Origin of the sequence: Planococcus sp. CPCC 101016 (assembly GCF_007859295.1) — a bacterium.
In the GTDB taxonomy this organism is placed as follows: Bacteria; Bacillota; Bacilli; order Bacillales_A; family Planococcaceae; genus Planococcus.
The window spans coordinates 230687-288357 of record NZ_VOHB01000003.1; the positions used below are offsets into that span (position 1 = coordinate 230687).

Genomic DNA, 57671 nt, shown 5'->3' on the forward strand with positions numbered 1-57671 from the left:
TTCAATTTCAAGTGACGACAATTTCGTCTGCTCTTTTTCAAGCAAGCTTTGAATGTGCTGCTGGTTTTCCTGCGCTTTACGTTTCTCTTCGATGGCAACAGCCAGGTTTTCGTAGACCGGCTGCAGGTTTTGGGTGGCTTGTTCATTTGCATCCAATTCAATTTTCAAGCGTGGCTCGCGCTTTCCGCGCTTGTCGTATTGAGCCGCAACTTCTTCCAGCGTATGGTCTTTCCAGTACTGGCCGACGTTTTCTTCGATGAATTTCTTTCCTTCTTCTTCAATGCTCTCGGTACGACCGACGCGAAGAATCCGGATGTCTTTATTAGCCAAAAGGCGTCCCAGTGCATTATCAACTGCCAGATTCGATTGCGACGCGACCAATGTCCGCAAGCCTTTTTTAGCATTCTGCAGGCAAATTTCTGAAATGACCGTGGTTTTTCCGGTTCCCGGCGGCCCTTGGATGACGTACAAATCTTCTGCTGCCACAGCACCTGAAACGGCTTGCTGCTGGAATTCGTTCAACCGGTTATGGAATACCAGCCGCTCTAAAGGTTGCAACGGTTTCACAGGCGGCTTTTCTTCAAATAAAATACGGTCAAGATTCGGATTCACCGCCAGGCCTTTCTCCAAATTTGCAAAGCCCTGCCGCAGCCGTCTGATTTGGCTGAGTGCCGCAAAATTGCTGAAGACGACTTCCCGCTTCTCCAGCGACAGCCCTTTTTCCCGAACCTGCTTGACCATGTGATGTTGAAGTTCCACTTCCACTGTGCGGTTCGCCGCTTTGATGACCGTTCCGGCATCTCCAGTAATACCCGCCAACTTCACTGTCAGGCCTTTGAGTGTTTTCCACTCTGTGTCTTTCATTTGGCAACCTGCTAAAGTAATTCGGCTGAAATCATGGCTGAACGCTAATTTGGAATAGCCCGTTTTGATGTCCGGAATATCCATGCCGCGCTCCTGAATCTTCAAATACCCTTCCCAGCTGCCGATCCGCTTTTTAACGTAATCCGTGCTTTCCTTTGCCGGCGTCATCCGGTTGATAAGATTAATCAACGAGACAGGAGCCGGATTACGAGAAGGATCGAACATCAAATATTCCTCGCGCTGCCAGTTGGTTCCGAGTGCCTGATAGGATTTCCTGACTGTCAGGTTGGTGATCAACAAATTATGATTCGTGAAGACTCCGTGCAGGACGATCGATCCCTCTATGTTTTTTGCTGTCAAACGGTCCGTTTCCGCTTTGTCGAAAATCAGCGCAACGGAAAGCTCGCCATCTGCATTGGACGGATAGCGCTCGATAAATACCTTAAAGGCTTTGTCCACAACAAAAAACGAGCGTTCGCTGATGCCGAACCCTCCCATTTTTTCTATGGCTGTCTTGGTTAATCGTATGGACGTTTTGTATATTGCTGTATGTGCTTTAACCATCTAATCACCTGTTCTTTTTAAAGCTGAAGAAATTTCCCGAAGAATCGTTCCTGCTGATCCATTTTCCTATAATCATATCATCAATTAGTCGAAATAAGATCGAAAAGTTACGAATTAATACGAATATATGTTCGATTAATTTTTATAGCGACATAATTAGGCAGATGGAATAGTTAAATGATGGAAAGAAACAATGAGCTCAAACCGGTTTCTTAATGTTCCAGCGCTCGCTTTCCGCGAGACAATCTTTGCAACGCCACAGTATAGCGATGCAGGAGCGGTGGGCTTGCCTATCGCCACCTTTCGCTCTTCCTTAATTAATCAGTAGAATGGTTTCTGAACCAGAGTGGGTATACTATACTAAACAAAAATCGGGAGGTTATGGATCATGGCACACTCAACCAATAAGAGAATCGATTCCGCTTCGAGAGTCATTATGGCAACACCAAAAGCAATTTATGATGCATTTCTCAACCCGGAAGCCTTAGCATCGTGGCTTCCCCCTACCGGAATGTCAGCCACTATTGATAAGTTTGATCCTTACGAAGGCGGATCTTATAAAATCACGCTCACGTATGATTCCCTTGATTCAAATCTTGGGAAGACTTTGGACCATACGGATGTATCTCAAGGGACGTTTTCAAAGCTGGTTTCCGACACCAAAATTGTGCTGGCAGGCCAATTTGATTCTGAAGACCCTGCGTTTGCTGGCGAGATGATTCAGACATGGTATTTGGAGGCTGTTTTGGAAGGAACGAAGGTTACCATCGTTTGCGAAAATGTTCCTGAAGGGATACGGAAGGAAGATCATGACGCCGGTTTGAATTCCACCCTTGAAAATCTTGCTTTGTTTACTGAAAACGGGGTGTGAAAACTCGAAAAAAGGAGAGTACTTTTTCAATAGGGTAATTTTGAGTGATGACTAGAAATTTTATAGGATGATCAAATTTCGTAAACCAGTAATATGGTTAAGCTCTCCTCCATTTCTAGCGTGATTGTAATCAGATTTTTGTACACTGATTCTTCGAACTATTTATAATAGAAGAAGGAGACCCGTTCTTTACGCATAGGTTTTCTGCAAATCCACTGACAAGGGGAATCGATATGGAAAAAACCGCTTTTGAACTAGAAGAAACGACCATCAGTAAAATCCAGCAAGCCTTTGAAACCGGCAAGCTGACAACAGTGGAACTGGTCCAGGCCTACCTGGAACGGATCGAACAATTCGATAAGAATGGACCGAAGATCAATTCCGTTCTATCACTCAATCCGGATGCCTTAAAAATTGCAGCTGAACTTGATGAAATGCGCGGGCAGGAAGGCCAGGGACCGCTTTACGGAATCCCGGTTTTATTGAAAGATAATATTGATACGATCGATTCCATGCCGACGACCGCGGGAACCATCGCATTGCAGGAGAATTATGCGAAAGAAGATGCGTTTGTGGCAGCCCAGCTGCGAAACGCCGGCGCGCTTATTCTCGGCAAAGTCAATATGAGCGAATGGGCATATTTTATGGAAAAAGATGCACCGAGCGGCTTCAGCAACCTCGGCGGCCAAGTACTGAATCCTTACGGCGTCGATGTCTTCGAACCTGGCAGCGTTGGCGGTTCGAGTTCGGGAACCGGTGCAGCCATTGCTTCGAATTTTGCCGTTGTCGGTATCGGCACAGAAACGTCCGGTTCAATCTTAAGCCCATCGAGCGCTAACTCTCTGGTGGGAATCAAACCGACTGTCGGCTTGATCAGCCGCACCGGCATCATCCCGATTGCAGAAAGCCAGGACACGGCTGGACCGATGGCGCGGACGGTGGCGGATGCAGCCCTTACGCTTGGCGTTTTGACGAACGTCGATGACCGGGATCCAGCCACTTCCGCCAATGAAACGAAAGCACTTTCAGATTATACGCAGCATCTGAAAATTGACGGGTTGAAAGGTGCACGGATCGGCGTTGACCGCTCCCTCTTAAGTGAAACTGGAAAAGAAGAACGCGTAGTGATCGAGCAGGCGATTGAAGAACTGGCTGCGCTGGGCGCGGTCATTGAAAATGTGGAAATGCCGAAGACAGAATTTGATTCAGAAGTGCTTTGGTATGAGTTCAAGCGTGGAGTCAATCAGTATTTAAGCAAAGTTTCAAGCGATGTTCCGGTGAAATCACTGGAAGAGGTCATTGCATTCAATAAGGAACATCCGGAACTGCGGATGAAGTTCGGCCAATCGGAACTGGAAAAGTCACAGGCGCTCAGTGAGGATTCGCACGACCCAACCTACCTCTTACACCGGGAAACGGACATTCGGAATTCCCGCAGTGAAGGAATCGATGCTATCATGGCCAAGCACAATCTGGATGCTTTGCTTTCAGAAAACAACCGAGGAGCTGCCCAACCAGCAAAAGCAGGATACCCTTCCATCACTGTACCCGCTGGCTACACAAGCACAGGCCAGCCTGTCGGAGTGACATTCTCGGCGAAAGCTTACAGTGAACCTAGATTAATTGAACTGGCTTATGCTTACGAGCAAGCGACAAACAAACGAAAAGCTCCTCAATTCGATTGAAAAACTAATTGCATGCGCTTTTTTGTGAACCGGACTTCCCTCATTGGCAGATACAACCAATGAGGGAAGTCCGGTTCATTTTTTTGTTGATTTTTAATAAAAACGAAATTATACCTGGAGAGCGAAAAAACGATTGTAACCATGTACTCACCCATAACACTATCGTTCCGCATCCTTTTCTTCACTTAAAAAGTTAGACAAACACCGATAATTGTTTAATGACATGTCTTACAGGAAATAAGGGAATAAAGGCCGGTTCTGCAATTTGAGGCCGCCGCAAACGAGGAGGTGGACGACGCATGCCGAAAACAAAATGGTTCCTATTCCTGTACAGCGTTGTTCTCATTCTGATCATCCTGTATTTGGCGGCCCGTATGCCGTTTCTTCTTTATCCATTCCGCGTCATCTTCTCGACCATCGCACCGACCGTCATTGTCGGAGGAATCCTCTATTACATATTCCGGCCGCTCGTCTCGTTGCTGGAAAAACGAATGGGCCGCATAACCGCTATTCTTTCGATCTTTTTCATTTTCACCATTGTCATCTTCTTTCTCGGAACTTGGCTGGCACCGTTATTGGCCAGCCAAATCATGACACTGGTCAATAATTTCCCGTACATTGTGGCACAGGCCCAGAACTGGATTGATATGGCTCTGGAAAGCGAGTGGTGGCAATACATTGAAGAACAGAATGTGATGCCTGCCCTTCAGCCATCGACATTGACGGATAATTTCACTGAACGGTTCTCAGGAGCAGGCAGCAGCGTCCTCAGTTTTCTCGGAAGCTTTCTCAGCATAGTATCCAAACTGGTCATCGTGCCATTCGTTCTATTCTTCCTGTTGAAAGATGGCGAGCGTTTGCCCGACAGATTTCTGAAGATCCTGCCGCAAGATTCACGTGAAGAAGGCCGGAAAATCCTGCAGGACATGGATGAAAATTTGAGTGCCTATATTCAGGGACAAGCAATTGTCAGCCTGTTCGTCGGGGTTCTCAGTTTGATCGCCTATATGCTGCTTGGGCTGGAATACGCCGTCATTCTTGCATTCGTTTCCATGTTTACCAACCTGATTCCGTTTCTTGGACCATTTATCGGGGCTGTACCGGTTTTGATTGTAGCCTTTTTCCAGGAGCCGATTTTGGCGTTTTGGACTGCTGTTGCTATCCTCATCATTCAGCAGTTAGAGAGCAATCTCATCTCGCCGAACGTCATGGGACATAAACTTGAAGTGCATCCAGTGACCATCATATTTCTTCTCTATATCGGGGCAAGTTTTGCCGGAATCATCGGCATGATCCTGGTCATTCCTATCTACGCGGTAGGCAAGGCCATCGTACAGAATGTGTATCGCCTTGTCCGGCTGAAGTTTCCAGCGTTGCGCTGAATAACCAAAGAGCGCAATAAATGAAGACGTACAAAGACCGCTGATTCTCACAAGAACCAGCGGTCTTAGTATACTTGCATGTTGATAGTACCTATCTCAAAATCATAGCTTAACTGAAGTTAACAGTTTTATCAAAGCCCTGTTGCATCTACGCCATAAGTAGCATCAGCATTACTGAAACCTTCAAACTCCAATTGTTCGATCAACCCGGATCTTGAAAAAGAACTGTAATCCAAATAGTTCTCAGCCATTTTCACTGCCTGTTCTTTCCAATCTGCGTTGATCTGTTCTGCTGCATAGGCAGCATCGGCGTTACTGAAACCTTCAAACTCCAATTGCTCAATTAATCCGCTCTTTGAAAAAGGAGTATAGTCCAGATAGTTCTCAGCCGTTTTGACTGCTTGCTCGCTCCAATCTACACTGATTTGTTCTACTGCATAAGCAGCATCGGCATTACTGAAACCTTCAAATTCTAATTGCTCGATTAATCCGCTCTTTGAAAAAGCAGTATAATCCAAGTAATTCTCAGCCACTCCTACCGCTTGTTGCTGTGAAGCTGTTCCTGCATTTTCTGCCGCCTTAGCTTCTGCTTCTTCTGCCGCTTTCGCTTCTGCTTCTTCTGCCGCTTTCGCTTCCGCTTCTTCTGCTGCTTTCGCTTCCGCTTCCTCTGCTGCTTTCGCTTCCGCTTCTTCTGCTGCTTTAGCTTCCGCTTCCTCTGCCGCTTTAGCTTCTGCTTCCTCTGTCGCTTTCACTTCCGCTTCCTCTGCTGCTTTCGCTTCCGCTTCCTCTGCTGCTTTCGCTTCCGCTTCCTCTGCCGCTTTAGCTTCCGCTTCTTCTGCCGCTTTAGCTTCCGCTTCCGCTTCTTCCACTGCTTGTTGATCAGTCTCTTCCTCAGCTTCGACTTGCTCGACACCGGCTACTTTTTCTTCTACGGGATCTAGCGTTATTCCGAATAAAATAAAAAATGCTACTATTGCAGAACCAAAATACATGGCTGCTTTCTTTCTATTCCTTTTGGCTGCTGGCATCCACCTCAAAACAAGACTGGGCTTAATCAACCCTACAACCAGTGCCACAATCGACAAGAGAAATAGCAGCAAAAACAAATTTTCCATTTCCTTACCCCCTTTTTGATAGTTTGTTGCTCACATCATTTTCTTGTAAAACTTGTCTTGCCCTTCATTTCAGAAGTAATAACTCTGATTTTTTCAAAAGACATACAGCATACCTAGTTATACTGACTTAAAAAATGACACATGCTGTTTTTTTAATAAGTATTATGACTCATATAAATTGTAACTTCTTTAGACTGTTAACACAATTTAAATATTTTGTTATTCAAATGAAATATACTGCTCCCACAAAAAAACCGCTAATCTGAAGCAGATTAGCAGTCGAAACTGATTTTTTATACAGTTGCCTTAAAGGAATTACTCGCTTTTGAATATACTTTACTTCTATATAAAGAAGTAAAGCATACTACCTTTTCAGTCCCTGATCACGCTTCACAATCTTATCGCTCACTTGCTGACCGCTCAGGGTCACCATCGGCATGCCGCCGCCTGGATTGACTGTGCCTCCGACAAAATAAAGGTTGTCGTAGAGTTCGCTTTGTTTTTTGTGTTTAAAGCCGCCGTTTTTGCTTTTATCGGAAACTGTGCCGTAAATCGCTCCTCGGTCCGAACCGTAGACACGTTCAATATCATGCGGCGTCCAGACGTCGCGTGTCACGATATTTTCGCGCAAACCTTCCAAGCCCATGCGCTCAAGCTTATCAAGTACGCGCTCTTCAAACTGCCGGTATTCCTCTGGTGTAAATGGCTTGTCTTGTATATAAGGAATATGCGGCAGGATTTTAATGTTTTCATGTCCAGGCGGGGCCTGCGTCGGATCGGTTTTGTTGACGTTGACCAAGTAAATGGTCGGGTCGTCCGGCAGCTCGTGTTTTTCAAATACTTTTTCCATCTGTTCATGCAGGTTTTCTGAAAAGAAGAAGTTGTGGTGATTCAACAACGGATAAGTTTTCTTCACGCCAAGGTGCAGCACGAGTCCTGAACTTGACGGTTCGTACTTCTTCACCAGCTTCTCTACAAACTTCTCGTCCGCATCCACCATTTTCTTATAGAATGGAATAACTTCCATGTTTGAAACATAATAATCAGCGTTCTTGAACGAACCGTCTTCCAGTTCGATGCCCGCAACCTGCTTATCTTGATTGGTATGAGCCCGAACCACACCCGTGCCGGTATGGATCTGAACGCCTTCTTCTCTCGCAAGCCTCTCTAATCCTTCCGCAAGCTTATGGGTTCCGCCTTTTACGTACCAACAGCCTTGCGCATGCTGCATGTAAATCATCATGTTTAGAACCGCTGGCGCGCTGTAAGGAGAAGAGCCGACGTATTTGACGTAATAGGACAGCATATCGCGCAGATGCGGATTGCTGATGCGCTTGGAAATTGCACTGTACATCGTCGAGGTCAAGTCAAACCCGATCAAGGTCGCAAGGATGCCATTTTGCGCAACCGCCTCTTTCGGCGACTCAAAGCCTTCTTTCAAATAGCTGCGTTCTGTCGTTTCGTAAATCCGCTTGGCGTATTTCAGCAACGAATAATACTCTTTGATATCCCCGTGGGACAATGCCGGATTTGCCCGCTCCATCTTGTGGAGGTCATGATACAAATCCAGCATCGTGCCGTCCGGAAAGAATGAGCGCCATTCCAGATCAAGCCGCTTGAGAGATACATAATCAGCCATGCGCTTGCCGCTTCCCTCGAACAATTTGTTGAAAATATGCGGCATTGTTAAAATAGAGGGGCCCAGGTCGAAACCAAAGCCGTCCTGCTCCAGGCGGTTCACTTTTCCGCCAATGTGTTCATTTTTCTCATATAAAGAAACCGCGTAACCTTTTTGAGCAAGAGAAATAGCCGCGGATAAACCTCCGAGGCCTCCACCAATTACGATTACGGATTTATTGACGTTCACCATATATGTACCGCCCTTCTTTTCCAAAGTAGTTTCATCTTATTATTCTTGCTTTAAAGGAAAATGTTCCTGTCCATCTTTTCAAAATATCTACCATTGAACTTTCTTCAAAACATGGCCATACTCCTCTATATTCCCTTCATCTGATTTTAAAAAACCCTCTTTATATAGTATTTGTATACTTTATGTACATACTCTCTCTAATTTTCGTCAACAGAAAAACACCTGCCATTCCGCATCGGGAATGGCAGGTGCATAAGTCTCTTATTAAGTTAACAAATCATTCATATTCTTTGAATCGTTGGCAGTGCTTGGTTAAAATCCAGGTCGGTAAGCTGTGAGCGGAATATCTTCGTAAGCTTCCGGGTCTATTTGTTCGACCGAACCATCTGCTACACTTTCAATGATTCCAGACAGGCCTCGCTCAACCGATTTGACCAACTGGCCTTTTTCTTTTTGTCCCAAGCTCTGAGTCTGGCCTCTTACTTCAAAAAGGACCGTTCCGCTGCCATTTAAGGCGTAGCTTCCAAGCGCCGTTCCAGGCAGGTCAAGACCTTGTGAATACAGCGAGATATTGGTGAATTTTGAGTTGCCGTAGGACTGAAGTTCATTGTAAGCCGCCAAGTTCAATTGTCTAGAGAAATCATAATCGTAGTTATCGGCGTATTCAGCGTACTTCGCTCCTTCAGGCGTAGATGGGTCCGGCACGAACTGGGCCGATAAAGACAGCGTTACCGGATCCGCTGTGCCATCGACATAATAAAGTCCCTGGTGATGCAAGTCGATGAATACGTCCACTTTACCGAATTCATTTTGCAGGGATTTATAGACATCGCGGGACGTCTGGGCTTCTGGTGTGATGAACCAGCCTGGCTGATTCGATGCTCCTGGGAAGTCTTCAGCTTGCGGCACATAATTAAGATCAGGATTAAAATCGCGGTTTACATCGAATCCGGGATTGGCGCCGTAATCATAATTTTGGCTAATGCCGCGGTCCAGATAATTCCAAGAAGGAGCTGCCCCTGCTAATTGCGGGAAGTTTTCAAGCGTCTCACTCCAAGTCAGGCTATTGCGGCGTTTATCCGCCTCTGAAGCATCCGGATTCATCATCGGCATGAAGACGAGAGTCACTTCTTCCCGAATTTTTTGTGATTGCTTCGAGTTATTGGACAAGGTCTTCAATAAATTGAGAATCGCTACGGTGCCGGTTTTTTCGTTCCCGTGGATTTCACTTTGAACCAGAAGAACCTTATCCCCAGTACCGACTCTCGCGGTATAGATGTCCAACCCCTCATGAGACTGCCCGGCCACATCCACTTGAACTGTCCCTTTGCTGTTAGCCGCAATCTGCTTTAAGCTTTTCTGCAACTCCTGATAGTCGATAAATCCGGATATGCTGTTATCATGATGATGTTCCGCCGGCTTTGTCTCGTTTTCAACCGCATAAACCGGCATTGCCAATGCTGTACACAAACTTAACACCCCAACTGTACTCGCCCATCTTCTTTTCAAACATACTCACTCCCTCTGAATTTATTTGCAGATGATTCTATTTTAAAAAGCATTTCTTTACTCAAAAAACAGCATAGCAATAAAAGAAAAAATAGTAAATATATTTAGAATATTCAATTCTTTAGTATCATATTTTATATATAGCCTTAGAAACCTTTGTATCAATAGACATAGATGCCACTATATACTTCGACCCACTAAATACTTTCGTTCGTAAAATCGCTGCTTCTTGGAATATTAACTTGCGGCAAGCAGCGGTTTGGATGAGATGAATTGGAGAGGCTTTAATTCACCCGATTTTTTTACTGTTTGTTTTCTAGCATCTTGTCATAAATTAGATGCTGAGAAAACCATGTAAGTTCGAACAGCAAACATCCATTCCGCTAATCATTCCATCTTTATTCGTTGATAAGATCATTCAACGCTTGAATAGCCAGTTCCAATGAAGTAATCCTTCTTTCTAAAAGCGTCTTTTGAGGACTGCCTTCTTTTGATTTCGTGTACATAGCTTCGATTGAGGACAGGAGTCCTATCAAAACAAGACGAGCTTCTGCTAAATCTTCCAGGGTATAGGAATGCGTCTTGTCTTCCCAAACGGCTTCCAACACAACCAAGCCCGTTCGAAGAGCATTCAACCGACTGTTTACCAATGTGGTATTAGCGTTTTTTTCGTGCATCTGAATCAAAGCCTTTTCTGTTTTGCGGATGGTTGATTGAAAGGATTCGATTGACTGCAGCTTTACTTGTGCTGATACGTTTTCCATTTGAGACGGACCTCCTTTTTTCAAGGCATCGAAAATCGCAGACTAAAGACAATGAGAACTTGCGAATGAGGATCCTCAATAACTTAGAAAATCCCCCTGCTCAAAAAGCAGGAGGATTCATGGAAGGCGTTTTAAAACAGGAATGTGGTCATCGACCGCCGTTTGCTCTTGGTTGGTGATCGGTTACAGGTAAAATCGTGATGGGGTAAAGGTCATTGGTTTGCCATTAGCCATCAGAGTTGAGTGTACCGAAGTACATAAGAGGTTTCCTTCCATGCCTTGAAGCGGAGTCTCACCGCTCCAAGGATCAGAAATACTTCTCGCTGTCGAAATCCAGGACGATCGAGTAGTTTTTGGTGTTGATGGCATTTGACAGCCGGTTTGCCTGGCGCTCCAACTCCACCGCTTTTACTCGGTATTTCTCCGGATCAAACATTGCCCGTCTGATGATGGGTGTGCCTTCCCCATAGCCAAATTGAATCTCCTCTTTTGAAGCAGCTCCGAACTCTTTGAACTTCCGTGCTTTGGCACGCAATTGCGTGGCCAATTCGATGGCTTCCACAATCGCTAAATTTTCTCCGTTGAAGCTAATTTCATTTTCAAAATTAGCGCGGTACATCAATTTGTCCAACAGCCGGAAATCTTTTCGGATTTCGTCGATCTCTTCTTCGACCTGGTGAAGAGTACGGGCTTGCTTCGGCTTTTTGCTGTCTTTTTCCATTTCCACAAAAGCCACCCGGTCCATCTCTTCTTCCAACTCATGAATGCGTTTTGCCAATACAGATTTCAATTTCACAGCTTCTGCCAGGGAAAGATTCGACATGGTTTGGTCTCCTTCAATTCATAATGGTTCTTATGCTCCTTAGCGTAGCAGACCACCTAGTTTTTTACAATAAACAGCAGAAATAATTTTGATCATTCAGTTATTCCGCCTCTTCTTTCTAACTCCTAACAGCAAGTATTTATACTCTGCTGATTCTTTAGAATGAACTTACAAAATAAGATGAAAAACTTGAAATACGGAGACATCGAATGGCTCGGCTAAACCCTCCACTCGAACTTTCAAGCACATCAAGGCAATTAATTGTTAAAGAGCCTGCCAACCCTTTATACTTTAAGTAGTCTGATAATTCCAACGAAAGAGGAGGATTATTGTGAACAAAACGACAGTCGAAACCTTATTCGTCAATCATTTCATAGATGGCATCCTGGATCCCGGGAAAGAAATGCTGGGACCTGTGAAAGACGGCGGAACGATTATCGCCAATACTGCCCCAGGCTGTTGGGGTCCTATGATTACCCCCAGCATCAAAGGCGGACACGAAGTGACACAGCCGGTTTATGTGGAAGGGGCTGAACCCGGAGATGCCATCGCTATCCGGATTCAATCAATCACTGTAACTTCCCAAGCCACCGCTTCCGGCAACGATAAAATGATTGAAGACCGGGCAGATGGCGACGGCTATGTAGCTGCAAAATGCCCGGAATGCGGCACCAAGAACCCCGAAACCGTCATCAAAGGCATCGGCATGGAAGCCATTCGCTGTGCAAATTGCGGAGCGGACGCGACTCCATTCGTCTTCACCAATGGCTACACCATTTTCTTTGGTGAAAAAGGCGATGTCGGACTGACCTTGCCGCAGGAAGCTTCCGAAACCATCGCTCACGACGGCCGTACGTTCATGAAAACTCCGGAAGCTTCCGTTCAGAATCCGGTGGTGACGTTTGCACCTCATGATCTGGTCGGTACGATGGCCCGCATGCGTCCGTTCCTGGGTCAATTGGGGACGACGCCATCCCGGCCAACACCGGATTCCCATAATGCCGGCGACTTCGGTTCCTTCCTGGTTGGTGCTCCACATGATTTCAAAACAACACAGGAGGAATTGGAGACTCACCGGACAGATGGCCATTTGGACATCAGCCGGGTGCGGGCGGGAGCTGTATTGATTTGTCCGGTGAAAGTTGCCGGCGGCGGTGTTTACCTGGGTGACATGCATGCCATGCAAGGCGATGGTGAAATCGCCGGGCATACGGCAGACGTTTCGGGCATCGCTCATCTCCAGGTCCACGTGCTGAAAGGCTTGAATATCCAAGGGCCAATCTTGCTGCCGAATGTTGAGGACCTGCCGTATACGGCGAAGCCCTTCACGGCAGAAGAAAAACAATCCGCTCAGCAAATCGCCGATACTTGGAACGTCACCAAAATCGAAGAATCCTATCCGGTGTCCTTTATCGGATCTGGTCCGAATTTGAACGACGCAACCGAAAACGGCTTGAAGCGGGCTGCTGACTTCTTCGGCGTGACCGTTCCGGAAATCATGAACCGCTCGACCATCACCGGATCTATTGAAATCGGCCGGCATCCCGGTGTCATCACTGTGACTTTCCTGGCCCCTGAACCGTATCTGCAAAAAACCGATTTGTTCGAACTGGTGAAAACGCAATATGGAAAATGACAACAACCGCCATTCCGTAAAAAGGAATGGCGGTTGTTTTAGTATCGGGCCGCAACATTTCTGCGGTCATTCTCGAACAACGACCGCAAAAGAACAGCAGATCTAATTATCAATTCTGCTTGGCAAAATAATGTCTAGTTGCATATTTGAAAGAATCCATTAAAAAGTTTCGTGCTGCTTTGCTGATGTCGGCTTTCGGATTGATGATGTCAAAACCGTGGTAAGCGCCTTTAAAGATTTTAAAGTCGACAGGAATGCCTGCTGCTCTCAAACGCTCCACATACCGGATCGTTTCATCGCGGAACGGCTCGATATCTCCGACAAACGTGATGGCCGGCGGCAACCCCGAGTAATCTGCTGCACGTCCAGCTGCTGCGTAGATGGGTACGTTCCTTCCAAACAATTTACCGAGATACAGTTTCCAGCCCCACCGGTTCGTATCCGAATTCCAGACATAAGCATTGTTGTCACGCGCGGATTCTGACAGCATCCGGTCATCGAGCATCGGATAAAGCGGCAGTTGAAAAGCTAGGTTGACTTCTCCCTTGTCTCTTGCAAGCAATGCTAATGCAACGGTCAATCCCCCACCGGCACTTTCGCCGCCGACCATCAGCTGATCGTCGCGAATGCCCAATTCCTTTGCCTGGTTTTTTATCCATAACAGGACTTTATAGCAATCATCGAGCGCCGCCGGATAAGGCGAATCAATCGACAGCCGGTAATCCGGTGCGACAATGACACACTCGCTCGTGTCGATCAAGCGCTTGTACATGTCCCCACTCATCTCCGGAACCCCTTGCGCATAGCCTCCGCCGTGAATCCATAACACACCGGGTACAGCGCTAACTGGACCGAGCGCTTTGTAAATCCGCACACGAATTGAGGAACCGTCTCCACGGCTTATCCACTCTTCGCTGCAGTCCAAGCCTTCGACATCTTTTCCTTTAAACCGTTTATCCATCTGTTTCTTCGAGTTGTGCATCGACTGGATAAACGCTTCTTCCGTCGATTTCGTCACCAGCTTATCTATCAGCATTCCTCTGAATCTCAAATGTTTATTGACCATTTTACGCGTTACTTTCAAAACAGAATCTCTCCTTTTCAAACTCTATCTAACTGAACACTCAGTTCCCGATTCTGAGAGCCTGGTCTTTGTTCTGCAGCACTGACAAAATACTGAGTGCGGCAAGAAAGCTCGTTTTCGGATTGCTCGGCATTGGGTTGTTTTCAACTTTCAGCTGCATCTTTCCGAAATTTCCTTCTGCTTCGATGGTATGGGTGTTTTGTTCAATGGCCGGATCGACAATGATGCGTACTGCCGTTTTTTCCATACCGATTCCTGCAAGCGCAAGTGTCATCGCCACATTGATATTCTTCGGGAATTTTTCGACGGCGTCTATAGCCGAACCTTCAAACACCACTTCTTCTTTGTCCGTTTCCATCCCGAGCGATGCTGGTGATTTTCTTGTAGTGATCTGCACTCGCTTCAGTCCGCCTGTTGCTTTCGCCGCTTGCAAAACGTCCAATCCCCCGATTGCACCAGACGGCAGGAAGATGTGCGTGCCTGCATCTTCGGCCAAGGTCTTAATTTCATCCAGGAAATTTGCATCTTTAAACACGCCGATACTGCTGACGACGAGATCTTTGTTGCGGACGACTACATCCTTCAGATAGATGCCTGCTGCTTCGACTGTTGCGGCTTCCACAACGATATCGAGCGGCGTCTCCAAAAACCATTGAAGATCTGTGTAAAAATCGACACCGAACTGTTCACTCAAGCGATGCCCCGCTTCCTCATTCCGTCCAAAAACGGCAGTTATTCTGCCGCTCGCCATGTGGCGGTTATTCACTTGTTCCAATAAATACGTGGCAATATTGCCTGTTCCAATGATTCCGATGTTCATAATGGACCTCCTTACATACTCAGATAGAACATTTTTGACTGGCATATTTATGGCGCCTACATACCTGTACCATACCCTTAATTAGATTATGCTATCTTCACAATTCGGGAAGCTGATCTTTTTTTCATACATCGAGTACGAAATTGATTTTAAATTCCGATGAAGAAATACTGTTGCCAATCAAGCTATACTTTTCAATAAACTAACCATAACCGGTTGCGATCTTTAAAATTCACTCTACTAAAATAACAATAAAAGGATTATATTTAATAGTTAGAGTCGAAATGCCCTCATCAACCGACAGAAAAGGAGAAGACAATGAGTTCAACCAACACAAAACGAAAAACAAATCGAGTCAAGTTAATTTTACGGGCGCTGCCTATTATTATCGGTGCATTTATCACTGCGTACGGCCTTGAAGCCGTCCTGATCCCGAACAATGTATCAGACGGCGGGGTTACCGGAATCAGCATCGTCGGCTCACAATTGACTGGAATGCCGTTGGGCTTGCTGATTGCTGTCCTGAATATTCCATTCGTTTACTTGGGTTATAAACAAATCGGGAAAAGCTTCGCCATCTATTCCACTATCGGCATTGCTTCCCTTGCCTATGCGACAACGCTTATGCATCATATTCCGCCCATCATCGAAGGCGATACTTTATTGGTCACAGTCATTGGCGGAATCATTATCGGTTTTGGAATGGGGCTTGCTTTGCGGAACGGCGGGGCGCTCGATGGAATTGATATGCTGGCCGTGCTGCTTTCCCGTAAACTGCCATTTGGAACAAGTGATATGATTTTATTCCTGAATGTATTTGTCTTTATCATCGTCTCTTTCGTCTTTGGCCTGCAAGGTGCTTTCCTATCCGGAATCGCGTACTTCATCGCGTCCAAAGTGATCCATTTGGTCGAAGAAGGATTCAGCGGCTCCAAAACGTATAAAATCATCTCGCGTGAACCTGAGCTCCTTGTGCAGACCATTCACGACAGGCTCGGCCGCAATGCCACTTACAATCTCGTCAATGGCGCTTATACAAACGAGCAATATAAAGAAATCACCTGCATCATCAACCGGCTCGAAGACAGCAAAATGAAAGAAATCATCTTTGAAATTGACAACAACGCGTTCGTCGCTGTTTACGACGTAGCCGAAGTTCGAGGCGGCAGTTTCAAAAAGCGGGACATCCACTGATTCCGGCATCCTAACAAAATGCGCCGACTTCCCTATCACAAGAGAAGCCGGCGCATTTTTTCAAGTTTAGGAAGTGATTTTTGGGAGTGTGGAATTGAATAGCCTTCAGCACGTTAGTCATTTTTAGGATGACTGTATACCCAACTCCTTTTTTCTGTCACATTTAAGGTTTTGATAAAGGGTTGTGAATTAACCAGCACATGACGCCCATGCTATAATTAACGGAGTTTGGGCATGCAAAAACTTCCCGTCCATTCTTGGAAACAGGATCCCCAAAACCTGCAAAAAAGAAAAGGAGTCGTCCCTGAAGTTATGAAAGATCGAATGATACGAATTATGGAAGGCAACAGAGTCACCAATTTCATCACCATCTTGATCATCATCAATGCCATACTGGTTGGACTTGAGACCTATCCGGAGTTTGCGGAGAAATACCATACCTGGCTTTTGGCCATGGACATCATCGTTCTCGGGTTATTCACCCTGGAAATCATGATCAAGCTTTATCTATACCGCACCAGCTTCTTCCGGAACGGTTGGAACAATTTCGACTTTCTCATTGTGGTCGGCAGCTTGATACTCTATAACTCCCCATACATAAGCGTTCTGCGTATTTTCCGTGTGCTGCGGGTATTGCGCACCATCACCACCATCCCGTCTTTGCGGAGAGTAGTGGCTGCTCTATTCATGGCTATTCCGACCATCACCAGTGTCATTTTGTTGATGTCGATTATCTTTTACGTCTATGCGGTCATCGGTACTTTCTTTTACGCCACGGTTGAACCGGAATTTTTCGGCAATCTTGGTTTGTCGTTTATCACCTTATTCCAAGTCTTTACCTTGGAATCCTGGGCAAGCGGCGTATTCCGCCCCATATTCGAAGTCGTTCCGTGGTCTTGGCTGTATTTCGTTTCCTTTATCGTCATTTCGACTTTCCTCATGATCAACTTGATCGTCGGGGAAATTGTAAATAATGCCCAAAAGATCTCCGAAGAAATCGATGCGGAAACTGCCGGCCTTAAAGATGAACTGTCGGAAATAGACGAACTCAAGAACGAAGTAGCAGAAATGAAAACCATGATCCAGACATTGGTGGATCGGAAATAAGAAGTAGTTTTCTCCTTAAAGATAGCTTCACTAAAAACACCTCCGGAATTGTACACTACGCGTGTACTTAAATCGGAGGTGTTTTGAGTAGATACAACCAACTGGATAAATCATAAGGATGAAAATTGCTCCTAGCTGAATCTATTATTTCTTATTCGTCACCAGAGCATCAATTGAGTAACAAAAAAGGAATTCCATACAGGAATTTTCAATCCCCTAGCGAATACTCCTCTATAGACTGTTTGAACTGGAGGAATGGCGAATCATGAAAATGAAGACAAAGCTCAAATCGAAACTGTCTCGGACGTTTTCCAGCAATTTCACGAATGCCTACCAAAAATTCACCATGAGTCATATGACAGAAAACAACAGCATGCCCAAGGCTTTTTTGCAAAAACCCTTGAATCAGTGCAAAGTGGCACTCGTTTCGACCGCCGGTGTTCACTTGAAATCAGACGAGCCGTTTAATGTGGACAATCCAGCTGGAGATCCTTCGTTTCGAATCATTCCGGGAGACATCTCGGAACAGGAGCTGACCGTTACCCATATCTATTTCGATACCAAGTATGCCAAAACCGATCCATCCATCGTCTTTCCTCTCCAGCAGTTGAGAAAATCCGCGTCGAATGGAAAAATCGGGTCCGTTTCAGGCATCCATATCGGATTGAACGGTGGCATCCTGGATACGACCATAGCTGAAAAAGACTTTATCCCGAAAGTAGTCGAACTGTTTCATAATGAAGGAATTGATGCAGCTTTACTGGTACCTGGCTGAGGATCCTGCCACAATGTGCTTGGGCTGTATGCCCGGGCTTTAGAAGCTTCACAGATTCCAACAGCCATGGTCACTTTGTTTCCGGAAGTCACAGAGAAAGTTGGAGCCCCACGCACACTCCATGTACCCTTTAAAATGGGTCGGCCGTGCGGCGAACCATTCGACTTTGAAACGAGAACAAAAGTGGTGGATCAATTACTTGAACTGTTAACGCTGCCTTCTGGAACCAAACAATTATATCCCGATACGTTATAGAGACAGGAGGTTTAAACAGCAACCATCAACTAAAAAAGGCAGCATCAACAACTTTTTGAGTCGTTAATGCTGCCTTTTCTTTTTTTCAATAGTTGTTGCCGAAAAAGTCATAAGCAGGAAAAAAGATAATAGAGAAATGTTCAGCTCGAAAATTTTTCTATTGAGAGATCTTGTGATTTGAAGCCTACCATTTTATCGAAGAACTTCTCTTGCTTCTTTTTTGGTTTCTTTCTTTTTAAGCTGGCCAATTCCCAGCTCTTTCGCTTCCACATTAAGGGCTTTGATCAGACTGAAAGTCATCAAAGCAATAATCATTGAAAATGGGAATGCCACAATAATCATTGTATTCTGCAACGCCTGCAGACCACCTGAGTAAAGAAGAACAAGCGCCGTAGCTGACAAGAAGACGCCCCAGATCATTTTCACTGTATTGCTCGGGCTGAGTGAACCGTTAGACGTCATCATCCCAAGAACAAATGTCCCTGAATCAGCAGATGTGACAAAGAATGTAATGATGATTAGAATGGTTAAAATCGATAGAGCTAAACCGAATGGATATTGTTCCAATAACCCAAAGAGTGAAGCTTCCAGCGGCAATGCCGAAATTACGGCAGCTCCCGTTCTTTCTGCTACAATCGCTGCACTGCCGAATGTCGAGAACCAAATGAACCCGATGAGTGACGGCACCAGCAATACGTAAACGACAAATTCCCGGATTGTTCTGCCTCTTGATACACGGGCAATGAAAATACCGACAAACGGTGACCACGCGATCCACCATGACCAATAAAAAATCGTCCAACCATTGATCCACGCACGTCCTTCTTCATTCATTGGAGCCATCCGCAAGCTCATATTGACAAATGTCTGGACATAGCTACCGAGGCTATCCGTAAATAAATTCAAGGTAAACATTGTCGGACCAAAAATCAGCACACAGATGAACAAAAGAGCCGTCAAGCCCATATTCGTGTTGCTTAAAATCTTTATTCCTTTTTTGAGGCCGGTTAATGCTGAAAGTGAAAACAACACTGTCAGCACGACCACGATCACGACTTGGACTCCAAAATTGGATGGAATACCAAACAGATAAGACAAGCCGCTATTGATTTGCGCGGTACCGAAACCAAGCGTGGTCGCTACACCGATGACAGTTGAAACAACCGCCACGACATCAATGGTTTTCCCGAGTAATCCATCAACGCGATCGCCAAGAAGCGGGCGCAATGTCTTACTGATCAACATCAGTTCACCTTTTCTGAACGTAAAGTAAGCGACTGCCAGTCCGACAATTCCATAGATGGCCCATGCGTGAATGCCCCAATGGAAAAATGTGTACCGCATAGCGTCCTTGACTGCTTGGTCGGTTCCCGTTACGCCGGTTGGCGAACTGATTGCGTAATGGCTGATTGGTTCAGCCGTCCCATAAAAAATCAATCCGATGCCGACGCCGGCACTGAAAATCATCGCAATCCAAGTTGGGCGTGAAAACTCAGGTTGTTCATCCTGTTTCCCGAGCTTAATCCGACCAACCGGGCTGAATAAAAGATAAAAACAAACTACCACAAAAAATCCAACCACCAATAAATAGTACCAGCCGAACTTGGCTGTGATAAAAGCCTGCATATTGCCGGTCACTTGCTCTAGCGCATTTGGCATGGTGATACCAAACGTGACAAGCACAATCATAATTGCTATCGAACTAAAAAAAACACCTGAAACTTTTTTCATATTAAAGTATAGCTCCCGTCTAAAATTATTAGCGGCGGGTTTACTTCAATTGGATAACACACTTAACCATGCAAAACCAATATAACTCAACTTTTTTTCATGAAGCAATTGCATTGAACCCATTAAACTGTTTCAGTCAACTAACTGACCTGAACAGCCTTCCACTTAACTAGTCGTTCTTAAAACCTGTCATATCAACCTCTTTTCCTGCTTATGTACACTGAAAACGAATGGTATTTTGTCAGCCAAAACCATCCTTTTCCTTATCCATGTCATTTTATTTTCCGAGCTAACTATTAAGTATACACGATTTTCATCATCATTTCATCTTCCCTAGCTAAATCAGACCTAAACTGCCGAAAAATTCTGACCAACTGAACAGCAATTCCTTACTGCTTTTTCGCTTCTTGTGCTCTTGATTCAAGCTCATTTAGAGAACCACTTATTTAGAATTGCTGTTTTCAAGAAATTTGTTCCAGTTAATAAAAAACTAAAAAAACCACACCTAACTGTTAATGCAGCAGGCGCAGTAATGGACAGAATCCCCACTTTTATATGTCGCGGCGTTAAAAGAGCGCAGCTGCAATCCAAGCCTTCCACGTCTTTCCCTTTAAACCGCTTATCCATCTGTTTTTTTTGAGTTGTGCATCGACTGGATAAACGCTCCGTTCTGTTGATTTTATCACCAACCGTTCCAGCAGCATCCTCCTTTTTTAACCATCTTGCGTGACACCTTCAATACCAAATCCCCTTTTACACTCTTTCAATACCAAAAATCAGTTGCTAATTCTCAAAGCTTTATCTTTATTCTGCAATACGGCTAAAATACTCAATGCCGCGAGAAGATTCGTTTTCGGGTTTTCTGGCATCGGATGGTTTTCGACTTGCAGCTGCATCTTGCCGAAATCCCCTTCTGCTTCGATGGTTTGGGTGTTTTGTTCAATGGCCGGATCAACGATGATGCGCATTTTCGTTTTTTCAATTCCAACGCTTGCCAATGCAAGCGTCATCGCTACGTTGATGTTCTTCGGAAATTGTTCGACCGCGTCTCCTCCCGTACCTTCGAATATTACTTTCTCTTCTTCTGTTTCCATGCCAAGCAACGCCGATGATTTTTTGGTCGTCAGCTGGACTCGCGCTAAGCCGCCAGCCGCTTTCACCGACTGCAGGACGTCGAGTCCCCCACAGCACTAGACGGCAAGAAGATAGTAGTTTCTGCAGACTCTGCTAAGCTTGTGACTTTATCCAAAAAATTCGCATCTTTAAACACACCAATGCTGCTGACAACGAGGTCTTTCTTATGGTCAACTACCTCTTTCAGATAGAGCCGAGCCGCTTCCACAGTAGCGGCTTCTACGACGATATCAAGCGGCAATTTCATATATGCTTGAAAATCCGTGTAAAAATCGGCTCCAAACTGCTCACTTAACCGATGGCCCGCTTCTTGATTGCGTCCGAAAACTGCAGTTATTCTTCCGTTAGTCATCTGTTTGGAATTCACTTGTTCCAGTAAGTACATGGCAATATTGCCTGTTCCGATAATTCCAATATTCATGGTTTTCCTCCTCACGTAATTGAATAAAATCTCTATAGCCTTTACTTGTTGTTATGCCGCTAAATTATCAAACTTCTGTTTTTTAAATTTGATCTATTAGGGTATATGATACCTATAAGAAAAGTAAAACCCGCCGATTCGTCAATTCAGAGCCAAATTATTCTTCATCCTTTTTCTATTTCTCCAAAAGTTCATACTTCCTCTTCTTTATAACCTTGCAGTGAGCATTTACTGCTCACCATAAAAATATATTCTGCCGGATTTCATACACTATAGGATGGTGTACTTTGTACATGGGCTTTCTCTTAGGAAGCACTAACATTCGTAAATAGGAATAAAACAAAAACCCGCTCTCTCTTTCTCATGGACGCAGTCAGTCTAAAACGAAAGGCGGTGCTAAGGATGTTCGAGGAAAAGAGATCTCGTTTTGTACTTGGCTGGATGACGGGCGCATCCATTGTCGTGATCTTTATCCTGCTGCAAATGACAGGAAACGTACTCCTCATCAGCGTTGCCATGCAATTGGTCTTCTATATCGTCTTGCCCTTATGGCTTTGCAGTTACCATTTAAAAAAGCGCGGTGTGAAACTGCGCCAAGTCTTTTTCTTCCGGGGCACAGCGCGTTGGCTGCTTCCGGTGCTTGGGCTCACCGTGCTGGTATTGGCGTTTTCTATGAGCATCTACTGGCTGTTGTTGCGGGCGCTTATGTCCGTTGCCCCGACTGCTGTCGAGTTTGCGCTCACCCCGCAGCAACTCCCTGACGCGCTATGGTACTTGGTCGCGACCGGCTTCATTTTAGCGGTCATCGCGCCGATTGCGGAAGAATTCGTGTTCCGCGGGCTACTCCTGACTCGGCTGATCGCGACCTTCGGCTTCTGGAATGGGATCGGCATGTCGAGTCTGATTTTTGGCATCTTCCACATCAACTTTTTCGGTGCCTTCCTATTTGCAGTAGTAGCGTCGCTGCTGTATTTAAAGACCGGCAATTTGCTCGTGCCGATTTTGCTGCATATCGCCAATAACGTGGTCGCCATGTACCAAAGTTTCGTCAATCCGTCTTTTCCAAAATGGCTGATGGTGACAAGTATCGACGACCTCTACGCGAAAAGTCTGCCGAACCTTATGGTGCTGATGATAAGCTTGGCGTTTTTGTTATTCATTATTATTCAGCTCGCTCGAGGCGCAGAAAACAAGATAGCAGAAGACCATAGCCTTTTGAAATGAATTCCTACTGCTGTGGAAGAAGCGGTTGCATTAAAAGAATTCCTTCCTGAATACTGAATAATTGAATTCAGACTTTTATAAAGCAGAACGATGAGTGCCCTCCTGCCAACGTTTACCTCTATTTCATACCGGGAATACAACTAAAAACAACTTATGAGGGGGATTACAATGAGCGATCACCAATCATCTGAACAAGAAGCGAACATTAAAAAAATGAATGAACTCCTTGAAGAAAAAAACAAGGAAACTTCAGACCAACAAGATTTCACCCAACAAGAACAAAAAAACCAATCGGTAAAAGATAGTGCGCGCATCCCGGATGAAAACAATAAGTTCACCAACAAAAACAATAACCGGACGCCTTAATCGTCTCGTTTGTTTAATTGCTAAATACCCATTTGAGGAGCGGGTTCCGTCTTCTATCGAAAATTTATAACGTAAAAACGACCAGCAAATTAAGATGGATTTGCTGGTCGTTTTTATTAACTTCTAAGGAGCATATGGAAAACTGGTGAGGACAGCTGCTCAAATCCATTTTGAAAGAAGGGTTACAATGGCGCATTTTATAATGCTGATTGGCCTGCCCGGAAGCGGAAAAACCACGTATGCCCGCAGTCTACTCCAAAGTGATAAGCGATGGATACATCTCTCGTCTGATGAAATTGCACAAAGAAACCGCCTGTCATGCAATTCCACCAACAACCAAAATACATTTGAAGCAATGTACCAGGAAACGGCTTTTCACTTGGAAAATGGAAATAATGTCATTTACGATGCAACAAACTTAGCCTCAAAGAGAAGAAAAAGCCTCTTGAACAGAATTGAAAAATTCCAGCCCGAAACAGAGGCCCTTGTATTTCTCACGCCCTATAAAGTTTTGAAGTCTCGCAATAGCCTGCGGCAAGATAAGGAGCGCGTCCCGGATTCTGTTATGGAGCGCTACATCCGCGCCTTTCAATTGCCTAGAAAAGATGAAAAGTTCAATTCCATCCGAATCCTATCCAACCCGCCGCTTGCCGGAATACACCCTGCAAAGCTTAAAGAACAAGCTTTTTCCTATGAGGAAAGCGAGGCTTTTTTTCGTAGCTTTAAAGAAACCAAGCCTATGACAGAAACTGCAGAAATGCGCGCCATTCTCCAACAAACTTGTAAAATGATAAAAGAAATCAAAAAAGAAGTTCCGGATACTGATGAACAGGAACTTCTTTCTTGGGTACTGTTACTGCACGGAATCGGCAAAGCATATACCAGGAAAAATCTGCCGATTGAACAAGATAATTTCTATGGCTACGAACATGTCAGTATGTACCTTGCTTATCCGGTTCTACTGGCTCTCGAATTTCCATTGCGATTGATCTATGATGTGTTGCTGCTGATAGACGAATACGAAATCGGCAAGGAATTAAAACGTGGAAAAGTGAAGCGGCGAATCGGTTTAGACAATTATGAACGACTGGAAAAACTATGGAGAATCACCGGTTGAATCCACTTTGGTTATGCTTCAGGATTGACGGATAGTTCCCGATTTTCCAACTCACTGACTTGATCTACCCCTGCGTTTTCTCCGCTTCATTTTCGATCCTTAACTATCTGATTTCAAATCCGCCCAAAGCAAACCCCATTCATGAATTTCATAATTCCTTGCACCGCTCTCAACATAGGGATCTTTTTGGACAAGAGCCTCGCAATCTTCATACGTTTCAGCATTGAATATCACCAAACCGCCTGAACCGTCGGTAAATCGGCCAAATGCCGATACATGGCCGGCTTGCTTCATCCCATCTAGGAATTCCAAATGTGCGGGTCTGACCAGATTTGATTTTTCCTGATCCACTAAAGGTAAAAGAACTGCGTAATAACTCATTTGATTGATTTCCCCCTTTTCAATACTGGTATGCTTTAGTTTTTCAAGGCAAGCTTTATATGTTTCAAATGATGCTCTTCGTGCCAGCACAGCTTCGCTAACTTTGTAGCGACACTAATTTCGCCATTTGTTTCGTGAGTGAAGACACGATCTAACTGTTCTTTCTCCACATGCTGCCCAAGTGCCACAATTCGTTCGTTTAGCCCTTCAAGCATCCGGATTGAACTTTCTACCGGCAGCTTGTTGTCCGGGAGTGCCACCCATTTTTCTTGATCAAAAGCAGGAACTGTGGGATTGTCTTCCGTCAATGCCAGTTTCAGGCGCTGATACATATTCAATTGCGAATCCGCAATGTGGTGGACCAGCTGGCGGACGGTCCAGCTGCCTTCTCTGTACGTCTTGCCCAATTGCTCTTCGTCCAACTTATCGACCGCTTCCCTCAACCGCACGGTATAATCTTCGATTTTCCCGAGCCACTCCTGGATATGTTCAGCTTTCACGTTGTCAGGAACCTGTAATGGTCCAATAGGAAATTTCACATCCATTTTTCCAGCCTCTTTTCCTTAACCATATTGGTGGGCGATGGTATTTACGCTTAATATATCAATGGGATCGGGTTTTGTAAACTGGCAGAGGGGATTCAAATCCCGATTACAGCATTCCTTCTTCGTATCACAATAAAGATGATGGGACTTGTTTTGTAATCCTGAATAAAACATAAGAATTGCTGGTGGAATGATTTCTATTCATCGAAAAGGGAAATTATTGAAAAAAAGACACACTCTTACATTGTAAAGAGTGAGTCCCTATATGCTTATGCTTTTACTCGGTAAGTTAAATTATGATCCTTTAAGGTTTTATCTTTTCCGAATAAGAAATGCTTTTCCATATCCGGTGAATATTTCGAGTTGATTGTTTGAATTCCTGTTGCTTCTGCTACTGCTCTTAACATAGCAGGCGACGCTCCACAACAAAGGCCAATATAATTAACACCAATGCTTTGGGCTTCTTTCGCCCATTCCGCTAATTCATACCGGTTATGATAAAGAGGATCTAAGGATGTCGGGAAAGTAGTTTCAGTCGGCAGGGTACAACTGCATCCGCCATCAGGCAAGTTAAAGAATGTTGGGTGTTCTTCTGACGTCCGATATGGAATTGGCAATCCTCCAACAAAACCTTCTACCTCTTCTCTGATTTTCTGAAGATATGGCTGCATGGTAGCCGGGCCGCGGAAACAGTTCATTCCCACCACTAATGCCCCTTTTTCTGAAAGAATTCGACAAGAGTCTTCTACCGTGTAACCGTCACGCAGTATATTTTCGCCCATTAACCCCAAGGTAACAACTGCTGGCAGTCCTTGTTTTTGAATTTCTTCTAACGCAATAACCGCCTCTTCGTGGTAGTAAAAAGTTTCAGCATTGATGAAATCTACGCCTTCTTCTTTCCCCCATTTGATCATCTCGGCAAAAATACTTCTTACTCTTTCCTTGGATTCAGCATCTTCAGGGTCAAAAATATTCGTATTTGAGATGTTTCCTGCAACTAATGCTTCTTCGGTCGGATGTTCTGCTGCTACTTCTTTTGCTAAACGGATCGCACTTCGGTTTAAAGGCTCAAGTAAATGTTCTTTGCCGATGATTCTCATTTTTTCACGGTGGCCATTATAGGTGAACGCTAACACCACATCGGAACCCGCATTCATGTAATCCCGGTATACTTGCTTTAAAGCCTCCGGATTTTCCAAAGCCACTTCTGGCACGAAAGACCCTGCTTGCAAATAGCCTCTGCGTTCAAGTTCAAACAAATACCCTTCGCCTACAATTACAGTGCCTTCATTTAATCGTTGTTCCAAACTTCTTTTCTCCGCTACCATCTAACCCGCTCCCTTTTTCTTTAGATTAAGGTCAGTGTAGCATCGGAGCATTGCTATAGCGTAACTCCTAAATTCTATCGTTTGCTATAGTTTCAAACTATAGACTAGTTCTTTCAGTCAAGATGGTTTCTTTCAGGTAGTCAATATAAATGGCTGCCAGCGGGCTGATCGGTACGTTTTTACGTGTAATATAGCCAACCGTAATGCGTTCATTCACTTTTAACGGAAGTGCCACAATGTCATTATCGTTGATGTCATAACTAATGATTCCTGTGGAAATCGTATATCCATTCAACCCAATCAATAAGTTAAATAAAGTTGCCCGGTCACTCACATGAATATTTTTCGGTCTTGAAATGGTGCTGAGCACCTCTTCAGAAAAATAAAACGAATTATAGTCCCCTTGTTCAAAAGAAAGATACGGAAAAGGATGCAAATCCTCCAGGGTCACATACTCTTGAGCCGCAAGCGGATTTGTTGAGCTGATAAACACATGCGGGTCTGCTTCAAATAGCTTATGAAACCTTAAATTTCCTTCTCTTAGAAACTTAGATATCACCTGCTGATTGAAATCATTCAAATATAAAATGCCAATTTCACTGCGAAGGTCTCTTACATCGTCGATGATTTCATAGGTTCTGGTTTCCCGTAAAGTGAATTGATATTCATCCCGCTCATAATCTTTTAACAATTTCACAAATGCACTGACGGCAAAGGCATAATGTTGTGCCGATACCGAGAAATGCTGCTGCGGGGGCTGGGCCGTATTGATATATTGATTTTCCAGCAAGTCTGTCTGTTCAATCACCTGTCTTGCGTACCCTAAAAACTTCGTGCCCTCAGAAGTTATCACGATCCCTTTATTGGTACGTGAGAAAATGGTAATCCCCAGTTCCTTTTCCAGTTCTTTGATGGCATTGGACAGACTCGGTTGACTAATAAACAATCGCTGAGCTGCTTTACTAATCGACCTGTTTCTCGCCACTTCGATCACATATTTCAATTGTTGGAATGTCATCTGCTTTTCCTCCCCGCTATTTACACACCCTACGGAGCGACACTGTAATTATTCAACTTCCCTGATATTAGTCGCTCCTTTAGTCTCATCGCTCTTCTTCATTTCCAGCATCCACTTCATTAACAATTCACGGTCCACCAAACGCACCTGGTTGGATGCAGCTAATTTTTTAGCTGGCTCAGTATAATAGCTGTTGGTGACGACCCAGCATTCATCTGCTTTGAAATGATTTTTGGCAGTCGAAATCTCCTGTACGGCCTTTAATCCCACATTCTTTTTGTAGCGCTTTGCCTGCACAACAATCTTTCGATTTTTGATTGATAAGATGAGGTCAGCACCGAAGTCGCCAGTAGTTGGTGTTAATTGAACTTGATATCCTCTTTCATGGAATAGAACCCGAAGATATTCTTCAAATTCTCTTTCCGTCATCTCATCTACGTTCCAGATCCCTGATTTTTTGAGTTTATTGTGTCTCAATGTCTTTTTTATAAGTCCCAGTAATACTGAACTTATAAAAAAGAATGTTAGAATTCCAATTAATTGAGGATTTGCAAGTACAATACTCCATATCATCTCAAGTCCCATTCCAAAACCTTCGGTAAACTTCATGATTTATTTATCTCACTTTCTATATGTATTTAGAATTCTCCACTTCTCAGAGAGAGAAAATCAGTGCTTTAGTTCATCTACAATTTTTTGAAGTCCAATTAAATTCCCTTTTCCTAAAGTGCCATAATAATTAACGTGCTTTTGTGCTGCAGTTAATGCCTTTTTAAAGTATTGTTCTCCGAAATCTCTTCGGATACTTTCAAATAAAAATCTATTTGTTTCATTATTAAATGCTCTTTTGTATTCTTCTCCATTCATCATAGCTAAAAAAATTGTGATGTATGCTTGAGCAGACCCTTCATTCATACCAGAAACACGATTAATTTCACTTTTCCCATCATTTCTCGTTAATTGTCCCGAGTAAACTTTCTTGGCTATCGGATAAGCTTCTTGACTCATTTTCATCGTAATTTTCATGTTTTTCCCCCTTTTTGCTAACTCTTAAGTGTTCAAACAATCTTTTAGGCCAATAATTAAGGCCTTTTCGTTTTTCTCAAGTAAAAAAATTCTGTTTCGGAGTTCTTATTAGCTATTCACAAAAATTTCTTACTATTTTATATATGAGTAAATCGTACCATAAACTATTAATCTTAAATACATATATTTCCCAGTTATAATGAATAAATTTGGGTTATTAAAAAATGGATTTTATATATAATTCTACAAAATGACTTACTGTATTTTAAGATTTTTTCCAAAACAAAACCGCTGAGCGGAATAAAATCCCCCAGCGGAACTGTAATTACGCTTATTAAATTCAATAGAATAAAGCTCTTACCTGCTATTCAGACAATGCACAGTGCACAATCAGCATTAATTTTAAAACTCTTCATGAGTAGCGGGATCCATATCAAACAGCCTGCCATCCGGCCGGGACAATCCAGCAATTGCACTCATCTCGGCTTCACTTAATTCAAAATCAAAAATCGCCAGGTTTTCCCGCTGCCGCTGAGGAGAAGTAGAGCGCGGAATCGACACAGAGCCGATTTGGTATTGCCAGCGCAGCACAACTTGCGGCACTGTCTTATTATGGTTTTGAGCAATCTTACCGACCGTTTCATTCGACAGAATATCTGCAGCTCTGGCAACCGGGCTCCATGACTGCGTTTGGATACCGTGCTCCGCGTGCACTTTCCGCTGTTCTTCCTGGTTAAAGAACGGATGCAATTCAACCTGATTCAAACTCGGCGTTACCCCCGTCTCTTGGACAATGCGCTCCAGGTGCTCGGGCAGGAAGTTACTGACACCAATCGACCGGACAAGTCCCCATTTCTTCGCATCAATCAATGCCTGCCACGCTTCCACGTATAGATCTTGATTAGGAAGCGGCCAGTGAATCACGTAAAGATCAAAATAATCCAAGTTGGAACGGTACAGCGATTCCTGAATCGCCACCAATGCTTTCTCGTAATTGTGATAACGGCCTGGCAGCTTAGAAGTAATCCACAATTCCTCACGGGAAATGCCGCTGCGCTTGATGCCTTCCCCCACGGCTCCTTCGTTCTCGTAATTATACGCTGTGTCGATCAACCGGTAACCCGCATTGATTCCACTGCTGACTGCGTTCGCCCCTGCATTGCCCCACAGTCCATATGTACCGAGTCCGGTAACCGGCAGCATCGTCCCATCGTTCAAGGTCACTTCTGGTATTACTTTCTCCATTCACTTTCACTCCTCTCATTTCTATTTTCAGATTACGCTTACATCATCCCAAACTCAAACTATTCGACCCTTGATATTTAAACAAAAATCTTTAGCAAATCAAATTTGGCTTTGAATAAAATCTCTATTGCTCTGCTCAATATAAAGATTATATTTTCCAAATTATTTATGTTTAACGCATAATATTGACTCTTCCACATTACTCTAAAACTAAAATAATAATTCGCTTCATCGCTGAATAGGCTGGTATCTTATTCCCGAAGTTAAGGCGCGGTCCAATTGCTAGTTCCACACATCTTTTTTCGAGTACGCAGACCCATTCATTCATTCTTTCCGTAATGCGGATATGACTTTCCGCCGACAGTCGTTATTTGGAAGCTGCTTTTAAAAGCCTTAATCAAATACAGGTACAATTGATCGGCCACTCTTCAATATAAGGAAATATTTACTATAAACAGCATAAATCATGTTCCATAATCATCCAACTGATGGTACTATTTATTAGATGTTATAGTAGAAAAGGAAGATGAGGTAATAAAAATGAAAAAGAAAAAATTAATGAGTTTGATGTTTGTTGGTTTGATTACAGGTCTTCTAGCAGGCTGCGGATCAGAAAATCCTAGCGCTACTGTAGATGACTTTCTGACTGCCGTTCAAAAAAATGATTTTGAAAAAGCAGGTTCGTATGTTCAAGGCGGTACTGAAAGTTTGACTACTGATCAAGAAGCGGCTGATGAAGCTGATGAAGAATTAGCAATGACCTTATTTGAAAACATTTCTAAGAATTATGACTTTGAAAAGACTGAAGAAGTATCAGTTGATGGTGATAAAGCCATTATAAAGACTGAAATTACATCTCTTGATATGGGAAGCGTTATGACCAGCACAATGGCTGAAATTATGCCTTTAGCTTTTGCCAGTGCTTTTGATGAAGAAACTCCAGAATCAGAAAAAGCCTTTGAAGAAATGGCTGAAAAGACTATGGTTAAATATATGACTGCAGAGGATGCTCCTCTCGTTACAAGGTCGGTAGAATTAAACTTAGAAAAAGATGATGAAGGAAACTTTAAAATTGTAGATGACGAAAACTTGGAGGAAGCTATCTTCGCTAATATCTCCCAGCTAGAAGATATGTTCAGCGAAGAAGACAGTGAGTCTTGGACAGAATCGGAAGAAACAGAAGAAGAACAACCGGAGCAAACTTCTGAAGTGTTGTCTGTTGTAGCCGAGAATAAATCGTATGATGCAAAGCCGATAAACGTTACATTGGAAGAAGTATCATTCAAAAAAGCGAGCAATGTCTCAGAGGATCAGCAGTTCGACATAAACAATATGTATACGGACGAACCAATAGGGGCAGAGTTTAATTATTTTTATATTAAATACACTGCAGAAAATACTTCTGATCAAGATGTAACTTTTAGCGGAATCAATGAAATCGTTTTGTTCTCAGAAGGTAAACAAGAAAAAATTGACGTTGCATACGATTGGAAAGATTTTATTGATTACGATGAAGCGCAGGATACAGACTATTATGGGGCTGTAAGTAAAACTGGAGAGGTTGGGGTAGTAATTAAAACTGATCCAACTAAAGTGGAAAAGGTCAGGGTTGTGATAAGCGAATCAATTTCAACTGAGACTTACGAAACGCTTTCAGATGCACAGAATATTGAATTTGAAATAACTAACTAAGACATTTCAAGCAATCATTAGACTGATCCCACATACGTGGAGCACCACCAGACCAATTTGTGATTTCCTACTCTAGAAGGGTTAAATCCCGTCATGCGAGAACACTAACTCGATACACTCTCCTTTCAACATGATCGTGGTGCTACTGTGCCGGCAAGGGCGGGCTATCAAAGAACCGCGCTTAATCGAACTAGTCTTCTCTTATGAACAAGCGATCCAAAAATGCCAGACACCAAATTCCGAATCCTATTGGTGATTAGTATTAGTAATGAAAAACACCCTTTACTGAAAAGTCGACATGCAGATGTCAACCACTCAGTGGAGGGTGTTTTTCATTAGTTTTACTTCCCTAAGCAGTGATTTCTACTTAGTAAGGCTACAGTTCAACGTACTCACCTCACACTAACTAAATCTATAAAGGTATTATAATAAATGCTGGTATAATCGTAATTATTATAAATTGATGTATATACCAACAAACAATTTCACTTTCTAAGCAGATGCAACTTCTATGAACCAGTAAAAAATTACTTCTGGTACGGAATGCTTTCATTTTTGTTATTCATCTCGCCTGCTATTCCACTACAAATAGTTTTCCTCCATGGTCTGCTGTATTCACAGAAATCGTTTCCCGGTTTTCCAACTGGATGGCCGCCTTTTCGTCTTCGTAGCGTTCATCCACATAGATGAACGTATACCCATCTGCTTCAGCAGAAATAACGAAGTCATTCTTCTCTACCTGCAGATCCAATAAACCATAACCGCCCTTTGAATATTCATAAATCGCAATCGCCGGCATGTTGTCTATGGTAAGGGCGAACACCGTCAGTTCTCCCTCGATCCATTCATCTTGTTTCGTTATCTCGACGTCGTCCTTGTCCAAGGTATAAGCTTCTCCGTAAGTGAATTCGAGTTCTCGCCACAATTCCTGTTGAGTCGGGAATCCCCCATCTGTCCAATGGCTTACTTGCTGGACTTCGTCATTGTCATCGACATGCAAGGTCACGCCTATATCTGGTGTTTCTTTATCACTAACATCAAAAACCCCTACCGTATAACCTGCTTCGTAATACTCTGGAATGACTGTGAATTCACGGTCCGGATAATTGGTTTCCAAGTACTCACTGACCTGCTCGTATCTCTCTGCATGGATACTGACTTGCAAGTAGGGATAATAAGCAACAGACCCGATGTACCCCGCAACCAATATACAAGTCAGGCCAATTGCCCATTTTTTTCGCTTTCTAAAGAGGATCCAAACTACCACCACCACGAACAAAACTGCAACTCCAATAAGAAAAAACGTTATGGTTTCACTGGGGTTCATCTCATTCACCTCTCATTTCTCGTTTCTTTAACGTTCGTCACCTTTATCCCATCTTCCCTCAAATCAGCAGATTTAAATGTTCTAGTTCAATTCTGATAGTATACAACTTCATCAGTTGCTCACCCATCCAGCTGATTTCAGTAAGAATCCCTAAACAACTTTTGTGTTCAAGCTTTATTGTAACTGTTTGAAGAAATCACCTTTCGGGAAATGTAGGAGGAATAATATACTGGAATAAGCCAAATTTGCGAAGGAGTGGTCAAGTTGATCAATAAACTCGGGCAAGTGATGGTGTATGTGGAGGATCAGGACAAAGCAGTAAAGTTTTGGACGGAAAAAGCAGGATTTGCCGTAATTGCAGATGAAGGTTCGAAAGACCAAGGATTAAGATGGATCGAAATTGCCCCTACCAAAGAAGCTGAGACAACGATTGTGCTGCATGACAAAGAAGTAGTTTCGAAACTGTCACCCGAGTTGGAGCTCGGCACCCCATCTTTAATGTTTTATACTGATGGGGTTGAGCAGCTGTATGCGGATTTTGAAGAACGAGGCGTTATGACTGGCGAATTGGTAGACATGGGCGCCGGCAGAAGCTTTAATTTTGCGGATGATGAAGGCAACTACTTTGCGGTGATGGAAAGAGCCTAAAATGGATGCTGACAACAAAATCCATGAAGTAAAGGAACATTTTTACTTCATGGATTTTTTAGCGGTTATTGCAGTATGTGTATACCGATTCATCGGAAGAGACTTACCCAAAAAGTTCAAAAGAAGACAGACTCCACATGCTCAATTGTACAGATGATTCCTCGGTCTTGACCAGCTTTATTCTATTACTTTCAGCGTCATACTATCGAACTCACTAAGATTTTTCTTATAGGGGCAGTTACCGTTTTGTTTATGGCTGGCGTGGGTACATATGGAACAAATACAAATTCTGGAGGAATCAGCCGTGAAGAAGAAAAGCATTTCAATGTTGCTGGCATTCGGGTTATTAGCTGCATCTCCCCTCTCTTTTCAACCGGTAGAAGCCACAGGTCATGCAGCTGCAGTTAAGGAAGACAAACTGCCGGCCCGACTTGAAAATTTAATGGCCATCGCCCCGGAGCATCAGTTTATTTTGCGCAATGGAAGTGCACGCATTGAAGTGGAACTTCTCCAATGGACATTGAATCAGTATGGACTAAAAACAGCGGTTGATGGAATTTTTGGACCCGGGACAGAAAAAAATGTTCGGCAATATCAGGCAGATAAAGGCTTGAAAGTTGATGGGGTCGTCGGCACTTACACATGGGCAGCACTATACGGGGAACATGAAAAACCTTTAGATCCAGAAGGAAAACTGCCGGCCAATCTCAGAAATTTAATGGATATTGCACCGGAGCATCAATTTATACTGCGTGAAGGAAGTGCGCGCATTGAAGTGGAACTTCTCCAATGGACATTAAATGAGTATGGACTCAAAACAGCGGTTGATGGAATCTTCGGATCCGAAACCAACAAAAATGTCCGGCAATACCAGGCAGACAAAGGATTAAAAGTCGATGGCATTGTGGGCGAGAATACATGGGTGGCCATATACGGGGAATATTAGAAAACTTTATCTCCGTAGCATGGTTCCTGTAAGAAATTCATTTAAGTTTTGTATATTGTGTACCCATAATAAGAAATGCCCATCCGCAAAATCGGATGGGCATTTTCATTTAAACATAATGCTTCATAGGAAGCGATAGGAACATAAGCGTCGTCAGCACCAGATACTGGTCGCCTACCAAGCCGCTGAGCAAGTTCCAGCCGAATGATACTTCCTCGCCAGATGGGATAATGCCGGCAAAAAACTCAACGATTTCAGTTGCCACGACGACCAGGAAAAACGCTGTTACCAAAGACATCGCAATGTCTGTTAATGAAATGTTCCGGTCAAAAAATATCGTTTTCAAGTTTTCTTTACGTAATAGCTCCTCCTGCTCGGCAATTCCAGACAATTCAGCTGTCCGCCGTAAGCCGCTCCTCCGTCAATCCCAATGATCCGATTGTCACCAAAATAGACATCGTAATTGTTTGTTCCCCGCAGCAAAAACGCCGGTGTATGACCGAACACAACCGTTTTGTTGCCTGAATAGACCTTATAAAATTCCTCGCGAATCCATATGAGGATAAAAGGATCTGTTTGCTGAACCGGCTTACCCGGCTGAACGCCCGCATGTACAAAAACATACTCATCTGTCTCATGGTAATAATCCATTTCCTTAATAAAATCGATGTGCTTCCAAAAGACATCTGCCGTTGGAAGTGTCATGTCTTTTATTAAAGAATCGTAGCTTTGCAATGTCGGAAGCGCCCCGTTTCTGGCCCAGCTCACCTTCGCATCGGGTTCATCCTTTGCCGCGTCCAGCATCATCTGATCATGATTGCCCCTTAATACAATGGCGCCTTGTTTTTTCAATTCGATGACCCGCTCCAAAACCCCTTTTGCATCCGGACCACGATCTACGTAATCGCCCAGTAAAATCAACTGATCTTCGGTGGCATCAAATTTCGTCTTCTGCAGCAGTTTATCAAAAAGTTCAAGCTCTCCGTGAATATCACTTATAATTAAGGTTCTTTTCATCGTGCCCACCCCTCTGCACTTATTTTACTGAAACTACCATAAATCGTAAAAAAACACCCGCACTTAGAATGGAGCGGGTGTAATAGTAGGAACACAATTTAAAATAAAAAGAATTTCTCTTGAAATAGTGATCATTCGAGTGAAGCGAGTCTTTAAAATTTTATCCTTTACTAAAAAAGGTTGGCATCCATATAATAAACCAGAGACTTTTCCAAAAGACTATGAAAAGTGAAGAAGGAATTTTCAGTCGGTATCGCGGTACCTGTACAACGATTCATAGGATTGGACTCGGTAGTCAGTTTCAAAGGAAGAACGGCTCCAGATGCTCGCCTGGTCAGAGGATTCTTCAGTCTCGAGCAACTTTAACTCTCCCGCTTCCAGCGTCATGAGATCAGACTCTATTACCTTTAGTTCTTTTTGTTTGGAATCCAGTGCACGAATACGCACTTGAACCTCTTTTTGGTTATCCAAATTGTTTTTGAGGAAAAATGAATTTGTGTACCCCGTTGAATTGCAATTCGATGTGCTAGTCCGGAAGCATTTTTTCTCCGAACTCATAAACAGCACCGTGATTTCCTCAGAGTCTTGCTGCTCATTGGCTGCAGCTAAAGCATGTTCAATCTTTTGGATATAAGATGCTTTCTCCGCTAACGGGTAAACCCACATGGTAAAAAACAAAATAGTGGTGCATAATCCCAGTGTGAAAATCCACGCAACTTTAGGGTTATGAAAGGATTTGGGCGCACCTTTGAACATAATGCTTATTACAAGGTTGACGATTGAAATAATCAGCAGAAACGCTGCAGAAACAATGAGGGCAACGGTGCTTTCAAAACCATTCTGAAAAAAAGAAAGCTGATATGCAGAGGAAAAATAGTAATTTAACACAGCGCTGATGATCACCAATAGAATAAGAGCAACTAGCGGTTTTTTCCAGCGCAGTTTTTCGATTTTACCGCTTTTCGTCTTCATGCTGGACCAAAAAAACCAGGCGTACGGAAGAAGAAAGATGAAGATGACAAGTGAAACAGTGCCCATTAAATCATGCCTTTCGAAAAGAATGAGTGGGAAACGAAACCTTAAAAAATTATTGAATCTCATAAAACATTTTAAAAGCGTACCTTCCTAGTAGAAACGCTTTTTTCTTTATCGCTTTAATTATACGAAATCTACTCTAAAAAAGATTCAACTGTTTAGTGGGAAACTCTAGGAGGGATTTTTTTGCTATCGATTTTCTTGATTTTCTTATGAAGCATTATTCTATTCCTTGAATTGTGCCTTGCACAGAGGAGCAACTTCCTTTTGCTCCCCTGTTTTCAATATTGATAAAAATTGTCTTGGAATACATACAGAAGTGAATGATATACTATATTACACTTGAATATTGCGTAAAGGAGATAGTGGTTAACTTATGATGCGATCCTTTCATTTCAATGGCAGCCGTATTTTGAAAACCGGTTTAGCCATCTTTATAACAGCCACGATTTGCCTCTGGTTTGGCTGGCCGCCTGTCTTCGCGGTCATCACGGCCATTGTGACGATTGAGCCGACTGTCAGTGATTCGATTAAAAAGGGACTTGTTCGATTTCCGGCATCTGCGATTGGTTCTGCGTTCGCTGTGTTCTTTATCACACTCTTTGGGAATGCCCCGATCACTTATACTCTCGCAGCTGTTGCCACAATTTTAGTTTGTTACAGACTCAATCTCCATGCCGGCTTGCTCGTTGCCACCTTGACATCCGTCGCGATGGTCGAAGTCATCCATGACCATATGTTAATTTCGTTCTTTATTCGACTGGGGACAACGACGATTGGTTTGGTCGTTTCCACCGCTGTCAACATGTTCGTTTTCCCGCCCAACTATCGGGCAGATATCCTGAAAAGCATACAAAGCATCAGTGAACGCGCAGGAACCATGCTGGAGCACACCTTCCATACCATCCTCTTTGAGGGGGATGCAAACCTTCAAGAAGACCAAGAGCTTGTGAAGCGACTGACGACAGAAATCAGAAAGACGGAAAAATTGATCCATTACCACAGGGATGATTTTAGTTTATACCCCTGGATTCGGAATCGGGAAACGGAGCTTCGGATGGCGGAAAGGCAGTTGCTCTTTTTGCATAACTTGGAATTCCATCTGGATGCCTTACTCCGGATTCCGCTGCATAGCATTAAGTGGTCACCAGCTGAGCGGAATATTATTATGCATGCCGTTGCCGAGCTTGCGGACGACCTGCAGAATTCCAATGAATACAATCACGACAAGCATCAGCAGCAATTAAAGATCATCACCGATTTCTTTTGGGAAGACAGCAAAGGCATCACAACCAGCGACGCCCTGCACCCTACTCTATTTCCGCCAGAGTTTAAGATTCTTTACGAGCTCATCACGATTTACGATTTAGTGGACAAGTTTTTCGATCCGAATAGTGTGAAGGCTGCGCGGGAAGCGGAGAAATGATGGGGTTATTTGAATACGGTGGATTGAACTTACAAACGGCTGTGCCGGAAACTGAATTGTTTCTGGTGCGGCCGTTTTATAGTAGTGAATGAAGTGATTTATTTTCTTTAAAAATAGACATAGGAAATATTATGTCCCAGGGAGCTGCATAAAACTCGAAATTTCTTCTGCTTAAGATTCTTCTTGTTCTTTTAAAAATCCGGCAATGTCGTCGATCCCGTAATCCAGTGCATAAAAAAGGGCCGTATTGCCATCGTTGTCTTTCGCATAGATATCTGCCCCTCTTTGGACGAGCAGTTTCACGGTCTCCAACTGGTCGTCGTAACCGCTGGCACCAATCAAAGGCGTTTCGCCATCGTTTCTCTTGATGTCAATTTCAGCACCATTGTCTAAGAGATATTCTACAATGGTATTATTCCCATTCAAAGCCGCTATATATAAGGGTGAATTACCCTGATCGTCCTTTGCATTAATGTCTGCTCCATGGGCTAAAAGTATTTTGATGATTGTTAGTTGACTTTCACTTGTTGCCCACCGAAGAGGTGTTCCTCCCGCTCCAACGGCTTCATTCACATCAGCACCTGAACGAAGAAGCTTTCTCAACTTATCTTCATCTCCAAAAGCGACAGCTGATAACATTTCTTCCTGTCTCTTTTTCATTCTTTTCATCATGGCTCTTTCTTTCATCCTCTTGATTGCAGCTATCTTTTTCATGAGATATCTTCCTCCCTTTCTCCTCTCTAATTTTCCATGGAAGTAATTTGCTCTTGATCGTTTTTAAATAATTTTTCTATAAGATACATAACAACCACCGTTACCTACAGTTTCGTAACACTGGCAATAAAATATTGACTGTCCCTTTGCATATCGCCAACGGCTCCGGTCCAGGAAAGACGGTGATTTCCGCTTTCTACACAAAGCACCGCATTAAAAACGCCTTTTTCTTACCGTTTTTTTTTAATAACATTATTAAGAAACGCCTCTTTATGTTGGTCGCCACTTTTACTCCTTCTATTAAAGCCTGAATTTCCCAGCTTTGATCGAAGTTTTTTTCAACGTGTCCCCCTCTGTAACTGTTCTACTGAGACTGCCGTGAATCGTAAAAAAACACACCCGCAACATTTTTGCAGCGGGTGTGGAAATGTGCCATGTAGCCTGAAGCGTTCATATTTTTTTAATACGTGAGAATAATAAGCAGCAAAATTAACTAATCGGCATCAAAGTTATCACTACGCTTCCATGTTTGTGGCCTGTCTCAACGTAACGATGGGCAGCAGCCATCTGTTCCAACGGATAGCTTCTGTCTATTACAGATTTAACCTTCCCGTCCTCAATCAGCTCTTTCAGGAAAAGTAAATCTGCTTTGCGCATCGGCGCCATTCCACCTTTCAATTTTTTATTTCCTCTTACAGATGTCGACATCATCCGGGCATATTGCGGCAATCCCGGTACTGTAGTCAGATAGATTCCGTTTTCCTTGAGAGAGTTTTTACATTTTGAAAACGATGTCTTTCCTACCGTGTCGAAAATGATATCGTAGGTCTCTCCGGATTTGGTGTAATCCTCATTGGTGTAATCAAACACGTAATCAGCCCCCAGGGACTTCACCAGTTCTATATTCTTTGTGCAGCAGACAGCGGCAACTTCTGTGCCAAAGTATTTAGCCAATTGTACCGCATACGTGCCCACCGTACCGGAAGCACCATAGATAAGCACTTTTTGCCCTTTCTGGATATGCCCCTTATCCCGAAGAAAGAATAAGGAAGTGGTGGCTCCGAAAGGAACGGAAGCGGCTTCTTCGAAAGTCATATTAAGCGGCTTTAAAACGATTGCCGCTTTTTCTTTCAGACATATATACTCGGCATTCGCTCCCAGTTCTATTCCTGTTCCGCAAAGCACCAGATCCCCTTTTTTAAATAATTTGACGTCTTTACCTGCCTCTTCCACTTCGCCAGACAGTTCGGATCCCAATATTCCGATTTTCGGTTTTTTCAAGCCAAAGAACAACCTGACCGCAAACGGATCAGCCCTCCGCACTTTGCAGTCCCCGGAAGTTGCGGTAGTTGCATGCACTTTTATCAATACCTCATCATCTTTGGGAACCGGTTTTTTGACTTCCTGAAGCTCCATAACTTCTGGCGGTCCGTAAGTTTTATGGACACTGGCCTTCATTAGGAAACTCCTCCTTCCAAGCTTGGTTTTAACGGGTTCATTTCAGGTATTTTCTTCCCTTTGAACAACAGCCATATAGCTAACACCAATTCTCCTATCACTCCCGGCACAGCTACGATCAACAGAAATATAGTCGCGTAATCGTTGTAATTGGAAAACAGAACCTGTGCAAAGTTATCAATCAGGTAACCTAGCCCTGCAAGCATCACCAAAATCCCAATAGTTTTGGGCATGAATTTTGACTTGAAAACCAAATACCCGATGAGAAGTAAATGAAAGCCGAAAAAAACGAGTCCAATCAACCATCCGTTATTAAAGGCATCAATCAGCAACATAACTTGAGCTTGCAATTGGCTTGTTTCCATCGCTCCCAAATACATTTCTCCTCTTATCAATTGCAAAACACTTAAAAAATTGAACATGGCTGCTGCAAAAATGGCGGTGAAGACCAGTCTTAATCCTGCAGCAAGCAAAGCAAGGTTTTTATTCACTTGTCTTAATAGAATATAAAGCGACCAGGATACGACAACATCCAGAAGAAGCACAATAATAAAACCGGCAATACCAAATCGGAATAACAAGTCATTAGCAAGAAGGTTTTCCACTGTTGCTGCTGCATTTCCGGGTACAATCAGGCTTTCAAACACAAAAAAATTCGCGAATAGAGCAATGATCGCCATTACCAGCAAGCTGAGCCCCGTAATTCACGCATAAAAAAATGTGATTTTTCAGCAATAACGCCTGTCATTTTAATCTCTCCCAATATTTTTTGAATTTCTGGCATTCATGCATTAATTGAACGCACCCCGGCTTTCTTCTTCAAATGAGTCATATCCCACACTTTGGCTCCGAGAATATTAAGCAGCCCTTACATTTCCATTCCGACTGTGTTCAAAAGATCGCCCCTCTCTTTGCTTCCCCAAATCATTAAATTGGCTTATTTACTTCCTGCCTCTAGCGGGCTGAAAAGTTTACAACCTGTTCAATGTGCAGGAACTGAGATTTTTTATGTAACTCTTTCAAATATCCAAGACCACAATAAAATAATCAGAATTTTCTGAATATAAACATGTTAATAATACATCTAATATAGTTTTTTAGCAATTTTAAATAACTTTGTTTATCTGCAGTACTAGAACTCAATCTCTTTAAGATTCCGCTTCCCGAAACATGACCTGTATGTTCCTTGTGTCGCACGCAATTATGAATAATTGACCTCCCATATAAAATACGAAAGCCGTATCCGTTAACCCTTGAGGTCACTGGATACGGCTTTTTCCTGATGCAATTACAGGCATTAAACTGAAGTAGGTTTGTCATAGGAGCAAATTTTTAATTTTTCATCTAAACGACACAGTATCTGCAGAAGTCTCTGGTCTGGTTTTGCCAAGTACAAACTGTGCCAAGCCAAAGCCTATTGCTACAGCAAGCGCCATCGTAATCAGTGAACCGAACAAGGCGAGTTTAACCGCCATCAGGAAAAGAATCCCCACAGCCAGCATGGCCATAACGGAAACGGAATTCCACAGAACCCGGTCTCTCACTTTATTCATCAAGCCAATAGAAGGCATAGCATCCGTTTCCGCTTCTGCAGCAGCCAAAATCCCTTTCAGGCGGCGAAGATTAATGACAGGGCCCAAAAAGCTGGCTCCAAGAAGCGCTGCCAATGACACATTGATCCAAGCCGTTCCCCATCCCCAAGTGGAAAAGACGAGATACAAGGCAGGCACCACTATCAACAGCGTACTCATCGGAAACAATACATCGGTCTTCACAGCAAGGCCCGACCAACGTTTGACGTTTTCAGTGTCTTTTGAAGACAACATGGAAAGCATCGACAAAGCAAGAATCGCAATTGCCATAAACATGATCACCGCACCTAGTATATGGAGAAACAAGACAACATTGTAAAGCATGGTGCTTTTCCTCTTCTCCTGTTAAGTCATCACTACATTTTCAATGCCAGTGCTTGATGCTTACAGTGAAACTTTAAGATGGGCTTGTTTACGATGCGCACTCCTCCCTTTTCATTTTCTGTCCCAACATACAAAACCCATTGCTCCAATTATTTTCGTAATTAGTATACGCTTTTCAAAAAATAAACACCATAAGTTTTTTGTTTTTTCAGATTAATTAAGTGTATCGTTTCCCAGGGAGCGAAACAATTAGTTCTACTCAATCTTCCCCAACTCATCCAACAGCGCTTTCCGTTTCGGATACATGAACTTCAGCTCTTCAATCAGCCCCGCCGCAGCTTTAGTCCCCATCGCTTGCTGAAAGTCTTTGATTTTTTGGCAGGCACTCCAATATGCCTTACGTATAGCGTATTGTCAAAATCATTTAGAATTGTTTGGCACTATCGCTTTTTTTTATTATCACTACTTATATTTCCCGATAAAGCTGCATGACAAGTCCGCTCCATTACAGACTTATGTGGATTCCCAGCTTCATTACCCACCTCTTCTCGAAGTATTGACAGGCTCAATATAATCTTTTATTTTCACTAGTTTGATGTCGTCTTTATTGAATAGATTCAGTTCTCCGAAAACGTCTTCAAACTGGACAATCTGTTCTGATAATGCAATGGAGGCCACATCTTCCCTCGATTCTGCTTCCACTGTTCTTTCCACAGTGAGTCCTTCTTCTAAGGTATATTGGATGACGAATTTCTTCATAATTTCACCTCCCTAAGTTCAAATTCTCCGTAATTGCACAGAGTCCTTTAAAATTCTCCGAGGTCATTACCTGATTCAATGGGATCTCCCTATAGATGAAAAAAATGAAAAAACACAAAAGTCGTATCCTTTAATCCGTAAGCTTAAAGAATACGACTTCTTCATGCATTTGTTGTTACTAAATTGAATTGGTTCTAACACAGGGAGTAATAATAATTTTTTAATAAAGATTTTCGCTGAACTTCCATTAGCTCCTGAATTTTCTCTGTGCCCATTCAATTATGAACACTTGCCAATCACCATGTAAATGCAGCGTGATGTCCTATACTCTTACAACACCTCAACCAGGCGGAACATTGAAATCAGTATTCGGCATTATGAATTTTTTAGGAACAGTGACATGGATTCCTTTGTTTTGATTGACGACTTGGGTGATGTTGATATCTGCAGCAGCGCTGAGGAGTGAATAGCCGTCTTCATTGCTGATGCCATAATATGTTTTTAAAAACTTCAATGTTTCATGGGCACCGACTCTGACAGCTTCATCCAAATCTTCATGAAAAGCATGGATCATCCACGCCTCATCCGTTTCCAAAACCGGCAGCGAAAGCGACAGATCTTTTCGCAAGGTCACTTTAATGAGGCAATTGAGGGAGGTTTCAACAGCGGTCCCGCTCAATTCGCCATTTCCTTGTGCCAGATGGGAATCGCCAAACGAAAGCAAAGCACCGTCGGCATGGACCGGATAGTACATCGTCGCTCCTTCGCCGATTTGCCAATTATCCACATTGCCCCCGTGAACACCAGGTGGGGTCGTATCGACCTTGCCGTTCCAAGGTGGAGCCACGCCGATTGTTCCGACATGGAGCCTTGCGGGGATCTGCATATTCTTAAGAGCCTCGACCCGATTTACTTCATCAGGCTGATAGACTTTACCGGATACATAATAATCCGAGGGGTATGAGTAAGCAAACTGGGCGGTCAGCCAGTTTTTTTCCGCGTCGATTTTGTAAATGGTGACCCGTTCCTCATTATTGAAATCATCAGCTAAGTAACCCCAGGGCGCTGCCAGATTGGATCCGTAAGGCAGACGTGGTTCGAGCGCCAAAATCTGGACTTCAAGCACATCTCCAGGCTCCGCGCCCTTTACTCCAATTGGTCCTGTTAACAGATGCGGACCCGGTTTGCGTTCATCTTCCGTAATCGCATCGTAAATTTTCTTTATCCCGTCATCCATCATGAGATCGGGCGCATCTCCGGCATGATGGGTCACTGTCTCCACGTAAACAAGATCCCCTGAATTGATGGTCAGTGCCGGCTGCATGCTATTATCAAAATAACCCCAGTGCACCGTTTCGGGCGTTGCTTTCAAGGTATGGAAATTTGCATTTTCCAGAGCAGCAAGACGCGAGTGCGGGATTCTTTTCATCAAATAACCTCCTTGAAATGTAACAAATGAACCTGTTCTTTCCCTTGTTGTTATTCACATTTCCTTTTACAAAGCTGGTTAAACAGATTCAAGTGAATTAACGAGTGGATAAAGGTGAAAGCAAACATTTTCCCACTGATTCTCTACCATTTACGATGGTTCAATTTAAAAAACGGCCGTATTAGAAACAAAACTGTTTCTGACACGGCCGCTATATTTTAGTAAGGAATTGCTGGTAATACCCGATTTGAATCAAATATCCTTCAATTTGGAGACTTCTCTCTTCGCAACCAGGTCCGGTATTCTCAATTCACAGAGCCCGATTCTACTTCTCCGGATGACCAAACGCTTTCAGCAAATACGCCATATGCACGGTGCCTTGCTCAAAATCGTTCAATCGGATGGATTCATTCGGCGCATGCACTTTTGAATTTGCCCAGCCGACGCCTGTGCTGACGATCGGCAATTTCAGCAGGTTGCCGATATCATACATCGGCCCTGTGCCCGCATGATTTGGCGCCATGATGATTTCTGCTCCGTATGCTTCCTTAGCCGTTTCGACTACCTGAGCAATAAACGGATGGGAAAAATCGGAGCGGTAAGCGCGCTGGCTGTTCAGCGCACGGACTTCCACATCCGTAAATCCATGTTTGTCCAAATGGCGCCTGATGGATTGAACGACTTTTTCAGGATCTTGTCCCGGTACCAGACGGCAGTCCACTTTTGCCATGGCCCGCTTTGGCAACACCGTTTTGCTGCCTTCCCCGTGATAGCCGCTTTCCAATCCGCAAATCGTCATGGTCGGTTCGAATACCATCGCAATTCGTGGATCTTTTCCAAGCGCTTCGGTGATAAGCGGACGTTTCAGCCCGTTCATTTCTTTCAGGGCGTCTTCTTCAAAAGGCAAGGACTCGACGACTTCCAGTTGTTCAGCAGTCGGCGGGATGATGTCGTCATAAAACCCTTCCACCAGGATTTCATTTTTGCCGTTTTTCATGGATGTTAACGCGTGGACGAGACGCCAAGCCGCATTATCGACGTAAGCCCCCATGGACGAATGCAGATCAATATCGGCACTTTCGCAAATCAATTCCATGTAGGCCATTCCTTTAATGCCCGCCACCATGCTGATCCGTTCTTTCTCATCTTTGTTGCCAAACTCCCATATACACGCATCTGCCCGGAACAACTCGGCATATTTCTGCAAATAAGGAAGAAGGTTCGGGCTGCCCACTTCTTCTTCCCCTTCAATCATGAACTTCACATTGCACGGCAATCCACCCTCGGATTCATGCAAGGCTTGGATAGCTGTCAGGCGGACAATCAGATCGGCTTTATTGTCAGCGACTCCCCGTCCATATAAAATCCCATCGATTTCAGTGGCCTCAAAAGGTTCCGTCTTCCATTCGTCAAACGGTTCCGGCGGCTGGACATCGTAATGGTTATAAAACAACAAGGTTTTGTCGGGTGCGCCGTTTTTTCCAGCCGGAAAAAAGCCGTAGATAACCGGGTTTCCGCCCAAGTCACTCAGAACGCGCGCTTCTCCACCCGTCCTTTCCAACAGGTCAACAACAAACTGGACCGCTTCCGGAATCCCCTGGTTTTGTGCAGCTACCGAAGGAATTCTGACGTATGACGTTAAAGTGTCGATTGCCTGTGGCATCAAGTCCCCAACGGCAGTGCGCAATGATTCATGATTAGTAACCTTCATAATGATGTTCCTCCTCTTGTTCCATCTTCACTTCTTGATGTGATCATTCAGGGTACCTATGTAGATGGCGTCTTATTTGGGTGATTTCAGTTGAGAAATGATTTCTCTTGCTAAAAACTTGTTCTTTCATCGTCATTTTTCAGGTTCCTTTTTAAAGGGTTTTCCTGGAATATGGCTTATAAAGATTATCTTACCACGCATTAATATACACTTAAAATATTATTTATAAACAAAACTATTCTCGCTCTTTATCCGTGAAACCTTAGAGCAAGGGGCTGGGCTACCGTCCTCTTGTAAGGTTGCCAGCAATCCTGCACGATATCTTTATTGTATGTAGGTTAAGCACTGGGTACCGCTTAGTTATGAATAATTATCGATCACCACAAAAACGCAATGGGAATTTTTACTACTACTGATTTTATCGGTTTTTCATACAGTGATATTGCATGGAAGAATAAACTTTCTCAAAAAAATTTCTCATCTTATTGAAGTGGTTAGTTTATACTATATAAAACCTTATTTTGGATATTGGAGAATTAAATGAAATGACTACATACTGTTACAGAAGCAATAGCCCAAATTATGCCTTTAATACGCTTGTCATTTATCTTAAACAAAGTGAAGGAGGCTAATAGATGAAAAAAGGAAAACTGTACAGAATCTCACTTTGGATTATCGGAACATTTTTGATTTGCGGCCTGCTGTTTTTATTATTATGGGTTTGGGGACTGATGGATGCTTTACAGGAAAGTTGGTGGGAGACTTTAAAGGTGCTGGGAGGATTTTTCATCATGCCCCTCCCATTTATAGCATATTCAATCTACTTGTGGAAAAAGAGAAACGAGGGCAAAGGATTCTATTGGGATGAAGAAGGCATTGTCATCGATTTGAAAGGACACAAAGTTTATTGGGAAGAGATTGAAGAAATCCAGTTTCGTCAACTGTGGTCCCTTCCTTGGACAAAGTCTACTGTCATTTACCCTCATTATACAAACCATGAAAAAATCAGGATTCGACGTAATAAATGGATGCCGATTCCTGGACATTCTATCGACTGGATCTTGATTGAAAAACCAAAAGAATACCACGAAAATATAATGAAGGTTTGGGAAGAAAAACAGAATTTCCTTGAGTGAAATTATCCCAGCACTCTCTTTCAAAGAATTAAACAAGTGATCGTTGGATACGCTGCTCACTTATTCTTCAAAATCTCAGAAGGGCGCAAATACTCATCTCCCCTTCGAAATCGCATTTACGATGGACTGATTTTAAAAACGGCCGTGTCAGAAACCAAACTGTTTCTGACACGGCCGTTTTATATTAGTGAATAGACTGCTCTATTCTCTTAACAATAATGAAAATTACTCCTCCAACCCTCTTCTTAACCACTTCGCCGTCAATGTGTCCGCCTCGAGCATATCTTCCGGTGTTCCTTCAAACAACACTTCGCCGCCTTTTTTGCCTCCACCAGGGCCCATTTCGATGACCCAGTCACTCGCCGCGATAAAGTTTAAATTGTGTTCAATAAGGATGACCGAATTCCCTTTGTCTACAAGGCCTTGGAAAACGGCTAATAGCTGGTCATTGTCTTTGGTGTGCAGCCCTAATGAAGGTTCATCCAACAAATAGATTTGCCCTTCTTTTTTCAGGTGGCTGGCCAATTTGAGGCGCTGCACTTCTCCTCCGCTTAGCGAACTGGTCGTCTGTCCGAGTGTCAGGTACCCCAAACCGACATCCTTTAAAGTATCCACTTTTTTGACGATTTTCGGCATGTTTAAATACTGATTGGTTTCGTCGATCGTCAGCTCTAAAATTTCCACGATGTTTTTCCCCATGTAGCGATAAGACAAGGCTTCTTCTGAATACCTCGTGCCCCGGCACGCTTCGCAGGTGACGGTCACGGGATCCGCAAAAGCTACGTCTGGTGTGGTAACGCCTTTGCCTTCGCAGACCGGACAGGCTCCCAATGAATTAAAGCTGAACAATCCCACCGGTTGTCCTGTTTCTTTTGCAAGAATCGACCGAATGTCATCCATAATTCCCATGTAGGTGGCGAGTGTCGAACGGCTCGACGTTCCGATGCTGCCTTGGCTGACCGAAATCGTTTCGGGATAGTTCTCGGTAAATGCGCCAAACAGCAACGAACTCTTGCCGGAACCTGAAACGCCGCATACAGAGACCAAGGCGTTTTTAGGAATTTCCACAGATACATTTTTTAAGTTGTTGGCGGATGCCTTCTCAATGGAGAACTTGCTTTCTGCTCTTCTCGGGTTTTTATTGATGGTCAGCTTATGGTCTAAATTGGTGATGGCTGAAACTTCTTTTAAGCCTTCCAGCTCACCTTGATACACCACTTCTCCACCGCTCACTCCCGCGCCTGTTCCCATTTCGATGATTTCATCCGCTGTTTTAATGACGGCTAAATTGTGTTCGATCACGACGACGGTATTGTAGTTGTCTCTTAAATTTTCCAGCATGCGGTTCAGCATCTCGATTTCTTCCGGATGAAGCCCTGCACTCGGTTCATCGAAAATATAGGTAATGTTGTTTAAACTGCTGCCTAAATGGCGGGCAATTTTCACGCGCTGTGCTTCTCCGCCCGACAAGGTGCCCATTTTTCGTGCCAGACTCAAATAACCCAGACCCAAGTCCACCAGTTGTTTGACGTTAGGCAATACTTGCTGGGCAATTGATTTTCCGACAGGATCTTGGATCTTCGCCAGTTCCCCCAGCATTTCCGTCAGTTCCAACCGGTCGTAATGGGCGATATTCAAGCCGTTGATTTTGCATTCCAGTACTTTCGGATTTAATCCCGAACCTTCGCAAGTTGGACACGCTGTATGTGTCGTCATCGCCAACACATCTTCCTGGGACGTTATTTTCAGTTTCGTGAGGTCCCGGTTAATGTACAGGCGAATAAACCTGGGAAGGATGCCGTCCCATTCGATGTCCCGATTGCCTACTTTGTAATAATAAGTTCCAAATGCCCGCTCGCCTTCCGGCGGCCCGTAGACTAGAAGATTGTATTTTTCTTCCGTGTAATCTTTGATGGGCAGGTCGGCGTCGAACAATCCGCCATCCACCATCCATCTGCCTTGCCAGCCAGGCGGCGCCAGCGGTTTGAATCTCACTGCGGGGTCCCTGAGTGATTTTGTGTGATCGATAAGTTTGTGGATATCCGGCGCAACGATTTCTCCGTATCCGCTGCATTCCGGGCATTTTCCGAACGAACTGTCACTGGAAAACTCTGTGGCGGAACCGATTGATGGACTGCCGATTCGTGAAAACAACAGCCGAATCAACGGATCAATGTCCATATACGTGCCAACCGTCGAGCGCGTATTGCCTCTTACGGGTTTCTGTTCCACGACGACCACCGGGCTCAAGTGCTGCATCAAGTCAGCACGTGGCCGTTCGTACCTCGGCATCTGGTGCCGCACATACAGCGGATAGTTCAAGGTCATCTGCCTTCTGCTTTCGGTCGCCAAGGTATCAAAGACGACGGAGCTTTTTCCTGAACCGGACAGGCCGGTAAACACATTTATTTTTTCTTTCGGGATATTTAAATCGATGTTCTTCAAGTTATTTTCTTGAAGCCCTCTCAATATAATTTCATCTCTTTTATCTGCCATTTAAAAATTCTCCTTTTCCAATCAAATCAAGGAATTAACCTGCTTGTATAAGGTTTCCCTGTTTTGGGTGGGTTCACACAAATAGATTAAATCAGGATTGCTCTCCTGTGCGCTGCACAATTTATTAAGATGAATATATTAAAAATGACACACCTATAATTGTGTTGCAGTGGGTGCAAACAAATAAACGAATCTAAATATTTCCAAACTAAGTTTTCTACTCCCTATTATTTACCTATCAAATCGTGTTATATTCATCCTTGGAATATAGTTAAATAGATCTAGAACGAGAGAATTCAGGGGGAACTAGTAAATGGATATCGTATTTGTTTTATTGATGCTGGTCGCCTTAGTGGCTTTCGCTGCGAGCATTGTTTTGTTACTCGTCAGTGCTTTGTTCAAAAAAGGGCCGACTGTTAAGCAGGCGGGTCTTGCGACTGGCCTTTCATTCGCAGTAATTATTGGTTCCGGTATTGGTGTTTTCATTACAGCAGAAGACGTTGAAACTGCATCGGATGTCGAAAGTGAACAGGTGGAAGCGCAGAAAGAAAAAGCAGACGAGGAAAAAGCGGAAGAACAGCGTGTTGCCTTGGAAGAAGCCGAGAAACAGGCTGAGGAAGAAAAAGAAGAAGCACGTCTAACAGCTGAGAAAGAAGCTGAAGAACAAGCAGCGGCTGAGAAACTTGCGAAAGAAAAAGAAGCACAGGAATTGGCAGCTGAGAAAGAAGCCGAAGAAAAAGCGGCGGCCGAGGAGCTTGCGAAAGAAAAAGAAGCGCAAGAACTGGCAGTCCAACAGAAAGCTGCTGAAGAAGAAGCCCAACTAAAAAATGACCTGTTCGCAGGATACGAATTGATCGAAGTGGATGGCGGTGATATTTCCGGATACCGCGAAGCCAACATCGTCGTTGACATCGGGTACGGGGACCGTGAATATTGGGCCTTTACGAATGAACACGGGCAGTTGGCGCGTGTTGTTGCGGCCGAAATCACTGTACAGGATGACAGCAGCGAACCTGTCTTATCGAGCGGCAGGTATTATTCGGATGAGGCAAAGGTTTCGGGCGTTGAAAGTGACGTGCTGGATGAAGGCCACGTCATTGCGGATTCTCTCGGAGGGGTGTCGAACGCCTATAACATCACACCGCAAGAAAGCACGCTTAACCGGCACGGTGATCAAGCTTATATGGAAGACGTCATACGTGATGCAGGCGGAGCGACGAATTTTGAAGCCATCATCACTTATCCGGATACGGAAACACAGATCCCTTCAAGTTATCAGTACACGTATACAGTGATGGGCAACGAAGTCGTGGATGCATTCGACAACGGGAACCCGGATGAAGTAAACGCATCACTCGGTTTAACAGACAGCGAGCCTAAGGATTCAAGCAGTTATACCGCAGCTAGTGCACCTGCCGAATCAACCACCGCAAACACAGGCGGTGATGTATCCAGTGTTGATACAAACGGCAATGGCCAGGTGACGATCAAAGAAGCGAAAGAAGCAGGTTTCAGTATGCCCATCATGAGCGACCATTGGCTATATCCCCATATGCGAGATAATGACAATGACGGGATGGTCGGTGAGTAAGCACCTGGAATGAATGAATTGATGTGTTACAGATTTTCTGAAAAAGAAATCCGCCCTCTTTACTTAGAGAGCGGATTTTTGTATAGGCAGAATTCTACTTAATGCATCGCTTCCCGAGGACGCGAATTTAGCTAAGGGGATTTAATGTCCGTCCTAAAAAAGCCTGAAGACAGATAACATGATTTCAGTATGCCGGACTGCTATACTCCTCTATGTGCAAACCTGCAGTTAACGAAAGGAAGTTAGATAGATGAAACTAAGTGTGTTGGATCAAGCACCCGTGACGACCGGAAACACGGCAGAAGATGCGATGAAAAAAGCGGTGGAACTCGCGGTTCTCGCCGACAAATTAGGCTACAGCCGGATGTGGATGGCGGAACATCATGGCTCCGGCGCATTTTCCAGCTCCGCCCCCGAAGTCACTGCCGCCTACTTGAGCGCCAAAACGGAGAAAATCCGAATCGGCACCGGCGGCGTGATGATGATGCATTATTCACCTTTGAAGCTTGCTGAAGTGTTTAAGACATTGAGCGCGTTGGCACCGGGCCGCATCGATTTTGGCGTGGGACGTGCCCCGGGCGGCGACCACAATTCCATCTACGCCTTGTCCCAGGGACGGCGAACCATGACGGATGATATGTATGGAAAATTCGACACGGCATTGAAACTGATCAACGACGAAACGCCTGAAGACAATATGTACAATAAAACCATCGCTGCACCGACAAATGTTAAACTGCCGGAAGCCTGGCTGCTCGGCTCGAGCGGCAATAGCGCATTAGAAGCTGGACGATTGGGTGTCGGCTATTCGTTTGCGCAGTTTTTCAACGGCGGCATGAGAAAAACGATATTGGACTCCTATAGAAGAAACTTTGTCCCTTCAGTTTTTATGGAAAAACCCGAAATTTCGGTATCGTATTTAGTGACAACGGCTGAAACGGCCGAAGAAGCGGAATATGAAGCATTACCGCAGGATATTTCGCGCCTGATGTTGATGAAAGGCCGCATTATGCCGCTAATGACACCAGAAGAAGCACAAAATTCCGCATTGTCGGAAATGGATCGCATGCAAATCCAGGAAAGCCGCAAACTCCATCTAGTCGGTTCCGCTAAAGACGTGGCAGATCAATTGCAGCAGGAGCAAATTTATTACGGTTTTGAAGAAGCGATGATCTGCAGCATTCCGCATTCCCAGGAAAAACGATTGGATGTCTACCGTTTACTGGCACAGCAGTTGCTTTAATATACAACTTCGATATACAAGATGATTCTCAGCAGTTCTGATTAAAATACAAAAGCCGTATCCGGTAACCCTTGAGGGCACTGGATGCGGCTTTCTTCATGCTGGTGTTGCTAATAAACTGAATGGAGTTTGACACAGGGAGCTATATTATCCGGCTAAGCTATCCATCACTTATGAACAGCTGTAATCTCTTCCATCAATCCAACCCATTCTTCCCTCTTGAAATCATACAATTCCAGCTCCGTTTTTCTCAGAACCAGATGGATGCTGTCGAATTTCTCATCCGACCGGAACCGCCACCAGCTTTTCACTGTCGACGTCTTGGTGCCTGGCTCATAATACGTCAATGTGAATTCGGGATCGATGATGTCATCTAGCCGATCAATCTCGATATACTTATGCGGGAAATCAATATAGAGCCCGAGCGCCGCTTTATGAGGCGTAATGGACCCAATTTTATATACCGAGTGCGCATCCTTCTTCTCAAGCGCGTCACTCCACGGAACCGGGTTATCGCTCACAATCAAAATCCGGCCGGTCTCATCGGTTTCAATCCGGCAATTCAGCAGACTATTAAACACTTCTGTCATCTCGTTCATTTTTTGCTCGACCATTTTGTTCATTTTGCTATTTCATTCCTTTCAACTCATCTATCAATAATGAATGCTGCACTTTCTGCCAGGCATGACCATACCATTTATTTTTCTGTTCCACTACCTGTTATTCTATCACGTCCCGCCCTTTGCTCCGGATTTAATAGTGTATTGTTTGGTCAAAAACGCTCGGAATTGTTTCTTGCCCAGGGGACGCCCCAAATATTTTTAAGTGCCCCTTGCTTGAAATCGGTCGATTAAGGATATAGTAGCTGTACAAGATCTTTTCGGTTCGTTATCATTTTTTCTTACAAGCACTTTTCCTCTACTCGATTTTATAGCTATACACCGCACTTGAAGCTGAACTGATCAGCAGGCGTGATACTCATTAGGAGGTCTCTAGGATGAACCCACAAATCTTAATCGTCGGAGCTGGCCCCACTGGCCTGGCTCTGGCCTCTAGCCTGGCGCGTCAAGACGTGCCGTTTCGGATCATCGATAAAAACGCAGGAACCGGCACAGCGTCACGTGCGCTCGCTGTGCATGCGCGCATATTGGAGCAGTACGAGCAACTGGGCCTCGCCGAACGCAACATCAAGCGGGGACATCCGATTTTGTCGCTTGATGTCAGCGACGGCAAACGAGTGAGAGCCACAGTGAAATTCCATGAGTTGGGCAAAGGGCTGAGTCCGTTTCCGTTTATTTTGAGTTTGCCGCAAGATGAGCACGAAGAAATTCTCGTCGACGAATTAAGCAAAATCGGCGTCGAAGTCGAATGGAACACCTCGCTGCTTTCGTTTGAAGACACAGGAGCTGGCGTGAACACCGTGATGCAGCAACAAGGGCAGCCAGAAGAAACAGCGGAATTCGCCTATTTATGCGGATGCGACGGGGCCGGCAGCATGGTCCGAAAAGGACTGGGACTCGACTTTCCCGGCGGCACGTACAAGCAATTATTCTTTGTCGCCGATATCGAAACCGAGCAGCCGGTAGACGACATGGAAAAGATGGACATGTACATGGACAATGACGGCTTTATGCTGTATATGAACGTCCGCAATGCCAACACTAAACGAATCCTCGGCATTGTGCCCGAAGAATTCAACGAGCGCACCGATGTCCAATACAGTGAAATCGCCAATTACATTGAAAACAAAATCCGCGTGAGCGCGGCCAAGGTCAATTGGTTTTCGACCTACCGCGTCCACAACCGCGTAAGCGAGCGATTTGCCAAAGGGCGCATCTTTATCCTGGGCGACGCCGGCCACCTGCACAGCCCGACCGGCGGACAAGGCATGAACACCGGCATTGGGGACGCCATCAATTTGGGGTGGAAACTCGCAGCGGTGGTTCAAGGCAAAGCTGCTCCTAAAATATTGAGCACCTACGAACAAGAGCGCATTGCCTTTGCGCGCCGGTTGATCGCGACGACCGACAAAGCGTTCCAAACGATCGTCAATCAAAAACTGCCCGGCACGTTGCTGCGGGAGTATGCCGTCCCTTACGTCTTGCCGTTAGTATTCAAATTTTCCTTCCCCTCAAAAAACGCGTTTAAGATCTTGTCTCAAATCCATATCAATTACCGCAATAGTATCTTGAGCAAAGGCAAAGCCGGCAAAGTCTACGGCGGCATGCGCTTGCCGTGGATCGAAACCGCAAACGGCGATAATTTCGCGCCGCTGCGCTCCGTCGATTGGCAAATTCACATATACGGCAAAGCGCAGCCGGAGCTCATCGACTTTGCCCGCTCGCAGTCGCTCCAGCTCCATGAGTTTCCATGGGAAGCGCAAATGAAAGACGCAGGATTCAAGCAAGATGCGCTATACCTGATTCGACCGGATGGGCATGTAGGGCTTGCGACTGAAAAGCAATGGCTGCGTGTGTTGAAAATGTATTTGGAGACTTATGGGATTGTGGCTTTTGGAGTGGAGTGAGGCAGAAATAATAAAGGAGGCTGGAGGCATGAATCCGTGATGGGATCATTCCTCTAGCCTCTTCTTACAAATATATATTAAGCATTTAATTTATATTGCTCTGCCTTACCATACATGCCGTTTTCAGCTGTTACATCATTCAATTCTGCAATAATGACCTTAGGTCTGGAAGGACCGACTATTGTAGAAATATAGCTAACTTTAAATGTGTAAGTAGCTTTCTTGCGGAAGTTTCGATATTCAAGCGAATCTTCTGTAGTTGTCCAATAAAAAACATTGCCATCTCCATCTATTAAAGCGATTACTCGATATTCGTCGTTTTCAAAGCAAGAAACAAACTCAAGTTCCTTAGTATATTTCTTTCCTTTTTCAAATCCGTTCACTTCTTTGATTGCAAGCACCATCGAAATACACCTCATTCCATAGTGGTATGCATTTAATATAACAGAACTTACGTTCGATTTCCAGTCAAAAGATTAAAAAAGTTAGAATATTTAGTTCATTTAGTGACTAAGGTGATGATTTAGGATAGCTCACATACTTTTTTGCATGATAGTACTTGAAAATGCCACGGTGATTTTTTAACGGAAACAGGAATGTGGGATTTAAAAGTTTCTAAATCACCACCAACTAAAGAAAAACGCTGCAATTACTGGTCTATTATTTGTTGAGACTTCGTTCTATACACGATGAGTTTGAAGGTATTAAAGAATTAGGTATATGTAATCCACGATTGAATAATGGCTATCTGGTTTATATGAGTCGGAGGAAACCTTATCTATGATCCCAGATATACTGCTTATGGAGTCTGAACAGCATTAAGTGCTTCATCAAAGTCAATTACTTCTTAGATAAAAATACGAAAGCCGTATCTGTTAACCTTTAAGGCTACGAGATACGGCTTATTCTTTATGCAATTGCAGTTAATAAACTGAATTCTTTTTGACACAGGGGCGCTTTTTTATTCACCTGCTGCAGTAATCTTATAAATCGCACCGCCATCAGTGCTTGCAATAAGCGCGCCATCCTCAGTTACAAGAATATCACGGAAACGTTCGCCTTTATCAGTTAATAGACGTTCTTCTCCAACGATGGTGTCACCTTCAATAACGACACGTGCAATATAGCTCGACACTAAACCACCGATGAACAAGTTGTTCTCCCATTCAGGAATTGCGTCGTTATCATAGAATGAACTACCACTTGGCGCACTTGTTGGATCCCAATAATATCTTGGTTCAATAAAGCCTTGCGCCTCGTGTTCTGAAATTCCATCATTGATTAATTCACCAGTGTACTCGATGCCATAAGAAACAATCGGCCATCCATAATTATTGCCTGGTTCAACAATATTCAGTTCATCCCCAGCTTGTGGACCGAATTCAATAATCCATAAGTCTCCTGTTTCAGGGTGGAAGTCTATACCTTGAATATTACGGTGACCGTAGCTGTAAATACCATCCAGTGCTTCTTCATCTTCGATAAATGGATTCGTACCTACTGGTTCTCCATCTTGTGTAATGTGAATGACTTTACCCAAGTAAGCATCCAAGTCTTGTGCACGTTCGCGAATTGGATCATCTGAACGCTCACCAGTTGTTAAGAATAGGTTGCCATCCTCATCAAAGATAATACGTCCACCATAGTGTAAGTCACCCTCATATGCTGGTTCTGCTTGGAAGATTACTTCAAAATCTTCAAGTGAGGCTTCATCTTCTGATAAAACACCTTTACCGACAGCAGTTAAAGTACCACCTTCGACATCTTGAGAAAACGTCAAAAATACTAATCTTGATTCGTCAAAATCAGGTGCAACGGCTACATCAAGTAAACCACCCTGACCTTCGCTATTTACTTCTGGCGTACCTTCGATTGGTTCTGAAACAGCGAACTCATTAAGGTTTACAATAAGAAGTTCTGCTGAATCCCTTTGCGTAACAAGTAAGCGGTTTGGTTCAAACTCTGCCATACCCCAAAGCACGCCAAGACCCTCAACAATAACTTCCTCATTAAGTTCTGTTTCAGTCACTACTGCAGGTGCTCTTGTTTGTTCTGGAAATGCTGGTTCAAACTCAGTAACTTTTGGTTGAGATTCTGCACTTCCATCAGAGACTTCTTCAGTGCCCTCGTTAGCATCTTCTTCAGTGCCCTCGTCAACACCTTCTTCTGTTTCAGCACTTTCTTCTGTTTCAGCACTTTCTTCTGTTTCAGCATCCGAATCAGCAGGTGATTCTTCGTTTGAAGTTTCATCATTGCCGCATGCTGCCAAAGCCAATACAAAGATCAGCATCATAAAGAACAGTAATCTTGACCACGAAGCTTTCGTCATCGTTTTTCCTCCCCTTTTCTAAAATAGTTAACCTACTATGTTAAAGTTCATTCCCCTGAAACCCAGTATCAAGACTTGGTTAAGACTTTCACATCATAATTAAAAATATAAAACTTCTTTCCAAATAATGTTTCCCTAATTTTCTGAAAATAAAACAATAATATTACTTTTTCATGATATTTACTACATTCTTGTAATAATATTTTATTAAAAGACAACACTCGGAGTTGCCACCTTTTGTGATGTATTCAGCCTGTCTTTGTCTCGCATCCCCTGCACGGCGTAATGCTTCGCCGATGTTACGTACACATAGATCCTCAATGCTGCCGGCCATACCCACTATCCGTGTTGCAGTGTCTGGGTCGCATAAGTCTTTATTAATTTTGTTATTTTAGGTCCACTGACATCTTCACTTAA

The 57671-nt window shown here is 43.9% G+C and carries 52 protein-coding genes (1 of these 52 cut by a window edge); 19 read left to right on the forward strand and 33 right to left on the reverse strand.

All coding sequences use genetic code 11. The features are described 5' to 3' along the window. A protein-coding gene (locus FQV26_RS13185) for an AAA domain-containing protein (RefSeq protein WP_146558009.1) crosses the window boundary here: on the reverse strand, positions 1-1428 show its start. 2343 nt of this gene lie to the left of the window's left edge; only the first 1428 of its 3771 coding nucleotides appear in the window; the start codon lies at positions 1426-1428; the stop codon falls past the left edge of the window. A 388-nt stretch (positions 1429-1816) separates the two neighbouring features. Here FQV26_RS13185 and FQV26_RS13190 point away from each other — a divergent pair, with 388 nt between their 5' ends. The 3 genes from FQV26_RS13190 (at position 1817) to FQV26_RS13200 (ending at position 5366) form a co-directional block, all read left to right on the forward strand. After that, positions 1817-2299 carry an SRPBCC domain-containing protein gene (locus FQV26_RS13190; protein WP_186759937.1) on the forward strand — a complete coding sequence of 161 codons (483 nt, stop codon included), beginning with the start codon at positions 1817-1819 and terminating at the stop codon, positions 2297-2299. A 233-nt stretch (positions 2300-2532) separates the two neighbouring features. After that, complete coding sequence (locus tag FQV26_RS13195) at positions 2533-3984, forward strand: amidase family protein (protein WP_146558011.1); 1452 nt, start codon at positions 2533-2535, stop codon at positions 3982-3984. Between the two features lie 299 nt (positions 3985-4283). Continuing rightward, positions 4284-5366, forward strand: a complete 1083-nt coding sequence (locus tag FQV26_RS13200) for an AI-2E family transporter (RefSeq protein ID WP_146558012.1) — start codon at positions 4284-4286, stop codon at positions 5364-5366. A gap of 131 nt (positions 5367-5497) precedes the next feature. Here FQV26_RS13200 and FQV26_RS13205 read toward each other — a convergent pair whose 3' ends face one another. The 5 genes from FQV26_RS13205 to FQV26_RS13225 all read right to left on the reverse strand — a co-directional run bounded on the left by FQV26_RS13205 (position 5498) and on the right by FQV26_RS13225 (position 11447). Then, the gene (locus FQV26_RS13205; protein WP_146558013.1) at positions 5498-6481 is read right to left on the reverse strand and encodes an Ltp family lipoprotein; all 984 of its coding nucleotides are present in this window, start codon (positions 6479-6481) and stop codon (positions 5498-5500) included. 364 nt (positions 6482-6845) lie between these two features. Next, positions 6846-8351, reverse strand: a complete 1506-nt coding sequence (locus FQV26_RS13210; protein ID WP_146558014.1) for a phytoene desaturase family protein — start codon at positions 8349-8351, stop codon at positions 6846-6848. 312 nt (positions 8352-8663) lie between these two features. After that, the gene (locus FQV26_RS13215; RefSeq protein WP_261384338.1) at positions 8664-9860 is read right to left on the reverse strand and encodes a M14 family zinc carboxypeptidase; all 1197 of its coding nucleotides are present in this window, start codon (positions 9858-9860) and stop codon (positions 8664-8666) included. A 398-nt stretch (positions 9861-10258) separates the two neighbouring features. Continuing rightward, positions 10259-10624 carry a hypothetical protein gene (locus tag FQV26_RS13220; protein ID WP_146558015.1) on the reverse strand — a complete coding sequence of 122 codons (366 nt, stop codon included), beginning with the start codon at positions 10622-10624 and terminating at the stop codon, positions 10259-10261. Positions 10625-10931: 307 nt separating this feature from the next. After that, positions 10932-11447, reverse strand: a complete 516-nt coding sequence (locus FQV26_RS13225; protein ID WP_146558016.1) for a hypothetical protein — start codon at positions 11445-11447, stop codon at positions 10932-10934. Positions 11448-11778: 331 nt separating this feature from the next. Here FQV26_RS13225 and FQV26_RS13230 point away from each other — a divergent pair, with 331 nt between their 5' ends. Further along, complete coding sequence (locus FQV26_RS13230) at positions 11779-13083, forward strand: acetamidase/formamidase family protein (RefSeq protein ID WP_146558017.1); 1305 nt, start codon at positions 11779-11781, stop codon at positions 13081-13083. Positions 13084-13192: 109 nt separating this feature from the next. On the opposite strand, the gene FQV26_RS13235 is transcribed toward FQV26_RS13230, so the two are convergent. Both FQV26_RS13235 and nadX read right to left on the reverse strand, forming a co-directional pair. After that, entirely contained in the window at positions 13193-14167 is a 975-nt protein-coding gene (locus FQV26_RS13235; protein WP_261384339.1) for an alpha/beta hydrolase, read from the reverse strand. 40 nt (positions 14168-14207) lie between these two features. Continuing rightward, a complete protein-coding gene (gene nadX / locus FQV26_RS13240; RefSeq protein ID WP_146558018.1) occupies positions 14208-14987 on the reverse strand; it encodes an aspartate dehydrogenase in 780 nt (259 codons plus the stop codon). A gap of 318 nt (positions 14988-15305) precedes the next feature. Between nadX and FQV26_RS13245 the strand changes: the two genes are divergently transcribed. From FQV26_RS13245 to FQV26_RS13260, 4 genes are all read left to right on the forward strand, one after another. Further along, entirely contained in the window at positions 15306-16181 is an 876-nt protein-coding gene (locus FQV26_RS13245; protein WP_146558019.1) for a YitT family protein, read from the forward strand. A 312-nt stretch (positions 16182-16493) separates the two neighbouring features. Then, on the forward strand, positions 16494-17288 hold the full coding sequence (locus tag FQV26_RS13250) for an ion transporter (RefSeq protein WP_146558020.1): 795 nt from the start codon (positions 16494-16496) through the stop codon (positions 17286-17288). Between the two features lie 265 nt (positions 17289-17553). Next, the gene (locus FQV26_RS13255) at positions 17554-18063 is read left to right on the forward strand and encodes a glycine/sarcosine/betaine reductase selenoprotein B family protein (protein WP_146558021.1); all 510 of its coding nucleotides are present in this window, start codon (positions 17554-17556) and stop codon (positions 18061-18063) included. A 15-nt stretch (positions 18064-18078) separates the two neighbouring features. Further along, positions 18079-18318 carry a hypothetical protein gene (locus FQV26_RS13260; protein ID WP_146558022.1) on the forward strand — a complete coding sequence of 80 codons (240 nt, stop codon included), beginning with the start codon at positions 18079-18081 and terminating at the stop codon, positions 18316-18318. Positions 18319-18510: 192 nt separating this feature from the next. On the opposite strand, the gene FQV26_RS13265 is transcribed toward FQV26_RS13260, so the two are convergent. The 3 genes from FQV26_RS13265 to FQV26_RS19045 form a co-directional block, all read right to left on the reverse strand. After that, on the reverse strand, positions 18511-20049 hold the full coding sequence (locus tag FQV26_RS13265) for a glycine betaine uptake BCCT transporter (RefSeq protein ID WP_146558023.1): 1539 nt from the start codon (positions 20047-20049) through the stop codon (positions 18511-18513). A 776-nt stretch (positions 20050-20825) separates the two neighbouring features. Next, entirely contained in the window at positions 20826-21209 is a 384-nt protein-coding gene (locus FQV26_RS19040) for an aspartate dehydrogenase domain-containing protein (protein ID WP_261384340.1), read from the reverse strand. After that, entirely contained in the window at positions 21206-21604 is a 399-nt protein-coding gene (locus FQV26_RS19045; protein WP_261384341.1) for a Gfo/Idh/MocA family oxidoreductase, read from the reverse strand. Before FQV26_RS19045 ends, FQV26_RS19040 begins: the two co-directional genes overlap by 4 nt. Positions 21605-22006: 402 nt before the next feature. Here FQV26_RS19045 and FQV26_RS13275 point away from each other — a divergent pair, with 402 nt between their 5' ends. The 3 genes from FQV26_RS13275 to FQV26_RS13285 all read left to right on the forward strand — a co-directional run bounded on the left by FQV26_RS13275 (position 22007) and on the right by FQV26_RS13285 (position 24311). Further along, the gene (locus FQV26_RS13275; protein ID WP_186759939.1) at positions 22007-22828 is read left to right on the forward strand and encodes a CPBP family intramembrane glutamic endopeptidase; all 822 of its coding nucleotides are present in this window, start codon (positions 22007-22009) and stop codon (positions 22826-22828) included. Between the two features lie 168 nt (positions 22829-22996). After that, the gene (locus tag FQV26_RS13280) at positions 22997-23194 is read left to right on the forward strand and encodes a hypothetical protein (protein WP_146558025.1); all 198 of its coding nucleotides are present in this window, start codon (positions 22997-22999) and stop codon (positions 23192-23194) included. A gap of 187 nt (positions 23195-23381) precedes the next feature. Further along, positions 23382-24311, forward strand: coding sequence for an ATP-binding protein (locus tag FQV26_RS13285; protein WP_146558026.1), 930 nt, complete (start codon positions 23382-23384; stop codon positions 24309-24311). A 99-nt stretch (positions 24312-24410) separates the two neighbouring features. Here FQV26_RS13285 and FQV26_RS13290 read toward each other — a convergent pair whose 3' ends face one another. The 7 genes from FQV26_RS13290 to FQV26_RS13320 all read right to left on the reverse strand — a co-directional run bounded on the left by FQV26_RS13290 (position 24411) and on the right by FQV26_RS13320 (position 29854). After that, on the reverse strand, positions 24411-24692 hold the full coding sequence (locus tag FQV26_RS13290; RefSeq protein WP_146558027.1) for a YciI family protein: 282 nt from the start codon (positions 24690-24692) through the stop codon (positions 24411-24413). A 35-nt stretch (positions 24693-24727) separates the two neighbouring features. Continuing rightward, complete coding sequence (locus FQV26_RS13295) at positions 24728-25237, reverse strand: YfiT family bacillithiol transferase (protein WP_146558028.1); 510 nt, start codon at positions 25235-25237, stop codon at positions 24728-24730. Positions 25238-25506: 269 nt separating this feature from the next. Continuing rightward, positions 25507-26565, reverse strand: a complete 1059-nt coding sequence (locus tag FQV26_RS13300) for a homocysteine S-methyltransferase family protein (protein ID WP_146558029.1) — start codon at positions 26563-26565, stop codon at positions 25507-25509. Between the two features lie 97 nt (positions 26566-26662). Next, on the reverse strand, positions 26663-27583 hold the full coding sequence (locus tag FQV26_RS13305; RefSeq protein ID WP_146558030.1) for a LysR family transcriptional regulator: 921 nt from the start codon (positions 27581-27583) through the stop codon (positions 26663-26665). A gap of 48 nt (positions 27584-27631) precedes the next feature. After that, positions 27632-28192 (reverse strand): restriction endonuclease, encoded by a 561-nt coding sequence (locus FQV26_RS13310; RefSeq protein ID WP_261384342.1) that lies wholly within the window; start codon positions 28190-28192, stop codon positions 27632-27634. 60 nt (positions 28193-28252) lie between these two features. Next, positions 28253-28609 (reverse strand): hypothetical protein, encoded by a 357-nt coding sequence (locus FQV26_RS13315; RefSeq protein WP_146558031.1) that lies wholly within the window; start codon positions 28607-28609, stop codon positions 28253-28255. Positions 28610-29011: 402 nt separating this feature from the next. Then, on the reverse strand, positions 29012-29854 hold the full coding sequence (locus FQV26_RS13320) for an aldo/keto reductase (RefSeq protein ID WP_146558032.1): 843 nt from the start codon (positions 29852-29854) through the stop codon (positions 29012-29014). Between the two features lie 540 nt (positions 29855-30394). On the opposite strand from FQV26_RS13320, the gene FQV26_RS13325 reads away from it, so the two are divergent. Then, complete coding sequence (locus tag FQV26_RS13325) at positions 30395-31546, forward strand: hypothetical protein (protein ID WP_146558033.1); 1152 nt, start codon at positions 30395-30397, stop codon at positions 31544-31546. Between the two features lie 574 nt (positions 31547-32120). Here the strand turns inward: FQV26_RS13325 and FQV26_RS13330 are convergent. Then, positions 32121-32873 (reverse strand): hypothetical protein, encoded by a 753-nt coding sequence (locus FQV26_RS13330; protein ID WP_146558034.1) that lies wholly within the window; start codon positions 32871-32873, stop codon positions 32121-32123. 264 nt (positions 32874-33137) lie between these two features. On the opposite strand from FQV26_RS13330, the gene FQV26_RS13335 reads away from it, so the two are divergent. Beyond that, positions 33138-33521: a VOC family protein gene (locus tag FQV26_RS13335; RefSeq protein ID WP_146558035.1), complete on the forward strand. Its 384-nt coding sequence runs from the start codon at positions 33138-33140 to the stop codon at positions 33519-33521. A gap of 304 nt (positions 33522-33825) precedes the next feature. Then, positions 33826-34467: a peptidoglycan-binding domain-containing protein gene (locus tag FQV26_RS13340; RefSeq protein ID WP_222433902.1), complete on the forward strand. Its 642-nt coding sequence runs from the start codon at positions 33826-33828 to the stop codon at positions 34465-34467. A 109-nt stretch (positions 34468-34576) separates the two neighbouring features. Here the strand turns inward: FQV26_RS13340 and FQV26_RS13345 are convergent, their stop codons facing one another. The 3 genes from FQV26_RS13345 to FQV26_RS13355 all read right to left on the reverse strand — a co-directional run bounded on the left by FQV26_RS13345 (position 34577) and on the right by FQV26_RS13355 (position 36522). Further along, positions 34577-34765, reverse strand: coding sequence for a hypothetical protein (locus FQV26_RS13345; RefSeq protein ID WP_222433903.1), 189 nt, complete (start codon positions 34763-34765; stop codon positions 34577-34579). Positions 34766-34809: 44 nt separating this feature from the next. Then, complete coding sequence (locus FQV26_RS13350) at positions 34810-35484, reverse strand: metallophosphoesterase family protein (protein ID WP_146558038.1); 675 nt, start codon at positions 35482-35484, stop codon at positions 34810-34812. A gap of 243 nt (positions 35485-35727) precedes the next feature. Continuing rightward, on the reverse strand, positions 35728-36522 hold the full coding sequence (locus FQV26_RS13355) for a nicotinamide mononucleotide transporter (protein ID WP_146558039.1): 795 nt from the start codon (positions 36520-36522) through the stop codon (positions 35728-35730). Between the two features lie 376 nt (positions 36523-36898). Between FQV26_RS13355 and FQV26_RS13360 the strand changes: the two genes are divergently transcribed. Continuing rightward, positions 36899-37945: an FUSC family protein gene (locus tag FQV26_RS13360; RefSeq protein WP_146558219.1), complete on the forward strand. Its 1047-nt coding sequence runs from the start codon at positions 36899-36901 to the stop codon at positions 37943-37945. 171 nt (positions 37946-38116) lie between these two features. On the opposite strand, the gene FQV26_RS13365 is transcribed toward FQV26_RS13360, so the two are convergent. From FQV26_RS13365 to FQV26_RS13395, 7 genes are all read right to left on the reverse strand, one after another. Next, positions 38117-38659: an ankyrin repeat domain-containing protein gene (locus FQV26_RS13365; protein WP_146558040.1), complete on the reverse strand. Its 543-nt coding sequence runs from the start codon at positions 38657-38659 to the stop codon at positions 38117-38119. A 489-nt stretch (positions 38660-39148) separates the two neighbouring features. Continuing rightward, positions 39149-40117, reverse strand: a complete 969-nt coding sequence (locus tag FQV26_RS13370) for an NAD(P)-dependent alcohol dehydrogenase (protein ID WP_146558041.1) — start codon at positions 40115-40117, stop codon at positions 39149-39151. After that, positions 40117-40797, reverse strand: coding sequence for a DUF4386 domain-containing protein (locus FQV26_RS13375; protein WP_146558220.1), 681 nt, complete (start codon positions 40795-40797; stop codon positions 40117-40119). Before FQV26_RS13375 ends, FQV26_RS13370 begins: the two co-directional genes overlap by 1 nt. A gap of 660 nt (positions 40798-41457) precedes the next feature. Next, entirely contained in the window at positions 41458-42033 is a 576-nt protein-coding gene (locus FQV26_RS13380) for a DUF2269 family protein (protein ID WP_146558042.1), read from the reverse strand. A 534-nt stretch (positions 42034-42567) separates the two neighbouring features. After that, on the reverse strand, positions 42568-42792 hold the full coding sequence (locus FQV26_RS13385; protein ID WP_146558043.1) for a hypothetical protein: 225 nt from the start codon (positions 42790-42792) through the stop codon (positions 42568-42570). A 340-nt stretch (positions 42793-43132) separates the two neighbouring features. Next, on the reverse strand, positions 43133-44221 hold the full coding sequence (locus tag FQV26_RS13390) for an acetamidase/formamidase family protein (RefSeq protein ID WP_146558044.1): 1089 nt from the start codon (positions 44219-44221) through the stop codon (positions 43133-43135). A gap of 325 nt (positions 44222-44546) precedes the next feature. Further along, positions 44547-45932: a M20/M25/M40 family metallo-hydrolase gene (locus FQV26_RS13395; RefSeq protein WP_146558045.1), complete on the reverse strand. Its 1386-nt coding sequence runs from the start codon at positions 45930-45932 to the stop codon at positions 44547-44549. Positions 45933-46567: 635 nt separating this feature from the next. Here FQV26_RS13395 and FQV26_RS19050 point away from each other — a divergent pair. Continuing rightward, complete coding sequence (locus tag FQV26_RS19050) at positions 46568-47068, forward strand: hypothetical protein (RefSeq protein ID WP_261384343.1); 501 nt, start codon at positions 46568-46570, stop codon at positions 47066-47068. Positions 47069-47293: 225 nt separating this feature from the next. Here FQV26_RS19050 and FQV26_RS13405 read toward each other — a convergent pair whose 3' ends face one another. Beyond that, positions 47294-49564, reverse strand: a complete 2271-nt coding sequence (locus tag FQV26_RS13405; RefSeq protein WP_146558046.1) for an excinuclease ABC subunit UvrA — start codon at positions 49562-49564, stop codon at positions 47294-47296. Between the two features lie 709 nt (positions 49565-50273). Here FQV26_RS13405 and FQV26_RS13410 point away from each other — a divergent pair. Together FQV26_RS13410 and FQV26_RS13415 are read left to right on the forward strand one after the other, a co-directional pair. Beyond that, complete coding sequence (locus tag FQV26_RS13410) at positions 50274-51155, forward strand: DNA/RNA non-specific endonuclease (RefSeq protein WP_397431244.1); 882 nt, start codon at positions 50274-50276, stop codon at positions 51153-51155. A 250-nt stretch (positions 51156-51405) separates the two neighbouring features. After that, positions 51406-52398: an MsnO8 family LLM class oxidoreductase gene (locus FQV26_RS13415; protein ID WP_146558048.1), complete on the forward strand. Its 993-nt coding sequence runs from the start codon at positions 51406-51408 to the stop codon at positions 52396-52398. A 167-nt stretch (positions 52399-52565) separates the two neighbouring features. On the opposite strand, the gene FQV26_RS13420 is transcribed toward FQV26_RS13415, so the two are convergent. After that, positions 52566-53021, reverse strand: coding sequence for a hypothetical protein (locus FQV26_RS13420; RefSeq protein ID WP_146558049.1), 456 nt, complete (start codon positions 53019-53021; stop codon positions 52566-52568). A 374-nt stretch (positions 53022-53395) separates the two neighbouring features. Here FQV26_RS13420 and FQV26_RS13425 point away from each other — a divergent pair, with 374 nt between their 5' ends. Further along, positions 53396-54925, forward strand: coding sequence for an FAD-dependent monooxygenase (locus FQV26_RS13425; protein ID WP_146558050.1), 1530 nt, complete (start codon positions 53396-53398; stop codon positions 54923-54925). A 77-nt stretch (positions 54926-55002) separates the two neighbouring features. Here FQV26_RS13425 and FQV26_RS13430 read toward each other — a convergent pair whose 3' ends face one another. Together FQV26_RS13430 and FQV26_RS13435 are read right to left on the reverse strand one after the other, a co-directional pair. Then, on the reverse strand, positions 55003-55329 hold the full coding sequence (locus tag FQV26_RS13430) for a hypothetical protein (RefSeq protein WP_146558051.1): 327 nt from the start codon (positions 55327-55329) through the stop codon (positions 55003-55005). A gap of 557 nt (positions 55330-55886) precedes the next feature. After that, positions 55887-57254 carry a PQQ-dependent sugar dehydrogenase gene (locus FQV26_RS13435; RefSeq protein WP_146558052.1) on the reverse strand — a complete coding sequence of 456 codons (1368 nt, stop codon included), beginning with the start codon at positions 57252-57254 and terminating at the stop codon, positions 55887-55889. Positions 57255-57671 lie beyond the last annotated feature (417 nt).

Coding starts and splice junctions, on each gene's coding strand:
- FQV26_RS13435 (WP_146558052.1), bottom strand. CDS start 57,254: ATGACGAAAGCTTCGTGGTCAAGATTACTGTTCTTTATGATGCTGATC.
- FQV26_RS13320 (WP_146558032.1), bottom strand. CDS start 29,854: ATGGAGAAAGTAATACCAGAAGTGACCTTGAACGATGGGACGATGCTG.
- FQV26_RS13355 (WP_146558039.1), bottom strand. CDS start 36,522: ATGGGCACTGTTTCACTTGTCATCTTCATCTTTCTTCTTCCGTACGCC.
- FQV26_RS13205 (WP_146558013.1), bottom strand. CDS start 6,481: ATGGAAAATTTGTTTTTGCTGCTATTTCTCTTGTCGATTGTGGCACTG.
- FQV26_RS13345 (WP_222433903.1), bottom strand. CDS start 34,765: ATGTCTTTGGTAACAGCGTTTTTCCTGGTCGTCGTGGCAACTGAAATC.
- FQV26_RS13390 (WP_146558044.1), bottom strand. CDS start 44,221: ATGAAAAGAATCCCGCACTCGCGTCTTGCTGCTCTGGAAAATGCAAAT.
- FQV26_RS13420 (WP_146558049.1), bottom strand. CDS start 53,021: ATGAACAAAATGGTCGAGCAAAAAATGAACGAGATGACAGAAGTGTTT.
- FQV26_RS13275 (WP_186759939.1), top strand. CDS start 22,007: ATGTTCGAGGAAAAGAGATCTCGTTTTGTACTTGGCTGGATGACGGGC.
- FQV26_RS13425 (WP_146558050.1), top strand. CDS start 53,396: ATGAACCCACAAATCTTAATCGTCGGAGCTGGCCCCACTGGCCTGGCT.
- FQV26_RS13395 (WP_146558045.1), bottom strand. CDS start 45,932: ATGAAGGTTACTAATCATGAATCATTGCGCACTGCCGTTGGGGACTTG.
- FQV26_RS13375 (WP_146558220.1), bottom strand. CDS start 40,797: ATGGCGATCATTGCTCTATTCGCGAATTTTTTTGTGTTTGAAAGCCTG.
- FQV26_RS13220 (WP_146558015.1), bottom strand. CDS start 10,624: ATGGAAAACGTATCAGCACAAGTAAAGCTGCAGTCAATCGAATCCTTT.
- FQV26_RS13415 (WP_146558048.1), top strand. CDS start 51,406: ATGAAACTAAGTGTGTTGGATCAAGCACCCGTGACGACCGGAAACACG.
- FQV26_RS13300 (WP_146558029.1), bottom strand. CDS start 26,565: ATGGTAGCGGAGAAAAGAAGTTTGGAACAACGATTAAATGAAGGCACT.
- FQV26_RS13225 (WP_146558016.1), bottom strand. CDS start 11,447: ATGTCGAATCTTTCCCTGGCAGAAGCTGTGAAATTGAAATCTGTATTG.
- FQV26_RS13250 (WP_146558020.1), top strand. CDS start 16,494: ATGAAAGATCGAATGATACGAATTATGGAAGGCAACAGAGTCACCAAT.
- FQV26_RS13360 (WP_146558219.1), top strand. CDS start 36,899: ATGCGATCCTTTCATTTCAATGGCAGCCGTATTTTGAAAACCGGTTTA.
- FQV26_RS13255 (WP_146558021.1), top strand. CDS start 17,554: ATGAAAATGAAGACAAAGCTCAAATCGAAACTGTCTCGGACGTTTTCC.
- FQV26_RS13385 (WP_146558043.1), bottom strand. CDS start 42,792: ATGAAGAAATTCGTCATCCAATATACCTTAGAAGAAGGACTCACTGTG.
- FQV26_RS13210 (WP_146558014.1), bottom strand. CDS start 8,351: ATGGTGAACGTCAATAAATCCGTAATCGTAATTGGTGGAGGCCTCGGA.
- FQV26_RS13405 (WP_146558046.1), bottom strand. CDS start 49,564: ATGGCAGATAAAAGAGATGAAATTATATTGAGAGGGCTTCAAGAAAAT.
- FQV26_RS13265 (WP_146558023.1), bottom strand. CDS start 20,049: ATGAAAAAAGTTTCAGGTGTTTTTTTTAGTTCGATAGCAATTATGATT.
- FQV26_RS19050 (WP_261384343.1), top strand. CDS start 46,568: ATGAAAAAAGGAAAACTGTACAGAATCTCACTTTGGATTATCGGAACA.
- FQV26_RS13195 (WP_146558011.1), top strand. CDS start 2,533: ATGGAAAAAACCGCTTTTGAACTAGAAGAAACGACCATCAGTAAAATC.
- FQV26_RS13380 (WP_146558042.1), bottom strand. CDS start 42,033: ATGCTTTACAATGTTGTCTTGTTTCTCCATATACTAGGTGCGGTGATC.
- FQV26_RS13245 (WP_146558019.1), top strand. CDS start 15,306: ATGAGTTCAACCAACACAAAACGAAAAACAAATCGAGTCAAGTTAATT.
- FQV26_RS13290 (WP_146558027.1), bottom strand. CDS start 24,692: ATGAGTTATTACGCAGTTCTTTTACCTTTAGTGGATCAGGAAAAATCA.
- FQV26_RS13200 (WP_146558012.1), top strand. CDS start 4,284: ATGCCGAAAACAAAATGGTTCCTATTCCTGTACAGCGTTGTTCTCATT.
- FQV26_RS13325 (WP_146558033.1), top strand. CDS start 30,395: ATGAAAAAGAAAAAATTAATGAGTTTGATGTTTGTTGGTTTGATTACA.
- FQV26_RS13310 (WP_261384342.1), bottom strand. CDS start 28,192: ATGAAGTTTACCGAAGGTTTTGGAATGGGACTTGAGATGATATGGAGT.
- FQV26_RS13280 (WP_146558025.1), top strand. CDS start 22,997: ATGAGCGATCACCAATCATCTGAACAAGAAGCGAACATTAAAAAAATG.
- FQV26_RS19045 (WP_261384341.1), bottom strand. CDS start 21,604: ATGAATATTGGAATTATCGGAACAGGCAATATTGCCATGTACTTACTG.
- FQV26_RS13330 (WP_146558034.1), bottom strand. CDS start 32,873: ATGAACCCCAGTGAAACCATAACGTTTTTTCTTATTGGAGTTGCAGTT.
- FQV26_RS13315 (WP_146558031.1), bottom strand. CDS start 28,609: ATGAAAATTACGATGAAAATGAGTCAAGAAGCTTATCCGATAGCCAAG.
- FQV26_RS13305 (WP_146558030.1), bottom strand. CDS start 27,583: ATGACATTCCAACAATTGAAATATGTGATCGAAGTGGCGAGAAACAGG.
- FQV26_RS13350 (WP_146558038.1), bottom strand. CDS start 35,484: ATGAAAAGAACCTTAATTATAAGTGATATTCACGGAGAGCTTGAACTT.
- FQV26_RS13370 (WP_146558041.1), bottom strand. CDS start 40,117: ATGAAGGCCAGTGTCCATAAAACTTACGGACCGCCAGAAGTTATGGAG.
- nadX (WP_146558018.1), bottom strand. CDS start 14,987: ATGAACATCGGAATCATTGGAACAGGCAATATTGCCACGTATTTATTG.
- FQV26_RS13430 (WP_146558051.1), bottom strand. CDS start 55,329: ATGGTGCTTGCAATCAAAGAAGTGAACGGATTTGAAAAAGGAAAGAAA.
- FQV26_RS13190 (WP_186759937.1), top strand. CDS start 1,817: ATGGCACACTCAACCAATAAGAGAATCGATTCCGCTTCGAGAGTCATT.
- FQV26_RS13295 (WP_146558028.1), bottom strand. CDS start 25,237: ATGGATGTGAAATTTCCTATTGGACCATTACAGGTTCCTGACAACGTG.
- FQV26_RS13285 (WP_146558026.1), top strand. CDS start 23,382: ATGGCGCATTTTATAATGCTGATTGGCCTGCCCGGAAGCGGAAAAACC.
- FQV26_RS13365 (WP_146558040.1), bottom strand. CDS start 38,659: ATGAAAAAGATAGCTGCAATCAAGAGGATGAAAGAAAGAGCCATGATG.